The 57,671-nt window shown below is 47.6% G+C and carries 35 protein-coding genes (2 of these 35 cut by a window edge); 8 read left to right on the forward strand and 27 right to left on the reverse strand.

Annotated features, from left to right (window positions below):
- Both KD145_RS31965 and KD145_RS31970 read right to left on the reverse strand, forming a co-directional pair.
- Window positions 1–1,526, reverse strand: partial view of a TonB-dependent receptor domain-containing protein gene (locus KD145_RS31965; RefSeq protein ID WP_212003840.1) — the 5' portion only. It extends 646 nt beyond the left edge of the window; the window shows 1,526 of its 2,172 coding nt (coding positions 1–1,526); it begins with the start codon at window positions 1,524–1,526; its stop codon lies off the left edge, out of view.
- A gap of 77 nt (window positions 1,527–1,603) precedes the next feature.
- Window positions 1,604–1,927 carry a DUF6660 family protein gene (locus KD145_RS31970; RefSeq protein WP_212003841.1) on the reverse strand — a complete coding sequence of 108 codons (324 nt, stop codon included), beginning with the start codon at window positions 1,925–1,927 and terminating at the stop codon, window positions 1,604–1,606.
- A 128-nt stretch (window positions 1,928–2,055) separates the two neighbouring features.
- On the opposite strand from KD145_RS31970, the gene KD145_RS31975 reads away from it, so the two are divergent.
- A complete protein-coding gene (locus KD145_RS31975; protein WP_212003842.1) occupies window positions 2,056–3,006 on the forward strand; it encodes a hypothetical protein in 951 nt (316 codons plus the stop codon).
- Between the two features lie 65 nt (window positions 3,007–3,071).
- Here the strand turns inward: KD145_RS31975 and KD145_RS31980 are convergent, their stop codons facing one another.
- From KD145_RS31980 to KD145_RS32000, 5 genes are all read right to left on the reverse strand, one after another.
- Window positions 3,072–5,294 (reverse strand): DUF4838 domain-containing protein, encoded by a 2,223-nt coding sequence (locus KD145_RS31980; protein WP_212003843.1) that lies wholly within the window; start codon window positions 5,292–5,294, stop codon window positions 3,072–3,074.
- 4 nt (window positions 5,295–5,298) lie between these two features.
- The gene (locus KD145_RS31985) at window positions 5,299–7,854 is read right to left on the reverse strand and encodes a tetratricopeptide repeat protein (RefSeq protein ID WP_212003844.1); all 2,556 of its coding nucleotides are present in this window, start codon (window positions 7,852–7,854) and stop codon (window positions 5,299–5,301) included.
- Window positions 7,855–7,877: 23 nt separating this feature from the next.
- Window positions 7,878–9,251 (reverse strand): glycosyltransferase, encoded by a 1,374-nt coding sequence (locus tag KD145_RS31990; RefSeq protein WP_249219683.1) that lies wholly within the window; start codon window positions 9,249–9,251, stop codon window positions 7,878–7,880.
- Between the two features lie 62 nt (window positions 9,252–9,313).
- Window positions 9,314–10,459 carry a HEAT repeat domain-containing protein gene (locus KD145_RS31995; RefSeq protein WP_212003846.1) on the reverse strand — a complete coding sequence of 382 codons (1,146 nt, stop codon included), beginning with the start codon at window positions 10,457–10,459 and terminating at the stop codon, window positions 9,314–9,316.
- Between the two features lie 16 nt (window positions 10,460–10,475).
- On the reverse strand, window positions 10,476–10,859 hold the full coding sequence (locus tag KD145_RS32000) for a response regulator transcription factor (protein WP_212003847.1): 384 nt from the start codon (window positions 10,857–10,859) through the stop codon (window positions 10,476–10,478).
- A gap of 551 nt (window positions 10,860–11,410) precedes the next feature.
- Here KD145_RS32000 and KD145_RS32005 point away from each other — a divergent pair.
- Together KD145_RS32005 and KD145_RS32010 are read left to right on the forward strand one after the other, a co-directional pair.
- On the forward strand, window positions 11,411–11,899 hold the full coding sequence (locus KD145_RS32005; protein ID WP_212003848.1) for a hypothetical protein: 489 nt from the start codon (window positions 11,411–11,413) through the stop codon (window positions 11,897–11,899).
- Between the two features lie 519 nt (window positions 11,900–12,418).
- A complete protein-coding gene (locus KD145_RS32010; RefSeq protein WP_212003849.1) occupies window positions 12,419–13,804 on the forward strand; it encodes a sigma 54-interacting transcriptional regulator in 1,386 nt (461 codons plus the stop codon).
- Here the strand turns inward: KD145_RS32010 and KD145_RS32015 are convergent.
- The 7 genes from KD145_RS32015 to KD145_RS32045 are packed head-to-tail and all read right to left on the reverse strand — an operon-like array spanning window position 13,791 to window position 21,179.
- Window positions 13,791–14,624 (reverse strand): amidohydrolase family protein, encoded by an 834-nt coding sequence (locus KD145_RS32015; protein ID WP_212003850.1) that lies wholly within the window; start codon window positions 14,622–14,624, stop codon window positions 13,791–13,793. The genes KD145_RS32010 and KD145_RS32015 overlap by 14 nt on opposite strands.
- Before the next feature lie 12 nt (window positions 14,625–14,636).
- Window positions 14,637–15,521 (reverse strand): hypothetical protein, encoded by an 885-nt coding sequence (locus KD145_RS32020; protein ID WP_212003851.1) that lies wholly within the window; start codon window positions 15,519–15,521, stop codon window positions 14,637–14,639.
- Window positions 15,518–16,639: an aminotransferase class I/II-fold pyridoxal phosphate-dependent enzyme gene (locus tag KD145_RS32025; RefSeq protein WP_212003852.1), complete on the reverse strand. Its 1,122-nt coding sequence runs from the start codon at window positions 16,637–16,639 to the stop codon at window positions 15,518–15,520. The genes KD145_RS32020 and KD145_RS32025 overlap by 4 nt, the downstream gene beginning before the upstream one ends.
- Window positions 16,640–16,643: 4 nt before the next feature.
- Window positions 16,644–18,599, reverse strand: a complete 1,956-nt coding sequence (locus tag KD145_RS32030) for a hypothetical protein (RefSeq protein WP_212003853.1) — start codon at window positions 18,597–18,599, stop codon at window positions 16,644–16,646.
- Window positions 18,600–18,638: 39 nt separating this feature from the next.
- Entirely contained in the window at window positions 18,639–19,913 is a 1,275-nt protein-coding gene (locus tag KD145_RS32035; protein WP_212003854.1) for a hypothetical protein, read from the reverse strand.
- On the reverse strand, window positions 19,868–20,461 hold the full coding sequence (locus KD145_RS32040; RefSeq protein ID WP_212003855.1) for a hypothetical protein: 594 nt from the start codon (window positions 20,459–20,461) through the stop codon (window positions 19,868–19,870). Before KD145_RS32040 ends, KD145_RS32035 begins: the two co-directional genes overlap by 46 nt.
- Before the next feature lie 40 nt (window positions 20,462–20,501).
- A complete protein-coding gene (locus tag KD145_RS32045) occupies window positions 20,502–21,179 on the reverse strand; it encodes a hypothetical protein (RefSeq protein ID WP_212003856.1) in 678 nt (225 codons plus the stop codon).
- A gap of 314 nt (window positions 21,180–21,493) precedes the next feature.
- On the opposite strand from KD145_RS32045, the gene KD145_RS32050 reads away from it, so the two are divergent.
- Window positions 21,494–22,072, forward strand: a complete 579-nt coding sequence (locus KD145_RS32050; protein ID WP_212003857.1) for a putative quinol monooxygenase — start codon at window positions 21,494–21,496, stop codon at window positions 22,070–22,072.
- Here KD145_RS32050 and KD145_RS32055 read toward each other — a convergent pair.
- Complete coding sequence (locus KD145_RS32055; protein ID WP_212003858.1) at window positions 22,027–22,878, reverse strand: helix-turn-helix domain-containing protein; 852 nt, start codon at window positions 22,876–22,878, stop codon at window positions 22,027–22,029. The genes KD145_RS32050 and KD145_RS32055 overlap by 46 nt on opposite strands.
- A gap of 187 nt (window positions 22,879–23,065) precedes the next feature.
- On the opposite strand from KD145_RS32055, the gene KD145_RS32060 reads away from it, so the two are divergent.
- A complete protein-coding gene (locus KD145_RS32060) occupies window positions 23,066–23,461 on the forward strand; it encodes a hypothetical protein (RefSeq protein ID WP_212003859.1) in 396 nt (131 codons plus the stop codon).
- A 47-nt stretch (window positions 23,462–23,508) separates the two neighbouring features.
- On the opposite strand, the gene KD145_RS32065 is transcribed toward KD145_RS32060, so the two are convergent.
- A complete protein-coding gene (locus KD145_RS32065; RefSeq protein WP_249219684.1) occupies window positions 23,509–24,546 on the reverse strand; it encodes a lysylphosphatidylglycerol synthase transmembrane domain-containing protein in 1,038 nt (345 codons plus the stop codon).
- Between the two features lie 429 nt (window positions 24,547–24,975).
- On the opposite strand from KD145_RS32065, the gene KD145_RS32070 reads away from it, so the two are divergent.
- Together KD145_RS32070 and KD145_RS32075 are read left to right on the forward strand one after the other, a co-directional pair.
- Window positions 24,976–25,413 (forward strand): DoxX family protein, encoded by a 438-nt coding sequence (locus KD145_RS32070; protein WP_212003861.1) that lies wholly within the window; start codon window positions 24,976–24,978, stop codon window positions 25,411–25,413.
- An 85-nt stretch (window positions 25,414–25,498) separates the two neighbouring features.
- Window positions 25,499–25,810 (forward strand): hypothetical protein, encoded by a 312-nt coding sequence (locus KD145_RS32075; RefSeq protein WP_212003862.1) that lies wholly within the window; start codon window positions 25,499–25,501, stop codon window positions 25,808–25,810.
- Window positions 25,811–25,875: 65 nt separating this feature from the next.
- Here KD145_RS32075 and KD145_RS32080 read toward each other — a convergent pair whose 3' ends face one another.
- The 3 genes from KD145_RS32080 to KD145_RS32090 all read right to left on the reverse strand — a co-directional run bounded on the left by KD145_RS32080 (window position 25,876) and on the right by KD145_RS32090 (window position 27,867).
- Entirely contained in the window at window positions 25,876–27,051 is a 1,176-nt protein-coding gene (locus tag KD145_RS32080; protein WP_212003863.1) for an alginate lyase family protein, read from the reverse strand.
- A gap of 339 nt (window positions 27,052–27,390) precedes the next feature.
- Window positions 27,391–27,597, reverse strand: coding sequence for a hypothetical protein (locus KD145_RS32085; RefSeq protein WP_212003864.1), 207 nt, complete (start codon window positions 27,595–27,597; stop codon window positions 27,391–27,393).
- An 81-nt stretch (window positions 27,598–27,678) separates the two neighbouring features.
- Window positions 27,679–27,867 (reverse strand): class I lanthipeptide, encoded by a 189-nt coding sequence (locus KD145_RS32090; protein WP_212003865.1) that lies wholly within the window; start codon window positions 27,865–27,867, stop codon window positions 27,679–27,681.
- Window positions 27,868–28,337: 470 nt separating this feature from the next.
- Between KD145_RS32090 and KD145_RS32095 the strand changes: the two genes are divergently transcribed.
- Entirely contained in the window at window positions 28,338–28,943 is a 606-nt protein-coding gene (locus KD145_RS32095) for a hypothetical protein (protein WP_212003866.1), read from the forward strand.
- A gap of 59 nt (window positions 28,944–29,002) precedes the next feature.
- Here the strand turns inward: KD145_RS32095 and KD145_RS32100 are convergent, their stop codons facing one another.
- The 8 genes in view from KD145_RS32100 to KD145_RS32135 are tightly spaced (at most 44 nt apart) and all read right to left on the reverse strand, a layout consistent with a single transcriptional unit that may run on beyond the window.
- A complete protein-coding gene (locus tag KD145_RS32100; RefSeq protein WP_212003867.1) occupies window positions 29,003–39,787 on the reverse strand; it encodes a non-ribosomal peptide synthetase in 10,785 nt (3,594 codons plus the stop codon).
- 31 nt (window positions 39,788–39,818) lie between these two features.
- Window positions 39,819–43,649 carry a condensation domain-containing protein gene (locus KD145_RS32105; protein WP_212003868.1) on the reverse strand — a complete coding sequence of 1,277 codons (3,831 nt, stop codon included), beginning with the start codon at window positions 43,647–43,649 and terminating at the stop codon, window positions 39,819–39,821.
- On the reverse strand, window positions 43,646–44,704 hold the full coding sequence (locus KD145_RS32110) for an HAD family hydrolase (RefSeq protein WP_212003869.1): 1,059 nt from the start codon (window positions 44,702–44,704) through the stop codon (window positions 43,646–43,648). The genes KD145_RS32105 and KD145_RS32110 overlap by 4 nt, the downstream gene beginning before the upstream one ends.
- A 20-nt stretch (window positions 44,705–44,724) precedes the next feature.
- Window positions 44,725–45,693 carry a 3-oxoacyl-[acyl-carrier-protein] synthase III C-terminal domain-containing protein gene (locus KD145_RS32115; RefSeq protein ID WP_212003870.1) on the reverse strand — a complete coding sequence of 323 codons (969 nt, stop codon included), beginning with the start codon at window positions 45,691–45,693 and terminating at the stop codon, window positions 44,725–44,727.
- Window positions 45,694–45,704: 11 nt separating this feature from the next.
- A complete protein-coding gene (locus tag KD145_RS32120; protein WP_212003871.1) occupies window positions 45,705–46,853 on the reverse strand; it encodes an acyl-CoA dehydrogenase family protein in 1,149 nt (382 codons plus the stop codon).
- A gap of 3 nt (window positions 46,854–46,856) precedes the next feature.
- On the reverse strand, window positions 46,857–47,114 hold the full coding sequence (locus KD145_RS32125) for an acyl carrier protein (RefSeq protein WP_212003872.1): 258 nt from the start codon (window positions 47,112–47,114) through the stop codon (window positions 46,857–46,859).
- 44 nt (window positions 47,115–47,158) lie between these two features.
- On the reverse strand, window positions 47,159–48,010 hold the full coding sequence (locus tag KD145_RS32130; RefSeq protein WP_212003873.1) for a 3-hydroxyacyl-CoA dehydrogenase family protein: 852 nt from the start codon (window positions 48,008–48,010) through the stop codon (window positions 47,159–47,161).
- Window positions 48,011–48,032: 22 nt separating this feature from the next.
- Window positions 48,033–57,671, reverse strand: the 3' portion of a protein-coding gene (locus KD145_RS32135) for a non-ribosomal peptide synthetase (protein WP_212003874.1). It continues 2,850 nt past the right edge of the window; the window shows 9,639 of its 12,489 coding nt (coding positions 2,851–12,489); its start codon lies beyond the right edge, outside the window; its stop codon occupies window positions 48,033–48,035.

Genomic DNA, 57,671 nt, shown 5'->3' on the forward strand with positions numbered 1-57,671 from the left:
TTATACTGGATACGTTCTGTTTCCTCCGTAAATATCGTGGGTGTTTTATAACCCAGTCCTCCGCCAACACGGGATGAGAATTCAGGAGAGATTTTAAACAGGGCCGAAATCCGGGGCAGCAGTACCAGGCCATAGTCAATTACATAGTCACCCCGCAAGCCTGTTTCCAGCTGCAGCCAGTCGTTGGCCTTCCAGGTATTTTGTACAAAAGCACCCAACGTGTTCTGATTGTAGTTACGCTTAGGCAGGGTGTCTGTTTGCTGTTCTTTGAAATTATCAGTATAAACGTTGATGCCGGTTATCCAGTCCATGTTTTCCTGCTGACGGTGGTAGGTAGCCTCTGTATAAGTGGACCACTGCTGTCCATCAAATACATAACCGGGGATAGAGATCGTCCGTTTAAAGCTGTTGATGGAATTTTTTACCGTTAGACTGTTGCCTTCACTGAACTCATGATTGAAGGAAAACTGGGTAGAGAAACGGTTACTTTTATTCTTCTCATAGTAACTATGTGTACTGTCGCCCCGACCTTTGATATAGAGGATATCGCCACCGGTCCTGTCTTCCGTGATAAAGTTGAGGCCCAGGTTCATCGAGGTTTTCGGACTGAAATAGACAAACAACTTAGGGTTGAATACATACCGTTCAAATTTTGGTATAGCGGTGAATCCGGTGTTGGATGGATCATAGGCTTTGTTGCTGTTGCGGGAGGCAAAAACAGTCATCCCTACCTTGTTGAACCGCTGTCCGTAAAATCCGTTGAGGTCCAGCCCACCGGCAGAGGTGCCATTGATCAGGAACCGGAGGTCTCGTTCTGTTGTGGGTACTTTTGATATCAGATTGACCAGCCCGGCGATAGCCCCGCCGCCGTATAAAGTGGAGGAGGAGCCCTTGATAACCTCTACTTGTTTCAGGTCGAGTGGGGGAGTTTGTAGCAGTCCTAAACCACCGGAAAAGCCGGCATACAGCGGAAACCCGTCTTTGAGGATCTGTGTATATCGACCATCAAGGCCCTGGATACGGATACTGGAATTGGCTGATGTGGCTGAAACCTGCTGTGTTTGGATTCCGGTGCTTTCATTGAGCATCATCCGTATATCACCCGGCTTCATGTTTCCTTTTTCTTCCAGTTCTTCACCGGCTATGAATTCAACACGGGTGGGTATGTCCCGGATACTACGGTTGCTACGGGTAGAGGATATTACCACTTCCTCCATTTCTTCCCCGGCATGCTCCAGATAGATAGTAACAGTATCGGAAGATAATGGGAAAGAAAAGGTATCGGCTTTCTCCTGATATCCCATATAGGTGCAGGAAATGACATGCCTGCCATTGGGAATGCCGGTAATAGTGACTACTCCGTTATTGTCGGCCTGGGCCCCTTTGTTGGTACCTGTGAGTATGGCTGTGGCCCCGATCAGGGGTTTTTTGCTGTCTGCGTCTTTTATGAATGCTGTGAACTTGTTCTGTGCCAGGCACACCTGTGCAAAGCACAGTAATAATATAATGCTAAGTGTCTTAAACATTTTACTGTTGATAAAAGCTGATAAATAGAAGTACGCTGTGCTGTGGCACAGGATATCAAATGTGTGAAAGAGAACTGTCACGATAGCTGGGGTGGCTGCCAGATAGATGTGGGAAATTCAGGGAGAGATTGTTTCGTATGGTCGTAGTAGATATTCCCAGGCAGCGGTATTGTTTCAGGCTCCGACTTTGTAATTTCCGGGATCACCACCCCATGGCAGGTATTACAGGAAAAAAATGGACTGCAAGGCAACTCCGGTTTGTTATGGTTTTCATGTTCATTGTGCTGCTGACTGTCCTTTGTCAGCGCTGTTTCCTCCTCACAACAGTAATCATTTCCGCAGCAGGGAACAGCGGAGAGTGTAAGTACGTATATGGAGAATATGAACAGGAGCCACTTCATGGAGGCAAATATATTAATGATTCCTTTCCTAAGCAACTGTCTACTCGCAGTGGCTTACCTTAATTTAGTAATAGCCCTAACTATCCGTTTCTTCTTTTCTCATATTTCTTAACCCAAACCCCTTATTTATGAGCAAATACATCATCTCCTTGTTGCTGTTGAGTGCTACGATATTTTCTGCCTGTAAAAAAGAGCAGAACAGCACATCAGCTGATACAGCAGTGGCACCTGCCAATAAAGTGCAAGCAAACGATCACGAGGGCCAGGTACTTACGCCTGTGGGCTGGATGCCCAAATCACAAGTACATCATGTAGAGACAGGTGAATACCTGAGCGGAGAGGGGAACCGGCTTCGCAAGTATGACCGCAACGGCAAGGTACTGGCGGATTACGGTGTCATGGAACAGAGTGCCAGGAAAACACCGTTCTATCCTGACAATGCCAAAGTACCTGGCAAAGGCGTATTCCCGCTGGGTTCCGGCTGGATCACCTACACATATTGGACGAATAATACTTCTTCCGCGATCTCTTATTTTAACACCAACTGGACCGTGCCTCCCGCTCCGGCCGTGAATTCCGGGCAGACCATCTTCCTCTTCAACGGTTTACAGAATGCCAACAATATCCTGCAGCCGGTGTTGCAGTGGGGGCCTTCTGCTGCTGGTGGTGGCAACTATTGGGCCATTGCCAACTGGTATGTAGGCCTTGGCACTGCGTACAGTAGTTTGATACCCGTAGCCCCGGGTACCAATCTGCAGGGTGTGATGAGCCTTATCGGTGGAAGTGGCAGCACCCGCAGCTATACGTCAGCCTTCACAGGCTATCCTTCCATTACACTTACGGTGAACAGCGTCCCCACCTTGTACTGGGCGGCGGAATCAATGGAAGCATATGGTGTGGCTACCTGCTCCAACTATCCTAATACCACCAAAACAAGGCTCAGCGCTATTGACCTGAGAGTGGGCGGTGTACAGGCGCCATTGTCATGGACAGTGGCCAATGCTGTTACCGACTGTGGCCAGCATTCTACCGTGGTTACCCAGGGTACGCCTAACGGCATCGTAGATATCTATTATTGATAGCATCGGGAACGGTGGCGGGCGATGAAAGCCTTGCAGGGAGCACCTGCAAGGCTTCGTTTTTGTTATTCCACCCAGATCTCATCGCAGGCAATCATCGGCAGCCGGCGCTCACGATAACGCCATGACGGCAGTGCTGGCCAGTTTGCAGCCTTTATACGAATAAACCTTACCGGTATATCAGCGCCTTTGTTTTCAAAATCAAAGGCAGGCTTTTCTATATCATAATGTTCTTCCGGTATTTGGTTGCTGATATTACCGATGGCTGTAAAATGCTGTCCGTCGGCAGATACTTCAACAGTGACGCCGGCAGGCCGGAATATCCAGTGGCGCGGATCTTCCAGAAAACTCATGGATACTTTTTTCACCACAACAGCCTTTCCCAGGTCGAGCGTGGCGTTCATCGGTTTGCCATAAAAACAAAGCCAGTTGTAACTGAAATCATTATAACCGGGATTGCCGTCTGTCAGGGTGGCCGGCCCTTTGGCCGGAAACTCAGGTGCGGCGGGATATTGCAGCTGTACCTGTGCATGCAGCGCCTTATTGGGGCGTACGCCTGCTGCCAGTATCTTCTTCCATTCTTCTCCGTATGCATCCGGTGAGAGACCACCTTCTGACAACTCTTTCACACCTGACTGCTTACAGGCAGCCACAAAGCGGCTGACACGCTGCGGGAATCCATCCTTCACTTTCCACTGTCCGGTGGCAGACTGCTCAAATATGCCATGCTGCTCAATTCCATAGAAACGGGCCTGTTGCAGGTAAGTGTAATCCTGTGCAAGACGGAGGCGACGTACACGCGGCGCACGCCTGGAATCGTTTTCCACTGCGGCTTCCGCCTTATCCAATGCCGTACTGTACTGATCTATATTTGCAGGTGTGAGAAAGGTATGATGCTCATTCACCGGGTTGCCGTAAATATCTAATGCAGACTGAGCAGCAGCATGCTGCTGTAACTGTTGCAGGTAGGATTTTACATGCGGAGCCGCCTTGCCGTAATACCCCTGCAGGAAATCATCCGTAATACGTTGTATGTCTGTATCCGGCTCCCACAATAGTTTTGCGAGCAGGTAACCTTTCAGCTCGGCCAGGTCACTGTAGGTATCTCCGCTGCCTTGTTCAAAAACACCGGATACCTGCTGCTGCCGCAGATACTGCAGATTGGGCTGTAAAGTGCCCAACACCGGGAACGGCGCGAGGTAATTGGTAAACTGCGTAACATAATCCCATACAAACAGGTGTGATGTTTTTTCACGCCATCCTTTCAGGTAATTCCTGAAAGCCGCCGCAGAGGCTTCTTTGTCAAGCGGTTTGCTCCTGTATGCATCTATGCTGCTCAGCATGATGTACACATTATCAGCGGGCTTCAGATACTGTGGAGGGCGCGTCGTATAGCCATAAGCGAGTGTCGTGAATATTTTGTCCGGGAAGCGGGTCGCCACCTTGTTTACAAAACGCAGCAGGGAGCCCTGGGGGCCGCCTTCAGCCTGATCTGTCTTCCTGCACAGGTCACATTCACAATAACCATTATCATCATTGGGGCTGATAGACCAATATACCGCATCAGGATGCTGTGCCATCTGCGCCTGTAAAGCAGCTATCGTGATATTAAAAACAGCTTCATTGCTCAGGCATAGCTGCGATGGTTGACGGTGGCCCTGTACCTGCGCATAATATTCAGGATGTGGTTTGAAATATTGTGATGCCGGCACGAGTTTGTCGAAAGTATGTCCCCACATGCCCCACAGGTCTTCAAAGCGATGGAGCTTGTGCCAGTCGAGGTATTCAGCGTCCTGGACGGCCGCTGGAAGGTATACTTCCCGGTACCGGAAGGCTGGCACTTCACTGATATGCGTACTCCCCGGAATGATTACTTTGTCTGTATGCGGCACCTCTGCCGGCCCGGCGTCCCATTTGCGGCAGTTGAGCAGCCTCTCCAGGAAAGTGTATACGCCATATACCACGCCCTTGCCGGCACCGCCGGCAATCAGCAGATCGTTATCCTTCACTTCAATTGAGTATCCTTCGGCAGCTATATTTTTCGTATAGGCAATACGTATAGCGCTGCCTCCTTTACCGGGTTCCTGTTGTACCGGCAGCTTCACGCCGGTGGCTTCCAGTATGTAATGCTGCAGGATACCTGCCGCCTTTTGTTCCGTTGTGGTCGCCTGTGCCGGCAGACTGATATGATAGGCGGAATGACCATCGGACACCAGCACCAGGTCACTGGAGCGGGCCGGCAACGTAATAGCAAGCATAAGACAAAGAAAATAAAGCCACCTTTTCATGCGGTTAAAAATTATGCAGCAACGTCAGGTATATATCGTACTGGTTGTATGATTTTCCGTTACCAATATGCTGATTGGTCCAGTTACCGAACAGGCCGAGCGTAGTGCGGTAATGGATTGTTTTCTGATATCCTGCACCAATGCCTCCCGAAAAGAAATTCACTGAACGGCTGAACTGGTAGTTTCTGCTGCGGTCATCCGGTGCGGTACCTGTCGACAATATCAGCGCTACAAAATCTTTCTGTCTGTTCAGGTAATAACGGTTGGTAAGCGTATATGCCTGGAACCATTTGTCCTGCTCATTGATCACGTAGCCGCGTAAGTTCACCCAATAGTTGTTCCAATATTTCGCTATCGACCATACACCTGACCAGGTATTCACGCTGTCATCCCGGAGATAACGTGCACCCAGTTCTCCTTCCCATTCTTTGCCGAAGTTATGAAAGAGTGAGTACCCTGCCCTGAAGCGGGGAAACACATCCGCATTGGACCAGCTGACCAGTCCATAGGAATAATTGCTTTTATTGTGCGTGTAATATGTTTCTGCTTCCAGCTGTATACCATTTCCGGCGGCACGGTCTGCATAATTGATGCGGCCCCCGATACTGCCTCTGTTGTGAAAACGCAGGTATTGCAGCGAAGTAATACTGCCGGGGCGGCTGCCGTTATCAAAGATGCTTTGCAGATGGATAATACCCAGCTGATTGTGGTAGGTTTTGCTTTGCAGCCAGTCATGATAATTGCGCACCTCTTTGTTGGAGGGCTCCAGCTGTTGCAGCGAAGCCGCTGTCGTTGCCGCTTCCCTGTAACGTTTCAGTGTCTCCAGTGTTGCCGCTTTTTTCATCAGCAGGCTTTTATCCTGCGGATAAAGTTGCAGACCTTTATTGGTGTATATCAGTGAGCTGTCGTACTGTTTCAGCGCCAGGTGGGCATTGGCCAGGTTTTGCAACACCAGCGTATCAGACGGATTATACTGTAATGCTTTCCTGTATACAACTACAGCGCTGTCCCATGCACTGGAGGCTCTCAGTATTTTTCCGTGGCTCATCAGCTGATCGGTGTATATCCGGCGCAGGGTGGTGTCGACCGGCTGCTGTTGCAGCAGCTGGCCGGAGATAGCATAAGCTGCCGGGTAATTACCGGTTTCCTGTAGCAACGCGGATTTTTTTTGGAGGATGATGATGTTATTACCGAGAGCGGACAATGCGCGGTCGCAATACCGGATGGCTTCCTGTGTGGCACCGTTACGGTGTTGCAGGTTAATAAGGCTGACCCAGGCGTCCAGGTGGCGGGGATCAGTATGCACCACTTCTTCCAATAAAGGCTGCGCCTTTGCCGGCGAGGCACCTTTCAGTTCTTCGCGGGCTGATGCCATCAGCTGATCTGTGAAGGCCTGCTGGTACCTGGTAACAGCAGGGTATTGCGTCATCAGCCGGCGACTCAGTGTGGCCGCTTCGGTGTAATGCCCGGTAGCCTCCAGTAATGCAGACTTACGGAAAAGCAGTGTTGTATCTTCCGGGACCTGTTGCAGTAATATGTTGATGATGGCGATGGCGCTGTCTTGCTGACCGGCCTGTGAAAAGACGTTTATCCGTTGATGTTGTATGTCCTCGTAAATCTGACGATTGCGTTGATCCGGCTTCAGCTGCCAGGCATGTTGCGCAGTAGCAGCCGCTGCATCATAACGATGCAGGTCCTGCAGGATGCCGGTCTTCTTCAACAGAAAATCAACGTCCGTTGGGTATCGCAGCAGAGCGGTATTACACCATTGCAATGCATCTTCATAACGTTTCATGCTGTAATAGGTGTTGATGATGGCATTCAGCGCATCCCTGTTGCCAGGTTCCAGTTCCAGGATACGGCGGCTCAGAGAGAGCTGTTGCTCTTTATCCCCGCGTTTCCTGGCTGTCAGCCAGGCATTGGTCAGCCGCTCTTTTTCAACGATCTTCGGATCAGGTTTAGGCGCGGGCCTTTCTTCCTGCTGCGGAGCGTTGCGTATTTCTGCCTTTCGCTGTTGTGCAAGATACTCTTCCTTCAATCCTTTCACCTTTGCATCATTGGGGAATAAGCTGCCTAATTGCGCCAGTACTTTCTCCTGTTCGGACTTCTGGTTATTCTCCTGCAAAATACCGTACTTCTTCATCAACAGATCTTTGTTTCCGGGATCTGCCGACAATGCCTCATCAATATAGCAGATTGCTTCACTGCTGTGATGCTGGCTATATTCCAGGTTGATCAGGTATTGTAGTGCATCCGTATTTTTCGGGTCTTTGCGTAGTACCAGCTGCCATTGTATCCTGCCGGCCTGCGGCTCACCTGTAAGAACGTATAACCGTCCCAGTAAGAGCATCACATCCGTATAGTCAGGGCTTTGGGAAAGCGCTTTCAGGCAAAGTGCTTTAGCCTTTTCATAATTATGATGCTGATTGGTTTCCTCCAGCGCTCTTTTCAGCAATATATCAGAAGACACCAGTCCCTTTCGCTGTGCAGTCGTGCTCAGTGTAGCCGACAGCCATGCTATCAGAAACAGGATCTTTTTTGTATTTCTCCAGTTAAACATTTCAAATTGATCTGTATGAATAATTACGCAGCTGCCTGTTGTTTGAAACCTTTTCGCTGCATATTTCCCCAGCCGTGCTTTTTACCGGTAAGGTGGTACAGGTAACCCTTCATGGCAAAAAACAATACCAGCGGATGATAGATGAATGGTTCAAGGAATGTCATCATACACAACTTCGCTACATCCTTCCAGCTCTTATAATACCGGAATGTAAGCTGGTCCCAGAGTATGGCCAGCGACGAAATGAATACAGAGAATGTATAAATGAACAATAACAGGATGATCGCAAAATCCCAGTTGATGACATGCGCCACGATGATATAGATGTAATACATCAGGCCTACAAACTCAATGACAGGTGCCAGCAGTTCAAAAAAGAAATTGTATGGGAACACGATCAGTCCGAGGCGTTTATATTTTGGATTAAACAATACCTGTCTGTGGGTACTGAATATCTGCAACAATCCCCTGGCCCAGCGGGTGCGCTGCCTGCCGAAAATTTTGAGCGTCGACGGGCCTTCTGTCCAGCAAAGCGTTTCAGGTATATAACGGATGGCGTAATCCAGCTTCTGTTCACACATGTATTTACACATGCGGACAATCATATCCATATCCTCGCCCAATGACCTGGGATCATAGCCGCCTGCTTTGATAACAATGTCCTTGTCGAACAGGCCGAGGCCGCCGGATACGTTGGGTACGGCGTTGATAGTGTTCCATCCCATTTTCCCCAGCACAAAGGAGCGGATGTATTCCATCTCCTGGAAGCGTGGCAGCCATTCTTCCGGAGGGCTGATGGTGGTAAGCATACCGGCATCCGCCTCGCAGGAATTGGCCATGCGCAGCGTGGCGCCGGTAGCAATCACTCTCTTCTCTTCATCCATAAAAGGACGGATCAGTTTCAGCAGGGTATTCCTGTCCAGGATACAGTCTACGTCTGTGTTCAGGAAGTAACTGAAGGATGCTGCGTTAATGCCCGCATTCACAGCGTCTGCCTTGCTTTTACCGTTTACCTTGTCCACTACCAGCAGCCTGGCATAAGCAGGGTTGTTTGATTTAAAGAAACGTTTTACAGGTTGACACAACAACTGCGGATTATAGGCAAAACTGATCTCAGACAGTTCAAATTCATGGATCAGTTTATCCAGCGTATCATCAGTACTACCATCGTTCACAATGATCACTTCGAATCGTGGATAGTTCAGTGTAAGCAGGGAACGTACGTTTGGTATGATGGTCACGGCTTCATTGTAAGCCGGAGCGATAACAGAAATGCCCGGTGTGAGCGGAGATTCCACCAGCGTAAGTGTTTCCCTGATCCTGTTCTTCCAGCTATAACGCCTGATGGCGAAATAGGAGAGGAATGCCAGGAAAGTATAGAAAGCGAATAGCAGCACACAATAAAAAAATATGGAGTGCTCGTAAAATTTTACTATATATGACCAGATAGTATGTTGCATTAATACTTGATTAGGGGGTTGAGGCAATGCTGCAGGATGATGAGAGGTTGCCCTACGCTCTGCTCCTGAAGCTGCTTCAGTATCAGTTGAGACAGCGCCTTATGATTAACAATTGACTTCGCAGCATGTTTCTTTAAGTCAAATTCTTCTGACTCCAGGAATTGCTGTCTGAGAAACTCCAGCTGATTCCCGCTGCCGATGCGGCCCAGCGCCTTCAGGATCTCCTTCTTACATGACAGAGGTTGATCCCCGTATATCTTTACCAGTTCTGGTTCTGCTTCCAGCGCCATGAGTTTTCCCAGGCTGTTAATAGCAAGGGCACGCTGTTCCAGGTTGTCTGTTTTTAACATGGATATCATGGCAGGGATAGCATCAAACTGATGGAAATGGGCGGCCAGTTTGAGCGAGAACGAGATTACCGAAGAATGCATAGCAGGATCTATCCACCGTGCAAAAGAAGGAGCGGGAATATCGGTCCGTTGGGTAATGAGGCGGAACAGTTCGACCTGTTCCCATGTCAGCAAGGGCTTCCTGATCTCCTGCAAAAAATCCATCGGGTGTTCTGCGGAGCATTTTGCAAAATAACAGCGGGCCATTTCACGCACGTAGCGGTCCTGGTGATTGATCAGCGGCAGTACTTCTTTTTCGTCTACTACAATTTCCATTCTGAATAATTCACCCAGTCCTTCCACGATCTTCCTGCTGCCGGAACTGCTCAGCTTGCGGCGCGCATCCTGGTACAATCCCAGGTCGATGTACAGGTTTCTGGCGAGGTCAGATACATATCCGCTGAAGTTTCTCCTGTAATGCAGGATTTTCTGCACCAGCAGTTGCCGTGCCCATGCATGATGCAGTGGCAGTTGTTGAAATTCATCCAGCGCCAGCGGAAGTTTTTCTTCTGAAATATCCCGCTGCACTATATGCTCCAGGAGGAGTGTATCGATCCGTTCTATTACAGGCCCATTCCTCCGGTCCTGGAAGTATTTCACCACCAGTAACAGCAATATGTTGAGGTATGCAATGAAGATACCTGCAATAGCAATTAAAGAAACAAGGATAGCGCCCTGGATAAAGGTGGGCAGGTAAATGAAGTTTTCTTTTACCTCCACCAACCACGACTCTATTCCATTAAAAAATGAAACCATGAATGACTACAGGAATTTATGAATGTGCGTTCTCTTTTTTTTCTAAAAGGCGGTTTACCCTTGATACCAGCTCGCTTGGGGCGAATGGTTTTTTCAGGTAATCATCTGCTCCGAGATCAAATCCGTCGAGTACGGTCTTCTCGTTGGTGATAGCAGAAAGGATCATGACAGGTGTACCTTTTTTTGGCTGACTGCGTTTATACTTGCTCAACAGTTCAAGACCGTTTGCGAAGGGGAGCATAAGATCAGTGATAATAAGCTCAAAATCGCCTTCTTCCATGTGTTTGATGGCTTCTTTTCCATTCTGAGCGATCGTGAGGCTGTAACCATGTTTGCCTAAAATAAGTGCAATGGCTCGTGCCATAAATGCGTCGTCTTCAATAACCAGTATGCGTTTCATTTTCTGTCGTTTAGTGAACAGTTAGTTAATAATAAGGCAGCCCCCTCTGTCGAAATAACAAAGGCGACATTACATGACAATAAATAAATAAATGTGCAGCGTGAAAAAGACACAGTTTACTTACTGGTGCCTCATAGAAACATGGTTAAAATTGGAGTCGGCTCGTAAAGTTCGTGTAAAACTAACATATATTATGCCAAAAAAATAAGGATTTTTGTAAAGTGGTTGATATCAATTATTTATATAAGTCATTTTATTTATGAACTAGCCTTGAAAGGTCATTTTCGCATATTCCAATTTACAGTCCCGGTTTTTCAGGAACAGGGTGGAAAATGGAGGCCACAAAGGGTATTGGGTTCGATTGGCTAGTGTAAACCAATGGAAGCGGATGTTGGCAGATGTAAGTAAAATTTAATATATTTGCAGGTATTGTGTATTCGAATTTGCAGATGCAGTATTTTCTCCATTAACCTACCTGATACTGACTTCTCCCTGACAGCAGGGGTGCGCGCTACAATCAACGAAATGAAATCAATCAAAATCTAATAATTATGGAATTACAGCAAAACCAGGAAGGTGAACAAAAAAAGGTATCAGGATTCAGTATCGTAAATATTTTTAAACCCGACTATGAGCGTTGGGAAGGTGTTCCAAGAATTAACATTTACCTTTTAAGACTGCTTTTTATATTGATGTTCGTTTTTCTCGGGAAAGATTCATGGACATATATTTTTACCTTCAAGGGAACATGGGATCCTATAAACGCAATGGCCTGGTGCATCTGGGCATCTTACTCCGTGTTATCTGTATTAGGAATAATACATCCGCTTAAAATGCTGCCTATAGTAATGCTGGAAATATGCTATAAAGTACTTTGGCTGATTCTGGTTGCTTATCCATTGTGGTCAGCCAATCAATTAGCCGGCTCACCTGCAGAAGGCATGACTTATGTATTTTTACCCGTTGTACTACCGATTTTAGCGATGCCGTGGAGGTATGCCTTTAAGAAATACGTTTTAGTATCAAAAAAGAATAAATGATTGAATATTCCGGAAGCTGACCTGGCTGGTCCGGCTACTAAAAAGGCTTGTAAGTTAAAACTTACAGGCCTTTTTTCTTTTATTCATATTAAAGCAGCCGGGTGGTATAATTGTCTATATGACAATAATATTTTTTTCATCTGAACTGTTATCAACAGTGCAACAACATATAGCACCTTTCACATGAACTTCGGGTGTACTTGAAATACGCATTTTGTGTGATTGTCGTATTTGAAAAATTATTTTAATTTCAGAAAGTACTGTTATGTCTTGCACAAAGTGACCTGCTTTACTACTGTACCTGGATAGCTATATCAACATATTTGCCAGTTGCCCCGGTGTTGTACGAATAGATTTTTATTTACCCCAATTATTGAAACACGCTACTTATTTCATTTGCCGGCAGAAATGTTAGGATGAAAAATTTTTCTCGGCCCGATTGATCATCTCGTTTCGTAATGAATGGAAGACTGCATGGCTGTATTCGGCCCGATTTGATAAGCGTTTAACATTTGTCTAATGGAAAAAACCATTGTTTACATGATAGATGCGGGAGAAGAAGGCAGTTCCTTATTTGCCGCCATTCAACAAAAGTTGGGTGATGAAGGTGTTGTTTTTGTGCGGCAGCCGGAAGGAGCCGGGATAGCCATTGTAGTATGGGCAGATAAATTAGCAGTAGAAACGGTGATGGACTATCTGCAGCCGCTTGCTTTGCTGGATATAAAAATTGTTCTGCTAACGGCCAACAAACTACTTTCCGATGTAGTAAAGTGGCAATTGAAACAGGCAGGGGTACACGAAGTGCTGGAATGGAACAAAGGAGAGGAGGTGCTGTTGCACTTAACGGCCCGGTTGAAACGGTGGGCGCAGGTAGAAGCATTGCTTTCACTGGACCTTGTACGCAACAATCTGATTGGAGAAAGTTATACCTGGAAGCGCTTTTTGAGAAAAGTTGTTGAAACGGCCTTTTTTACCAGCAACAGTGTACTCCTGATCGGTGAGTCCGGCACAGGTAAAGAAATGACCGCCCGTCTGATCCATGAACTGGACCAACGGAAAGAGAAGGGAAAACTGGTGTTGATGGATTGTACTACAATTGTTCCTGAATTATCGGGTAGTGAGTTTTATGGCCATGAAAAAGGCGCTTTTACCAATGCCGTGTATGCGCGGGATGGAGCCTTTGCCATGGCCGACAGCGGAACCCTGTTCCTGGACGAACTGGGGGAGTTGCCACTAACCATACAGGCCGGACTGTTACGGGTAATACAGGAAGGCATGTATAAACGTGTGGGCAGCAATACCTGGCGAAAAACAAACTTCAGGCTGGTATGTGCCACCAACCGCAACGTGAAAGAAGAAATTGTGCAGGGCAACTTTCGGAAAGACCTGTATTTCAGGGTGGCCGCATCGGTATTTATTATGCCTCCCCTGCGCAACAGAAGGGAAGACATACCCGAACTGGTAAGGGCGTTTCTACGGCAGGAGTTAAATGTTATTGTTGCTCCTGAAATGGATGGTGCGATTATGAATTTCCTGGTGCATCGTGATTATCCGGGAAACATCCGTGAGTTGAAACAACTGGTGAGTCAAATAGTTATGCGTTACGCTGGCCAGGGTTTTATTACCATGGGTGATATGCCGGAAGAAGAATGCCCATCGCTGCAGCAATTACAGGGCTTTACAGCCTCTTCGCATAACGGCCTGCATCAATCTATCAGGCTGGCAATTGCCAGCGGCAAAGATCTGTCGCGCATAAAAAATGAAATTGCCCACCTGGCTATGGAGATTGCCCTGGAAGATTGTGGTGGTAACCTTAAACTGGCTGCACGTAAACTGAATGTAGAGGTTAGAACATTACAGTATATCCGAAAAAAGAACAGCTCTGAGGTCGTTAACGACTCGTAAGCCAGGGATCTTTATAATCTTCCTGTACCAGCAACGGCCCTCTTTTAAACACAGACCGTACTGGCCGTGAATGTTCAAATTCCTTGTTACGCACCTTGCTGATTAAACGCAGAAAATTATCAGCCAGCATCATTTGTAAACTTTTAGTACGGGTGGTCAGCGCAAAAATTTTTTGAAGCTCCACCGCCGGATGTAGCCAGGGGCCATCGGTCCCAAATAATATTTTATGGGCGCCTGCACGCTGATAGGCCATAGCAAGCAGGTCGAACCGGCGAACGCCGGAACTGTCGGTATAAATATTGGCATGCCGCTCCAACATTGGAATAAAGGCAATTTGTGCCCGCCAGTCGTCTGCAAAGCTCGCCAGGTGTGGAATAATGAAATTAACATCAGGGTATTCGGTGGCCAGCAGTTCTATCATAGATACTTCGCCTACTACATCGTATAATACCGGCAGTGCAAACAGGCGGGCCACTTCACAAATTTCGCGGCTGATGCGGGCATCGTGCCGGTGCACTTTTATACCACAAAAGCCGTATTGCAGAACGGCCGTGCTTACCAGGTCGTATATACGGCCCTGATCTTGAATGGCATGCACAAAGGCAAAACCATAAAAGCGTTGTGGGTTCTTGTTAACAATGGACGCTACGGCGGCATTGGCCGAGGCATAGTTGGAATGAAAAGCAGCAAACAGGTTGGTGCGTTGTATGCCGGCAGCAGCCGACCATTGCAGAAATGGTGTCAGGGAAGCCCGGGTATCCCACGGGCCTGTGAGCCCATCGCCTTTACCTGCATGACAATGTGCATCTATGATGAGCATAAGGTGGCATTGTTATATTTCCCAAGTTACAATCTGAACGGCATCGGCTGGCAAATTGGTTCTTATGGCAATGGTCTTAGCCAGTTGTCGTAACTGCTGTGGTGTACCATTCTGGCCACGGGCATCCAGTATTATGCGTTGTGGCAAAGGATTACCGGATGCATCCTGCGGACCATGCAGTCTTCGACGGGCAATTTGTTTTTGTAATGTGCGGATCAGCTTTGCCTGGTTGTTTATGTTATAATTTTTTACTTCTATCATGGTATCGGCCGGGTTGATATCAGGAATAACACTCCCTGCCGGGGGCTTGAACCTGCCATTGGCCTGTTGCTCCCACTTAACAGGTTGGTTATTCAGGAATGTTCTTTGGCCGGGCATGCCAAACTGCCGGAAAAACAATTGAAGATCTTTTTCCGACTGGTGCCAGCAAGGTCTTTTCCGTTGTTCGATGGTTTTAATGTAATCATCATACCGTTGGATAACAATGGGGCTGCGGGCGCGCTTCAATTTTTCCTGCCAGTAACGCAGCAGGGCCGCGCGTTGCCTGGTGCCAAAGCTGATCAGCGGAGAAGTGGTTGGTTTGCCGGGAACTGCCGATAAAGCACCGGGAGACGTGTTGCGTTGCACACTGTTGGCGATGCTGCTGCCAATATGTATGGCATTGGCCAGTAAGGGGCCCAAAAAATGGTCGGGCGTTGTTTCTGAGGGAGCGCACTTACCGGCTGGCTGTGGCCTGGCAAAACGTTCATTTCTGCGTTCACGCCATGTTTTATATTTAGATCTGCCTGCCTGCCGGGTAAGGCAGGATTGGCAGTTACATGACCGGGTATGCATTGCACCTGGAAAGGGTTGCCTGTCAATCCGGTTATCCATTGGTGTTTTTAGCCAGTTCGTCATAATAAGAATGTTTGATTGTCAGGTGATAAAATGCCTTTTACATTTGGCTGTTGCCTGCACGCCCGGGCCAGTTCCTGCACTACGTGGCAAATTTGTTCACGGGTATGGTCACTACGAAATATCAGCATTAATAATGGATGCGTACCTGTATGGGTGGCAGACAAGACGGCTTTAATATCCCGTTGCTTCAGGCGGTGATAAATAGCCGTTGTTATACTGGCGTCGGGGTGATGTAAATGTTGCACCGGAAAGCAGCTATTGCTTACATTAAGATCAACCCATGCCATCCTGCGTCTGAACAGTTTAACATTATCCCACAGCCTGCCCCGTAACTGGTTTCCCTTTGTCAGGTTCCAATGGAGGGCATTGGCTGCTGCCTGTATATGCGCATTGCTGACAGGACTTGAATATGTTCGTATAGCGCTGGCCTGTTCAAACTGCCTGATGTGGTTGCGTGTACTTCCCATAACAGCCATGGGCACTCCCCATGCTTTGGCCAGCGAAACAATGGTGGTAATGCAGCGCGTTTGCCCTGCTGTCAGCTGTTTCCATCGCAGTATACCCCCTCCATCTATTCCATACGGAAAAATGGTACTGGCACCTGCACCCAATATGCCAAACGCCTGTGTATCGTCTATAAACAAATGCCCATTCATACTATTCAACAAGGCTGCGTAGTGTTCAATAGGAGCCGTCCTGCCACATACCGGGCACCAGCCATCGCTTAGCACTATGGGCTTTGTAATGCCTTTGCAATAACGCTGCATAAGCTGTTGAAGGTGTTTTGCATCCTGGTGGCGGAAATAAAAAACCGGAATTTTTTTTACCAGTAACTGTTCTATGCCATATCTGGAAACCGGGTAAATAAATTCGTCTATAAATACAATTACAGGCTGGCGGCTTAAAACATGATAAAGGTCCCAGTAAAGATGTAGGGTGGAAGGCGCTGTTAATCCACATTCCAGACCCTGCAGCCTGGCTACCTGCTCAGCCACTTGTTTATTCAGCGCCGGCTCACCCAGCACAGCGGGAATGCCTGTAGTAAGCTGTTCCCAACGCTGTAGTGTTGTACCAGGGTGTTTCATTGCCAGGTACAACGAGGATGTAAAATCCATCATACCCCTATCTTATGGTTTGTTCTTTCAGGCGACGTAATAAGTGCAGAGAAGGCTGCTGCACATCGATCTTGCCATCTTCAAGGCTCAGGTCAATGCCTGTTACGGCACGGTATGCATGAACATAGCCCTGTATCTGTTCGCGCCAGAACTTGGCCCAGTTGGCTGCCTGGTTACGATCGGAAATAGAAGCCCAGTTGCCAAAGCGCACAGAAAGCAGTAACTGTTCGCCAAATACGCCCAGGTCACGGAAATGGAGCACTGATGTTTTGGTCCAGTTCTGCAGCGAGTTCATGGCTGCTACGCGATCCATCCAGGCTTCCGGATAAGCCACCATCATACGCGTGGGTAAAAACTCCCTGAACTCGGGCCTGGCCAGCAACCATTGCTGCATCAGCATTTCAATACGGGCAGTGGAGGGAAGGTCGCCAAACTGGTTGTGCGCACCTTCGCTCAGGATCAGGTGTACTTCCTTCAACGCGTTCAATACCGGGAAACCATCTGCCACCACGGTTGTATCATCCAGTTGCTTGTAGAACCGTAAGGTGGTGTTCAGCAGATTGTGAAAAGCCTCTATGAATTTGCTGCGGCTATCGGCTGTACGCAAATTGCCCACAGCTTTGCCCTGCAGGGAAATGCCGTAATGGTGATCGTATTCCAGGGTTCGGCGGCGCAGGCTTAGCCGATGTTGTTCATCCTGAATATAACCCCATATCAGGTTGTTGAGCGGACGTAGCGGATCAATTTCCAGGTTGGCCAGCGGGTCAGAGCCGTTTCCGCGAATGTTCTGAAACCGGCGGCAAATAGCTCCCATGGCCTGTACCATCATGCTTTCTTCATGCCAGTAACTCCATATCAGTTCCAGAAAGCAGGGGTTGCTCAATTTATCGCTGATGATGCCTACACAGTTGTTGTTGTCGATAGTGCGTTGGCCTTCTTTATTAAAGGAATCCAGGGCCTGGTCCATGGTAATGTGCTTGATGCCCTGATCGCCCAGTTTGCGGCGTATAATGGCCAGGTAGGGCAGTACTTTTTCTTTGGTACCATTGGTATTTACAAGGTATTGATTCCAAAAATTATCCAGGTCACTCTTGTCCACATCTCCGTTTTTAAGGGTTACCCTGTTGTACAGCTCTTCTACATCTCGGGTGGAAAAATTACCATAATTGCTTACTCCGCAGTTCACCATTAAAAAGGCTTCCGTGGCTACTTTCAGGCTGCGGTAAGCATCGGTGTCGGTAAAGGGTAAAACACGCTTGCCTTTCAGATTATGGATCAATTTGCCCAGTTCTGTTTTATTGTTTATGTCACCTGAACCGCAGAAAATGAAATCCATGTGCTTCATATAATTATCAAACGAAATGGCTTCAGTCCCTTTTAGTATCAGCAACCAAAGGGTTAGATCGCGGGTAAAAGGTGTGGCGCTGGGCTGCAGGCTGGTATTGATACTGGTAGTAGCATTCAATGCTGAACGCCGGATGTAGATCTGTTTAGGATCCTCTACTTCCAAATAGGTTACGGTTTCATTGTTATTTTTGTCGGTCGATTTTAAAACCGGTTGTACGGCATAGCCTGAGTTGTTACAATTGGTTGTGTTCAGTAGCCAATGTGAGATGATCGTAACTGTTCTATTGAAATTTTTATTATTATCATTTATATCCAGTATATCCAGTTTAGTTTTAGTGCCTTCGCCTTCGCGTTCCAGGTAGGCTTCATCGTACACATGGCGTAGTACACCCTCCTGCATATCTGGAAAGAAGTTAAGGTACAGGTATGAATGTGGTGATTTATCTGGTTTGATACTATTGACATGTTTAATTGTTGTATTGAACGAAATGTTTAAAATTACGGTGTCTCCCTGGTCTACTTCATTTGGTATGATAGATAGTGAGATGTCGGAAAGTGAGTCCACGGTAAGCCATCTACTTACATGATCATTCACTTTAAATAAAAAGTTATCCATGGTAAGTTGTCTTTTTTGAATGAGTAAATAACTGTTTCATTAAATATTCATCAGCGCCCAATGCCGCAGCATTTTGGTAAGCAACCGGTTTTCTGTGAACGGGGTTATTACATTGTCGGCCCTTGCCTGCCCTATGGTGGCAAATACCAGGGATGGACGTTGCCTGGCCAGCAGGTTGAGGTCTTTCTTCCATTGCTGATAACGGGCTCTTAACTGGTGCGGCTGGCGTTCGTGCAGGGGAAATATTTCATATAATTGTTTCCCTTTTAGTTTTGGCGGCCGGTGCTCTTTTACCAGTTGGGCAAACCGGGGCAGCACTGCTTCAAGTTGTTGCAGCAATTGTTGGATGGCGACCGGCAAACCCGGTCTGGGATAAAAGGTTTCCCACAAGTGTTCCAACCGTTGCCATTGATCATCGGGATATAACAGTTTGCCAAAAGCGATGCTGATCTTTACCCTTATCCACGGAAAAGGATGTGGGTCGTCGTCAACTGCGCGAAAAACAAAGTACCTGGGAAGGGATACTACGCTGATGAGACCTGTAGAGGCGCTGATACCGAGGAAACCAATGGCCCAGAAATCGGACAGGATTTCAGAGATCCAGCGGCTCAATAATGTCCAGGCCTGACTATAGGTTTTTTCTTTGGCGGCCAGATCATCCAGCACAAGTCTCAGCGAAGAGATCAGATCAAGCAATGCTGAACCCCGGTGCCCCACTTCGTGTATCAGGGAAGAACCAATGCCGCTGGCCACCATCCGTTCACGGGGAATTTTAATAACGGCTACGGGGTTATCATCGCCACCCGGTAAACGGGTGTGTGCCCGACGTATAGCTGCCCCATGTCCACGGTCGAGGTAACATATCATGGGAGGCGCCTCTACAGAAAAGCGTGTCATTACCAGGGCATCGCGGGCTAGTACATCCAGGCCCGCAATCCAGATACCGGTTTCGTTTTCACCCCGCTGACTTACTACGTCACAGAAAATATCAAACTGGTCCAACAGTGAATTGAAGCGCAGTTTCAGCACGGCATATGCAGCCTGGCATCTTTCAATGGATGTATTTTTAGTCTTCACATTTTTTATGAAGCTCAATACCCTTTCTGTGAGATGTGCTTTGCCGGCCGTCATTAGCGTGTATATTTCCTTTTGTGCCATATAGGGTACTGCCGCCGCCATCACCATAGGCATCGACATTTCAAAAGGCTGCAACTGTTTCAGTCGGGTCAATAATCCCTGTGCTTCATTGATGAGGAAACTGCGATATCTTATATCACGTTGTGTAAGATCAGCTTTGGTCCCTTGCGTGTCCATGTTCCCTGTTTTTTGAAAGCGGAATTAGAAGATACCGATGCTGTATGTTTACGCGAAATAATGGGACGGGCGGCCTGATTGATAGCCTGTGTAACCAATACCCTTGAACCACCTGCCTGATTAATTGTATTTCCTTTTTTCAGTGCATGCTGCAAATATTGGGCGGCATTGCGAATTACCCGAACATAATCCACTGCGTCGTTTTCGCTTACCTCGCCAAACAACCAGTTACTGGCGGCGCTGGCCATTGTGTTGCCTATTTTAGCCCCGGTACTGCCACCTAAATATTGCCCCAGGTTTTTGCCTACGCTGGGCAGCATTTTTTTACCAAAGCTCTTGGCGCCATTAATAAAGTCTTTTTTGATGGCCTGCCCCTGTGGCGAATTGTACAATCGTTTACCAGCATCCCAAATGTTTCCCAGGAAATTTTCAAACTCCTGTTCGCTGGCTATATTCAGTAGCCGGGAGGCCAATTCGCCTTCCATCTCCAGTTCACCAGTTTCCTGGAAAACTTCGGGGTTGAATTCATATTCATTCAGAAAGCTCATTTGCAAATATTTTTAAAGTAATGAAGTAATGGTTACTGGTTTAAGCACCATACACAATGATGTTATTGCCATCCCTTTCCCATGTGCCGGAAGCTGCGCCTGTATTATAATATCCCGGGCGATTGTTATAGTGGCGACGTTTGCGTAATAAGCCAGGTGCATGATTGTATGCAGCCTGTTTCAGTGCGCCATTAATGACTGAGCCGGGCGCCTGGCCGGCATTGGCAGCAGTGGCTGCTCTGCGGGTAGCATCTGTGGCAAAACGTACATAACGACGGGCCACTTCAAACTCGCGGTCTTCATTGCTAAGGCCTTCCAGCTCCAGTTCAAACAGGTTGGAAGCTGCACTACCCAGTTTGCTACCGATAGCACCACCCAGGCCGGGTACAAGGAAATTGCCTAATGCCCCTCCGGCAATGGGCAATGCTTTTTTGGCAATCGTTTTTAGTCCACCCAGCAAGCCTTTACCAATAGGCGACCTGGCAAAGCTGGCTAAGCCTCTGCCGGCTTTACTGATTAGCTTACCCAGAAACTGTTCCATTTCCTGTTCGTTGGAAACGCCCAGCAATTCGGTAGCCAGTTCCAGTTCAAGCGCTTCGCCTTCCAGTTCTCCTTCAAATTCAAATTCGTTTTCTCCTTCAAATTCAAATTCGCCTCCTCCTTCAAATTCAAATTCGTTGAATTCATATTCGTTCATAGTGCGATCGATGTTGTGCATAAGTGAATGTTTTTGAGGTGATTTAATAGATAGATGTTTTCGTGAAGAAGTAAGTCAATCGGGGTGCCAAACAGGTAATTAATTGATTGATAACGGGTAAGTAACTTATGCGGGATGAATTATTTTTCGCGGGAGGTAATTGCGGTAGGGAAGGAAGGAAAAAAAATTCGCATGGGGTGATACTACCAAGCAGGTGATAGCACAACACTACGGGATTCTTTTGCTCTGATAGCTTTTGGCAGAATTATACAATTTTACTGCGATAGCAAGATCTAGTTTTGCCTCATCATTAAAAATAATCAACAATATTAGTCATGAATCGTACAAAGATGCTCTTATGGCAGCTTGCCTGTATTGTATTTGCCATGCCAGCCTTAGGATGCCAGTTAACAGACCTGGACAGCCGGGAGCCGACAAGTGCCCATCCGGACATCCACCTGACTATCGATGCGCCTGCAGCTGTGTTATTTCTTCATATACCGGATGCTGAAAAATGGCCTCATGGATATAATCCTGAAGACAGCTGCCTGAGAAAACTATCGGAAAAAGAATATCAAACAATGAGTACTACAATTACAACAATGGAAAAATTCGTTATCGCAAAGCTGTTTATCCGGCCGGAATCGACGGATGAATTCCGTCGGGCACTGGAGGAACTCGCCGTGCTGACCAGGAAGGAGCCCGGCTGTATCGACTATACTTATTATCCGGAGCCAGCAGAAAAAGGTGCATTTACATTGATAGAACACTATCGTGACCAGGCAGGGCTCCGGTATCATTTCCAGCAGGCTTATCTGGCAGAATTTGTCAAAAAGATGGAAGGATGGAAATCGAAAGACCTGAAGGTTTATTTTTTATCGGTCGAGCCTGATGCATTAAAAGACGACAAATAGAAATGCTGGTTCTGGCTTGCAGGGGATAGGATAGCACCAGGCTTATCACCGAAAAATCGCCTGCAAGCCCTTATGAAATGAGACTGGTCATAGTATCCGAAATCGAAGGCTACCGGGAGGTAATCTCTGATCTGGTGCGATAAAAGGTGTTTTAAGGTATTGTTCAGTCGTGCTCTCTGTTGGAATGACTTTGGTGTGATGCCCACGTTGTTTATAAAAAACCGTTCAAACTGGCGGTAACTGCTGCCCAGGCCAGCACTGAAAGATATCAGATCGGGGATCTCACGGTTATAATACAACTGCCTGACAGCTTCGTCTATCAGTGTATGAGGGCGATGATATTTGTTTAAAAGTCCGAGCAGGAAATCTCCGATCAGTTCCAGTTGTTGCGATATACTTATACTGCCGTACAATCTTTCTGTTAACCTTTTGCCTTCGTCTCCGTAAAGCATATTTATATCCGGAAAACACTCTGTAACATCAGCCACTGGTATAGGGCAGAAATGCCTGATAGCGCCCGCTTTAAACCTGACGGCAATAAAGAAGTGATCTTTATTGATCATGGCTTTGTAGCACTGGTTGCGAATGCAATAGATCGCCTGCATGGGTGGCGTATGAAGGGAATTGTCCTGGGAAACGATCGTCATGGGAGCTTTGAGCTGGAAGATCATTTCCGCACCGGTGCCCGCGGCTAATGTAGGTAGGGAATAAGTAGCGGCGGTACCTTCGCCGGTCCAAAAGCGGTCAATATATGGGCGAAGAATAAGAGGCGGCAGGTAAGACGTCTTTTTTAGCAACACATCCATGCGATAAAGTTATAAAATATTCGCACAATGTTTAACCTGTATATTCCCCGGAAGTAGCCATCATTTAACAAATTTGCAGGACCCGAAGGTATGGCATGAAGTATGTGAATTCGTTCATAGAGGCCGTGGACGAAGGCTGCCGATGGGGCTGTTTTTTAAAATTGTATCAGCATTTAAAGCTGTCGTTATGCAGATTTATATTAGTGAAGAAGCGATCATTGCCGATATTCAGGAAAAATTTCACCAGATCTACCCGAAACTGAAACTGGAATTTTTCAGGGACCCGGTGGGGGAAGGGGAGCATATACCTAAAAATATCAGGGTCTCACCTGATACGCCAATTGAAATAATACGCATACGGCATCACTTTGGATGGCTGGATGTCAGCCACTACCGGACTGCGCTGGCTGTAGAACACGATTTAAGTCATTTATTTGGACTGCATGCGAAAATATTACACAAGTCCGGTTCCCTCTGGTTGCAAGCTACTGGCACAGGTCATCTCTCCCTGGAGGAATTGAGTGCCGGTGATACCCCGAAAAAATCAACTTTTCATCTCCCGGAAGAACCGGAAGCAGAATAATCCTGAAATATAAGCGGGGCAATGTATTGGTAGTACAGGTAGTTAATTCAGGGAATGCCTATATCTTTTTTTTTCAGCTCGCTTCTGTATAACATAAACCCTACCGGCATGGGGAACCAAAAAGACAGCAACCTGTAAAGCAATGTCACTACAATTGCTGTACCTACCGGCACACCCAGGTGGGTAAGAAAGAATACCATACTGCTTTCAAAGACAACAAGTGATCCGGGTGAAAGCGGTAGCACAGCAATAATTCTGGTGCCTATAAAAGTAAGAACAACGACATAGGGAGAAGGGGAAGTCCCCATTCCACGAAGTAATGCATAAATAGTAAGACAATCAGCAGCAATCATCAACAGTTGAAACAGTGTGCCCTTCATTACTTTTATACGCTCTTTTTTCAGGAATGATAGAGATCCCTCACCCCGGCTTTGTGAGATGTCCAGAGACATATTTTTTCCAATGAACTTTATCCGCTTCATTTTCTCAAAAAGCTTCGCAAGAAATTTTTTTCTACCTGCAAATACTATAATAAAACCTAAGAAAATAAAGATCAGAATGCCCGCCGCCAATGTGCCGATAAATACCTGCGGCGTTTTATAAACAAATATAGCGGCCAGGAGCAATAGTATTATCAATATTTCCAACGCGAAATAATAACACATCAGCTCTACCACGATCAGGGAAATGAGATCTGTTGGAGACACCTTATAGCTTTCGAGAAATCCGAATATAAAAGTACTGCCGCTGATTCCTCCGCTTGGTATGGCCTGATTAAAAAACAAGGAGATAACGGTAGCCTTCATTAGTTCCCATAAGTCGGGATATCGCTCTAGTTTATATGCCTTCAGTAAAACACGGTAAACAATAGCAGCAAAGAAATAAGTCAGTAGTTGAGAGCATATAGCAATCGCTAACCAATATATATCTACTCTTTTAAGGAGCAACAATTCTTTTTTGATATCGTGGTAATAAAAGATGATCAGCACTAACGCAAAAACGAAGAAAACTACTGACCATACCCAGTAAGAGGTCTTTATTTTTTCCCTGGAGGAGGGCGTTTTATCATTACTGGTAACAGGCATCGGGAAATCTTATTTACGATGACAGAGAATCCTTGTTTCATTTGTCCAATCATAATATCCGTCAGTAGCAGGAACAGTCCGCATGAAAGACCGGCCGGAAGCGTTGCCTGCAGTTGACCATCAGAAGCATATACATCGTTGTTCTGTAATTATCCCTAACACAGGATGAGGATCTTTGTTGGCCGATGGTGGAGAATAGTATGAAATTTGTATTGTAGAAAGGGACACTGTATTGTTCCCTGCATTGCGGGAGATCGTTAGCAGACGAGGGTTTGACAGCCTGGGTGAAGACTTTGAGAAACGTAAGCATCAGCTTTTCGGCGAGGGAGGGTTTGAGCTGCTATAGAGAAACAGCTGGGTCTGGCACAGGTTACGCCTAAAATTTAGGGCAATTTCGATCAGGTAAACATACATTCAAATAGTTAGCATATGCAAAACAAAAATTTTCCGTATGGTTATTCCTATTTGTTGATCCGGCTAATACCAGGGCTGGTATTTTTATCGGAAGGAATACAAAAATTCGTAGTACCAGTTGAACTGGGTCCCGGACGTTTTGAAAAGATAGGATTTTCCCATCCCGAATTTTGGGCTTACTTTACCGCCTGTTTCGAGATTTTGTGTGGCTTGCTGTTAATTGCCGGATTAATAGTAAGATTAGCAGTGGTACCATTGCTGATAGTAATGATTGTAGCCTTCATTACTACCAAATTACCCATACTTGATCAAAAGGGATTCTGGGCAATGGCCCACGAGTATCGCACTGATTTTGCAATAACCCTGTTATTAATATTCCTGCTTATTAACGGGGCGGGGTGGCCCTCGGCTGATAGCCGGATAGCCCGCATTAAAAAGAAGCGGCGATTCTGATATCTGAAATGATGCAAGACTTTTTCTGAAAAGTACACTTCGTTTATACGTGTCCGTTCCCGAATCCTTTATCTGTTTTCCTTTTTTGTTTTGGCCCTTTTATCTGAATGGAAAGATCGGGGTAACAGATACCGATTTGCGCCTGGCTCCGGGAAAGGAAGAAGAGCAGATACCCTGGCAGGCTATCGAAAAGATGAACCTGCGTATTGTGGAGCTGAACACCGATAGAAATTATGTAGAGCTGACTGTATTATTGAAAGGAGGAGAAAGACGCCGGGTATTTTTTACAAGATACCTGCCGGAAGGGAAGATTCGCCGGCTGGAGCATTTAATTAATTGCAAGTATAGCAGCATACATTATCAGGGGTACAGGATAAAAGCTATCCGGTACCCCTGATTTTTTTCACAATAAAGGAACACCCCGGTACTTATGTTGTACATCTTCACAAGTGCTTTCCCCGCTTATTGCAAGCTGCTTACACCATAATGCGTGTAAGTGGTAAAGCCCAGGAACGTATTATCATTAGGCACGCCCAGGGGAGCCTGTAAACCTCTTAAATAACTGAGATTGCTGGTTTGATAGTGGTTATATGCGACTTCTGTGCCTGGAAATACAGGGCTGGAAGTGGAGCAGTAGTTACAACTGGTTGTTTGACCATAGGCTGCGCGCATATAATCATAACCGGCGCTGATACGGCTGCTATTGGCTGTCCATAGGGTATTATCACCCTGGATCTTTGCCAGTTGTGCAGCATAAGCAAACGCGGTCAGTGAATACTGAAAGTGCACACAGTCCTGGCGGCTGCAGTATTCAGGGATATTACCGTTGGATTGTACAATGATGGGCAGATAGGTAGTGATCAGATCGTATCCGTTCTGATAAACACTGGTACTGTTCAGGAAGATGCCTATGGCCATTTTTGCATAACCCTGGGAAGCATTCCAGTTATTGTTATACACCGGCATATTGTTGATGTAGTTATTCTTTACATTATTGAGATAGTTGGAAAACTGAGTGATATCTGCGGAAGACCATCCTGAGCCATGCCCGTTTATCTGGTAGTAACGCATGATTTCTGCTGCTGCCACGAAGCTGGGAGTGGTCCAGGAGGCTTCCAGTCCAGGCTGGTTGGGATTGGTGGAAGCATCCAGCAAGGCATAATTCTGAAAAGTATAAGACCATCCATTCAGTATCTGAATGCATTTGTCGGCCCAGCTTTGAGTACCTGTTTTAGCCCATCTTAACGCTAAGGCATATGCGAGTTCGGCATCTTTTCTGATCTGTGATTTTGAAGGAGAAGTGGCACCGTTGGACCCAACTACCACCGTGGCGTAAAAGGAGGTAGGTACCGGATGACTGTCCACATAATCAATTACTTTCTGATAATAGGCAGTACGGTTGGCATCGCCACCGTTTACCTGGCCGCCTACATAATCAAGGCTGGCCTGTGTGTTTAATACGCCTGGATGTACAAATGAAGTAATCTGCGCAGTGGAAGCGTCGGTTTTAGTAGTGGCACCAGCCTTTGTACTGGTATTTAAACTGTCTTTCAGTTGTTGTTTCCCGCAGGAAAATAATAAAACAGTGGCAAGGAGGATGCTTGCAGCAAGGCAATAAAAAATGGTGTTTTTTTTCATAGTGGAATTTTGAGGTGATTAAATGAGGGTCGATATCGGATTATTAAGGGCTAAATCGGTCTAATGTATGCAAACGATTTCATAAAGATAAACAAAGGGTTATCAGGAACAATCAAGGGCTTCAAATTATAGAAATTTTCAAATAAGTGTATAGTAGACATTTAAATACACATGGTATGCCTTTTATGGTGTTTTACCGCTCTCTTATTTCAGCTTAATCTACTACCTGCGTTTATTAAAAACAAAACCCGCTCTCAGAGCGGGTTTTGTTTTACTGTCCGATTTCGGTTTCTGAAACCTGTTACCTTCTTACGGACGGCATCCGGGAGTGTTGATGGTCTAACAACCCAGGGTGCAGCACATGGTACATGCCTGATATTGTGAGGCACATGGGTCAGGTATTACAGTGTTAGGGCCTGTAGGACCTGAAGGACCAGGAGGAAGGGAAGTAACCGCACCACCTTTTACCATCTGAGTACCATCTGTACTTAATCTGGCTACTGTGATCATCTTGAGGCTTAACTTCTTTGCTGTTTTCTTTTTCATGTTTAAACGGTTTTGTACTTTATTGGTAATGGATTACGGTGACGGATATATGAAATATTATAACCGGGAATAACAGAAGGCTCAGTCGCAAGGATATCCGGCTCCTCCGCAGGAGATCGTAGTTTTACCGCCGCAGCCATCGCAGATCCAGATAGAAGAGGTTTGTGGACCACCAGGTCCGCCGCCCTTTATAGCTTCTGGATTGTTTACCTGCAGTTTAGTCACTGCAATTTTCTTCAGCAACAGCTTTTTGTTTGCTTTCTTTTTCATAATTGATATTTGTTTTTTGTGTGAAAGAATAAAGAGCTTTACCAGCAGCTGTCCTGGCAGTGCTGATAGCATAATGATATGTGGAGCTTTCGGATTACCCTGATAGGGAAAATAACGCGTGTCTGTCTTGAGGGAGGTACTTTACATGAAAATGAGGCAGCATAAGCAAATAATGGTATCTCGTTTCATGCGTAAAACCTTGAGGGAATTTCGTGGGCTTACATTTTAAATAAGTATTAAATAAGGTTATTTTGGGCGCAGGATATGTTGGTCTCATTATGATCTGTCTACAGTAACCAGGGGCATATCTCACATCCAATGTTAATACAAAGATGATGTTTTAGGAAGATGCCCATTTGATATATATTATCAGATTATTTACAGATTTTAGCTAGTTGCTGTCTGTTGTAAATAATTTATACTTTTGACGCCCTAATGTGAAAACTGTAAATCAATATATCCCTTATACAATGAAAGTATGGACCAACCCACTAAAAGGTGAAGACAAAATCATCGCTCATATAGATGACATGATCTATAAATGTAACCCCAAAGAAACTGACGTTGATCAGGTAGCCAGAGGACTTGAAATGAATATCATCCCGGAGAAGGATATATTCGGTATCCCTTTGCACTATATTAACGAGATCAGATGGCAGGAGGGTAAAAAATACATACAGGTGTTTTTTCGGGGATCGGAAGAGTACCTGACTATTTATGATGATGCAAAGCGTAATGAAATATTTAACTATTTTAAAACTATACTGCCTGCTTTCTCCTATACAACAGAACGTCAGACAGGTATCCAGGCTGGTAAAAAACCGTTGATCGCCCTGGTGCTTACCGGAGTATTGTTGCTGGTAGCTTTATTTTTTGCCAACAGGATAGAAGCCGGAGTTAATTTTGAATTCGGCAACCGTGCGGGTTTATTAACGGCTGTTATTGGCGTTGCTTCGCTGGGTACTTCAAAAGTATTGCTGATATTCGGTTCTTTGTCAGCCATTGCGGGAATCTCTTTTGTCAGAAAAGCAAAACGGCCACCCGTTTATCATCGGATTATCAAGATGAGAAAATAGTCATATTAACACCTGGGGCGCATATACATGCGCCCCAGGTGTTTTAATAATTCAAAACATTATACAACTGATGGTTGCGATACATTGATCTGTTGCAGGATCGTTGAAATAAGTCCGGCATTATGTGATATATATTCCGGATTAAACATTTCCGGATGCCGGCCTTCTCCTTCATAGATATGAAAACTGTTGGTGGAGCTTTCTTTCCAGTCGCGGTTAGTTTCCGGTGTTTGCCATTCATCTTTTGATTTTACAAGATGTATTCTGGCATTGGTAGTATCCGGATCTGTTTTACCGTTCATGTACTTGCAATAGCCTTCAATTTTGCTCATGGTGTTTTTCTTGAGCACTTCCAGGTATTCGGGTTCTACCGCAAAGATAGACCAGTCTACGATCTGGTAGTAGGCGTGTACAGTAGCTTCCAGCTCTACCGGTGTTTTAGCTTTGGAGAGCCAGCGTTTGAAGCTATCGAGTAAAATAATGTCGGATACCTCACGTCCTCTGTTTTCCAGCTCTTTGGCCAGTTCGAATGCAAAGTTACCTCCGGCGGAATATCCCAGCAGTATCAGCGGTTGGTCGGGCTGCAGCTCGTCCATCACCTGGAAGTATTTCTCCAGTCTGTTTTCTTCTTCGATGAAATGCAAACAGCAGATGGTATAGTCCGGGAAATACTCTGCCAGTGCGGCGTATATGAAGGAATAGCCGATAGCGGGCGGAAGGCAGAAAATGGTTTGTGGTTTTCCTGCGTTGGCCACGGAATAGAATTCTTCTTCAGACACACTGCCAAATTCGGTGATCATCTTTATCTTCTCTGCCAGCGCTTTGATGGTAGGATAAGTGAAGGCGGCGGTGAGCGGAACGTTCACGTCCAGTTCTTTCTTAATCCTGTTCAGTACCTGGATAAGTTTGATGGAGTTACCGCCGATTTCGAAGAAGTTGTCGGTACTGCTGATACGATCGAGATCCAGTATACTTTTCCAGATTTCTGCCAGCGCTTTCTGCAGTGTACCTACCGGTTCATCAAAAGGACGGTCGGCAGCCTGGTGTTGTTGTGCCAGCTGGTCCAGTGCCTTACGGTCAATTTTGCCATTGCTGTTGATCGGCATTTTTTCTACGTGTATGCAGAACAGTGGTAACATATAGCTGGGCAGACGGTCGGCCAGGAAAGTACGGATGGTAGAGTAACCATATTCCCGGTCGGCTTCATAGAATGCAGCGATCTGCTTTTCACCTTTAACAGTGGTGATGATGGCAGCTGTTACACCAATGCCTTCCATTTTGCCCAGTGCGTTTTCCAGTTCACCCAGTTCAATACGGTAGCCTCTCAGCTTCACCTGTGTATCTTTTCTGCCCAGACATTCAATACGGCCGTCGGGCAGCCATCTTCCGATGTCTCCTGATTTGTATATTCTTTCAGGGGACAGGGATAATGTTTCATCGCGGAAATATTTCTCGTTAGTGAGGGCTTCCTGATTGCAGTAACCTCTTCCCACACCTGATCCTGCGATGTATATTTCTCCCACTACATTGATCGGCTGTAACTGGCCGTGGTTGCCCACAATGAATACCTGTTCGTTCAACAGTGGTTTCCCTATCGTAATCCTGTCGTCTTTCGCTTCGTCTGTAGTGCTGTATATGCAGGTTTCGGTGGGGCCGCAGCTGGTAAATACCCGGGTGTTTTTGCATCTTTTTAAGCTGTTGAACAACCCTGTGGTTACCGGCTCGCCTCCCGTTATCACTGTTTTGATATCGGATAAAACACTTAAACCTACTGTGTTCAGGAATAGGGAGAGTCGGGAAGGTGTCATCTGCAGTGTGTTTACTTTGTGCTGCAGGATCAGTTCCTTCACTTTCGGGAAATCGTTTATTTCCGCATCATTCGCCAGCAGTACAGTTACGCCGGAGAGCAGGCTGCACAGGATTTCCAGCACAGACAGGTCAAACGTGATATTGCTGATGGCCAGTATCTTGTCACCCGGAACGATACCATATACCGGTTCAAAATTGCGCACAAAGCTGGTTACGTTGAGATGTTCCAGCATAGCGCCTTTGGGAACACCGGTAGAGCCGGAGGTGTAAATGATATAAGCCAGATCGTCGGGGGAGATATGTATGGGTTTCAGCTGTTGCTGGCTGATGTTTTGCCGTTCGCCATGGATGTTAAACAACGGCTGTGAGTAGTGATAGTCCTTGTCGGCAAGGATCATGGTGCACTCACTGTTGTTTAAAATGTATTCAATGCGCTGTGCCGGGAAACTCGGATCAACAGGCACATAAGCCGCTCCTGTTTTCAGGATGGCCAGCAGCGCTACCGGCATATCCAGGGTTCTTTGCAGCATAAGGGCTACTTTATCTCCTGGTTTCACCTGGTATACTTCCTGCAGGTAGATGGCCAGCGTAGTGGATTGTTGGTCCAGTTCACCGAAGGTGATGCTGCCTGCGGATGTTTCCACGGCTATCTGGTCTTTGTACAAAGGCGCTTTTTCCTGCCACAGCTGAGGGATGGTGACACGAGGTGCGTCTTTTTCGGGGCTGCCTCCGAATGCCCTGAGCTGGGCTATTTCAGCTTCATCCGGCAGGGTAACTTCCCTGAGGGTGATCGCCGGGTTGTTTAACACCTGTTTAAGCACATTGCAGAAATGTTTGACAAACCGCTGTGCAGAGCCTTCTGTCAGTAATGCGCTGTTGTAGTTCAACAGAAAATCAATCTGCTCTCCCGATTGTATCGTGAGGAAGGTGAGATCAAACTTGGCAACGCTCATGTTCAGCGGGAATGGCTCAAAGTGCAGACCCTGATATTCTTCACGCGGCTGTTTGCTGATAAACTGGAACAATACATCGAACAGCGGGTTTCTGCCCGGGTCTCTTTTGATCTGAAGTGTTTCCACCAGTTCTTCAAAAGGATAGTCCTGGTTTTCATAGGCAGCAAGGGCAGTAGCCTTTACTTCATCCAGAAAATGTTCAAACACTTTTTCTGCTGTCGGATAGCTGCGCAGTGCCAGCGTATTCACAAACATGCCTATAACCGGCTCCAGATCGGCATGGGTGCGTCCTGCCACTGGTATGCCTACGATAATATCTTCCAGTGAAGTGTATTTGGACAGGAGGATATTATAAACCGACAGCATCAGCATATTGAGGGTAATGCCTTTGCGGCTGATGAATTCAAGCGCACGGGCAGCGGTGCTGTCGTCGAGCCGGAAGAGATGGTCTTTCCCTTCGAAAGTCTTTGTCAGCGGCCGTGGAAAGTCATATGGCATTTCCATTACCGGCAGCTCGCCCTGCAGCTGCTGTACCCAATATTGTTTCTGACGGGTAATCACACCTGCATTGGCAGGGGAGTATAACCAGGCTACATAGTCTTTATACTGAACAGACAGTTCCGGCAGCATAGCACCTCTATATAAGGCCCACAGCTCTCGGAGGAAGATACCGGTAGACACCTCATCGCTGATGATATGATGGATATCGAAGAGCAGCAGATGTTTTTCCGGATTTACTTCCATCACCGTGGCACGGAGCAGGGGAGCCTGACTGAGGTCGTATCCTTTCACAAAGTTTTTGGCCACAGTGGTGGCATCTTCTTCCTTGCCATGCAGGTGGGTTAGATGGAAAGTACCTTTGGGATGTATTACCTGTACAGGTTCTCCATTGACCATACTGAAAGAGGTACGCAGACTTTCATGTCTGTTGGTCATTGCCTGGAAAGCGGCTTCCAGTCTGTGTATATCCAGTTGGCCATGTACCCAGCAAACATCACAGATATTATGACTGATTTCTGCTCCCTTAAAGTGACTGATGACGTACATCCTTTTTTGTGCCGGAGAGAGCAGATAATGTGGTTGTTCTGCTATTTTGGTGATAGGCGCCTGATGGGCAGACAAGGCGTTGTTGTCTATATGTACGGCCAGCGACCTGATCGTAGGATAAGTGAAGATATCTTTCAGGGAAATATCAGCAGAGAAATTTTTCTGAATCCTGGACACCAGCACCATGGCTCTTAATGACTGACCACCCAGTTCAAAGAAATTATCGAGTACGCCGATTTTATTTCTCTTCAGGATATCCTGCCATACGGTGAGCAAGGCCTGTTCTGTGGCAGTTTCCGGAGTAGCGGTAATGGTACTTTGTGTGTCCATGTACTTCAACGGGTCCTGCAATGACTTTTTATCTATTTTTCCATTATGCGTTACCGGTAGATGGTCCAGGGCGATAAAGAAAGCGGGCACCATATAATCGGGGAGGTATTGTTTCAACTGCTCCTTGAGGTCTTCCAGTGTTTTCCCTGACTGGCTTACATACCAGCATACCATTTCCTTCTCATTTGCCTGGCCGAAAACGGTTACTGCCACTTCTTTTATCTGCGGCAGTTGCAACAGCACGCTTTCTATCTCTTTTAATTCTATCCTGTAGCCACGCACTTTTACCTGTTCATCTCCGCGGCCCATGAATTCGAGGTTGCCGCAAGGCAGCCATCGTACCAGGTCCCCTGTTCTATAGACTCTTTCCTGTGTATGCGGACTGATGATGAATTTTTCTGCAGTGGTATCAGGTCTGTTCTGGTAGCCTCTGGCCACGCCAGCTCCGCCTATCCACAGTTCTCCCGGTTGGCCTACTGGTACCAGCTGATGGGATGCGTTACATACATAGTAGGTATAGTTTAACAGCGGTGTTCCGATGGGCGTATTGCCGGCAGCCGGGAGGGATGTAACCGATGTTTCATAGAACCCTGAATCGACGCAGGTTTCGGTTACGCCATAACTGTTGAGTACTCTGATTCCAGGTGCATATCTTTCCAGCAGTGTTTTGAAGAAAGGCAGCGGACAGGCATCAGAACCTACGATGATCATTTTCAGGAAGCTGATATCTTTCTTATGTTCCCATATATAGTCCATCAGCGGAGCAATCAATGCAGGAGTGGATTCCAGCACATTGATCTGGTTTGATGTCAGCAGTTCGTAAAACGAAACCGGGTCCAAACGGATTTCAGAGGTGCAGATAATCGCGCGTCCGCCATTGGTGAGCATACGTACCACTTCGCCGGTGAACATGTCAAAAGAGAAGCTCGCCATTTGCAGTGAGCGTGGTTCAAATTTATCCAGGTCATAAGCTTTACGCCAGGCCAGGTCCACATTACTCAGGGCACGGTGCTCTACCAGCACGCCTTTGGGCCTGCCCGTAGTACCGGAGGTATAGATCACATATGCCAGCTGATCGGGGGCAATGGGGTGTTTGACAGGCGCTGCATTTCGCTGGGCTATCTCTTCGATGATAATACTATGCGGATGTCTGTTTATTCCGGAAGCGTGTGTCAGCAGCATTTTAGCGTTACTGTCGCTCAGGAGGTAATCAATTCTATCCTGCGGATATTCGGGGTCTATGGGCAGATAAGCTGCACCTGATTTCATGACACCCAGCATGCCGATAATCATCCATTCGGAGCGGTCCACCATGATACCGATGATATCTCCTGTTTGGGCGCCCTGTTCCTGCAAATGTGCGGCCACAGCGTCGGCTGCCCGGTCCAGTTCTGCGTAGGTGATGTTTTTATCACGGAATACAACGGCCACATGGTCGGGTTTCTGTTGTACCTGTTCTTCAAACAATTCAAGCACATTTCTTTCTGCTTTTTCTCCGGGGTTGCTGCCGAAAGCCGTCAGTTCCTGCAGCTCTTCCTGTGTCAGGTATTGCAGTTTCTGCAGAGGTATATTCTCGCGGAGTACCTGTGTGAGCAGGAGCTGCACACGGTCCAGGAAGTGGGTACCGTTAAATGTCTTTTCATTGTATTCGAGCTTTAACGTATAGCCTTCACTGTGAGCTGTTACCCTTAATTCTATATGATTACTCAGCCCACTGTACACCCGTTGCAGGGCACTCATCTTCATTTTCGTATCCGGGGCAATATAGTTCTGGTAGTTATAGAAGAAAGACAGTGGCTCGTCTCCGATGATATGGTTTTGCAGGGCAAGCGAAATATCCCGGTAAGGGTTGGCCGTTCTCTTCTGCTGTTGCAGGTGACGGCACAGTTCCGCGAAGGAAGTCCCTTCATTAAAGAACTGTTGTGTAACCAGCAGCGGGAATACATGGGAGAAAACACCGATGGTGTTCATCTCATGTTCATCGCGACCAGCAATATTTTCCCTGATACAGAAATCCTGGTCAGCAGAGCAGTAGTATTTGGTAAGCAGTACAAAAACTGCTTTGAAGAAAATATGCGGCTTCAGGCCATGCTGTTCGCAATATTGTTGCAGCAGTTGTACTTCTTCACCGGTTACAGGCAGGGTGCCGGCCACCATTTTATCTTCCTGCGACCATGCGCCGGAATAAGATAATGGCTGAACATCTGCCAGGTAATTCTTCCAGAAGTTTTCTGTATCGGTGGTATCAAAGCGGGCCAGGTGGTCCAGCACACTGTTGCGATATGGCGTGTGTGCGGTTCCGTTATATTTTCCAGCTTTCAGGAGATGATAGGCATTGTCTGTTTTTTCAACCAGCAGCTTGAGTGAAGTGCCGTCCACAAAAAGGTGGTGGGCGCTGACCGCCATCACATAATGCTGATCGTTTACCTTAAACAGGTAGTGCTTATAAGGTGGTTTGCTGATGTCCTGGTTTTCATCGCAGTATTTTTTAACAAGAGCAGGGATATCCGCCTCTGTCTTAACTTCCCGGCTAATATCGAGGAAGCTGAAGCACAGTGCTGTTTCTTTTTTTACTGCCTGAAACACCTCTGCATCTTTTGTGAGGATAACAGAGCGCATACCGTCTTCTTCAAGGGTTACCTGTTGAAGGGCAGCTTCCCACATGGGTACGTCCACCGGGTTGTTGATATGGAAGTAGGCCAGGGGACGGAGGCTGTAGCCTTCGGGGTCCAGCACGCAGGTGAGATATATATCCCGCTGGGTGGTATTCAGCGGATAGGCAGCTGAGTATACTGAGTCATCTATGCCCAGGTAACGGAACAGCGCCGGCTGGTCTTCATACAGTGGAAGCGTTGTTTTTTCCGGCGCAATGTGCTGGCTGATGGCTTCGAGTGACAGGGACGGCGCATGTGAAACCATCTCCAGGATGGAAATGTATTGTGCCGCCATCTGCTCTATGGTAGCGGCTTTGAACAGACTTTTTGAATAATTGAAAAGCACCATCATGTCTTCACCGGAGGTAGTGAGGGATGCAGAGAGATCGAATTTTACATCCAGTGCTTTCATGTCCAGTTCCAGCGGCACCAGCGAAAAATCTCCGCCTGACCATACGGATGACTCCAGGTCGTGGTAGCTGAACATGGTATCAAAAAGCGGGTTCCTGTTGAGGTCACGTGCCAGTTCCAGCTGTTCGGCCAGTTCTTCCATCGGATACAGCTGATGATCGAGAGCGGTGAAGAAAGTGCTGCGAACCTGTTCCAGCAGGGTGGTGAAGGACTGCTGCATATCCATGGAGCATCTTACCGGTAACGTATGTACGAACATGCCGATCAGCTGCTCCAGATCAGGATGGACGCGGCCGGCCACAGGGGTTCCCACCGTAATATTCTTTTTGCCGGTGTACCTGGCCAGCAGCAGGTTGTAGGCCGCTAATGCCAGCAGGAAGAGGGTACTTCCTTCTTTATTGACAACTTTCCGGAGGCGGGAAGCAGTCGCTTTATCCAGCGGGACGATATACAATTCTCCTTCCAGGCTTCTTTCAGCGGAGCGGGGGAAATCTACCGGCAGATCTAATGCCACCTGTTTGTCGGCGAAGGTATTGAGCCAGTATTGTTTATTTTTCTCAAAGTCGCCGCTGTTGCGGTAATCATCCAGCCAGGAGGTATAATCCCTGTACTGAATTTTCAGCGGCGGTAATTGTTCCGACAGATAGAATGCCTGTAAGTCTTTCATGAATACCTCCATGGAGATGCCATCAGAGATAATATGATGCATATCAAAGAGCAGTATGCCGGCGTTGTCGTTCTTTTGAATAAAGAGGGCCCGCAACATAGGTGGGTTGCTCAAATCAAAAGGACGAACGAGATTGGTGATATATGCTCTGAAATCAGGCTGCTCATCATGGACAACGCTTATTTCAAAAGGCACTTCATCGGCAATATGCTGCATGATTACTTCGTCGGTGAAACTAAAGCCGGTTCTCAGTATGGCATGTCTCTGCATAAGGGCTTTCAGCGCCGCTTCCAGCCGGGGAATATCCGGTTTGCCGATCACCTCGAAGGAAGAAGGCATATTGTAGTTAATAGCCTCTTTGTTCAGCAGGTAGCTCAGGTAGATGCCCCTTTGTGAGAAGGAAGCAGGAGAGTGGCTGGTAACAGCGGCAACAGGTATTTCGAACCGTACCGATTGTTCTGCCTGCCGGATGTATGCCGCCAGTTGTTTGATAGTACCATTTACAAATACCTGCCGCAACGGAATTTCCACATGCAGGTCACGAAGGATAATGGTGATGAGTTTGGCCGCTTTCAGCGAGTGGCCACCCAGTTCAAAGAAATTATCGTTAGTGCCGATCTGACGGATGTTTAAAAGTTCCTGCCAGATGGCCAGCAGCTGCTCTTCCAGCTGATTGGCCGGTTGTTCCTCTGCACTGATGACTCTTTCCTGCTGTGCAGGATGTGGTAATTTTTTAAAATCCGTTTTACCGTTGCTGGTAACGGGGATCTTTTCCAGCATCACAAATCTTGCAGGGATCATGTATTCCGGCAGCTGTGCTGATAAGGCTGCGCGTATGGCGGTGATATTAGTTTCCCCAGCGGGTACTACCCAGGCGCAGAGGTATTTGCTGCCGTTATCATCTGTCAGTGGTGCTACCACTGCCTCTTTTACGGCAGGCTGTTGTTGCAGGATGGTGGCTATTTCTCCCGGCTCTATGCGGTAGCCACGGATTTTTACCTGGTTGTCTTTTCTGCCAATAAACTGGATGTTCCCGTCTGGTGTCCATCTGGCGAGGTCGCCGGAGAGATACATCTTTTGACCCGGATGAAAAGGATCATCCACAAATTTGGCAGCAGTAAGGGTTTCATTGTTGAGATAGCCCAGTGTTACACCAGCTCCGGCAATACAGAGTTCACCGGGCACTCCTGCGGGAACAGGTTCCAGCGCATTGTTCAGGATGTAAATCCGGCAGTTGGGTATCGGTTTTCCGATGGATACATTTTCTCCGGAAGGTAGTGCCGGCTTGTATTTCATCGTAGTAACGATAACGGTTGTTTCCGTAGGGCCGTAAACGTTAAGGATATCTATTCCCTTTATCAGACTGGCATAATCATACAGGATATGATCGATAACAGATTCTGCGCCTACAAACAACTTATTGAGTGCAAGGGGTTTGTTTTGCTGTTTAAGTTGATCGTATACTTCTTTCAGCAACACCGGCGGAATATAAGCGAAGGTGATATTTTCCGCTTGCAGGAATCCGGCCAGTTTAGCTGCATCGAAGAGGCGGCTTTTATCCAGTACCACCAGGGTGGCGCCACTGGTGAGGGCTACGAATATTTCCGCGATGCTGGCATCAAATGAGATATTGGCCAGGGCCAGTACACGGTCGCTGGTGTCAATGCCTTTATTGAAAAGACCTTTGTAGGCCACTATAAAATTGGTAACGCCGCTGTGTTTTACGGCAATGCCTTTGGGACGGCCGGTAGAGCCGGAAGTATAGATAACATAAGCCGGATCTTCCGGAGCATTATGGATCGTGAAATCCGCTAACGCTTTATCTCCCTTGATTCCATCCAGCAGCAACAGATGACCGGCTTCGTTGCTGAAGCAGTCCTGTTTTTCGCTGTACACCTGGCGGGTGGTAAGAATAAATTTGGCAGCACTGTCTTTCAGGATATACTGAATGCGTTCATCCGGATAGTCAGCATCTACCGGCAGATAAGCTGCTCCGGCTTTTAATACACCCAGCATGCCGGTGATCATCATTTCGGAACGATCACAAACCAGGGCTACTACGTCTTTAGGACCGATGCCGCTGTCTTTCAGCAGGGTGGCCAGTTGCAGGGCATGCTGCCATAAGGCATGATAGGTCAGTTGTTTGTCTTCATACTGTACTGCCACTTGCTCGGGATGCAGTTTCGCTTGTTTTTCGAATAATGCCAGGATGGTCTGGTCTTTCTCTGCGAAGTCAACAGCTGTATCATTGAATGTTTCCAGCAGTTGTTGTTTTTCTGCGGAGGAAAGGAAAGTGACGTCTTCCACTTTGGAGCCAGGTTGACTGACAATGAACTGCAGTACCTGATGCAAATGAACGCCCATCTGTGTGATAAACCAGGCGGCGTATTTGCCGGTATGATGGATTTCCAGTTCAAACGAAGTGGCTGTTCTACGGAAGTCGAAGGAGAGCTTCGACTGTTCGCGGTAGCTGTTGGCACCTGTTAACGGAAAGTAGGAAAAGGCGTAATTGAACAGGTCTCTGGGAGAGCCATGCAGCGCCTGATATTTTTCTGAGAATTTATCAAAAGGATAATCCCGGTGAGAATAGGCAGTTTTCAGCTCTTCCTGGAATGATTGAAGCAGCTGTTTGATGGTGGTACCTGACTGAATATTGGCAGACAGGAATACCGGGGCAGCGGAAGTATCTCCGTTGGACAGCACTGGTGCAGGACCTGCTATCAGCAGTTCTGTTGCAGCTGTGTATTTATGCAGAAAGATGGATAACGCAGTGACTAAAAACACATAGATACCGGTATCCTGATCATTGCATATTTTTTTCAGCGCAGCTGCAGTGGCTTCATCCAGCGCGAAGGTCTGACTGCCGGGAGCAACAGGGGTAATGGATGTACCACTTATTTCAGACAGTTCCGGTTTTCCGGTTTTCTCCAACCAATAGTCGGTAGCAATTTTATATTGAAGTGTTTTGTTCATGTCTGTAATCTATTTTGTGGGAAATATTCGGTTAAAAATTAAAAGCGATATCCAGGCTTTCTGGTTTGCTGGTGATTTCTTCCGGAATTCTCCAGGAGAGCGTATGGATAGCAGATGCCGGGTTGTTGAGAATATCCTGCAGTAATACCAGGAACCGTTCTTTCATCAGCAGAATGCTTTCTTCTTCAAACAAGGCTGTACTGTATTCAATTTTCACGGGCCAGTCACCTGCACGTTCATTGACTTCCATGGTCAGATCAAACTGGGCAGTACCGGTGCGCAGCGGGCAGGGGGCGATGGTAAGTCCATCCAGCCGGATATCCGGGATATCGAGGTTTTGCAGCACAAATACTACATCGAACAAGGGGTTACGGGATGGATCCTTTTTACTGTCCAGTTTTTCCACTAATACAGCAAAAGGATAATCCTGGTGCTCGAAGGCGTTCAGTGCATTTTCCTTGACTTCTTCCAGCAGCTGGATAAAAGTTTTTTCGGCCGCAGGTTTGTTTCTGAGTACCAGCGTATTCACAAACATGCCTACTATGTTATCGAGGTCACTGTGGGAGCGGCCTGCCACCGGAGAGCCTACCAGTATATCTTCCTGCCCGGTATATTTATGCAGCAGGATATTGTATGCTGCCAGCAGTACCATAAAAGGTGTAGTGCCGGTGCTGACAGCCAGCTCCTGAATACTTTGTACCTGTTGCGCAGGAAGGAGGAAGTGCAGCTTTTCACCGGCGAAAGATTGTACTGCGGGTCTTGGTTTATCTGTTGGCATTTGCAAAACAGGCAAGGCACCGGACAGTTGTTTTGTCCAGAAGTCCTCCAGCCGGGCGAGCCCACCATCGTTGAAGAGTTCCTGCTGCCATGCTGTATAGTCCTTATACTGGACAGTCAGCGGAGACAGTGTTTCGCCATGGTATAATTGTACCAGTTCACTGATGAAAACGCCTAATGATACACCATCAGAGATGATGTGGTGCATATCAAACAACAGCAGATGTTTATCCGCTGCCAGTGTGGCCGTCCCTGCTCTGAATAAAGGTGCACGGGTAAGGTCAAATGGCTGGATAAATTGTTCCAGTGCGGCTTCCGGTGTATCACATCCTGTTATCCGCTGCAGGGAAAAATCTACTTTCTCATGTATTACCTGTACGGGCCTGGCTTGTTTTTCATGGAAGCTGGTACGGAGGCTTTCATGTCTCTGGCAGAGTGTACGGAAGACGGATTCCAGTTTGTTGAAATCAGGTGTGCCTTCCAGCAACAGGGCAGAGGGGAGGTTGTAGGCCGTCAGGCTTGCGTCGGACTGCTGTATCAGCCAGAGGCGTGTTTGCGCTTCAGCCAGAGGATAATACTCCTGTATAGCCGCGGGGCGTATAGGCTTGTACGTTACCTGTTGTGCGCCGCTGGCCAGCAGTTCTTCTACGCCTTTGGCCAGTGTTTTCACCGTGGCAAATGCGAAGATATCCTTGAGTATGAGTTTGATGCCAAATTCTCTTTCGATGATGGAAATTACCTTGGTGGCCATGAGGGAATGACCGCCAATTCTGAAGAAATCATCATCGAGAGAAAGTTCATCGAGTTTCAGCACTGCTATCCAGATGGAGGCGATTTTCTTTTCCATCTCAGACCAGTTGTCACGGATTACGGCTGACAGCTGGATTGTTTCTTCGGCTGGAGATTGATCAGCACTGCTTACCGGGCAGCTGGCAGCATCAGCGTTGGCATAGGCATCCAGCGGCAGTGGCTCTCTGAGCCAGCAGCGTGTTTTCTCGAAATGATAAGCCGGCAGGGTTACTTTTCGTGCGTCCGTGGCCGTATAGTACCTTGCCCAGTCAATGGGGAACTGTTGGAGGTACAGCGCCTGAAAGATTTCCAGCGGAGATTGATGGACAGCTATGACCTGATACAGGAATTCCTTATCCGGATAATTCATCTGCCGCAGTCCGGCAGAGAGGCATCCTTCAGGGCCCAGCTCAATGAACAGCACTTTGCAGGTAGCTGTCTCCCGTTCTATCAGGTTGATGAGCCGCTGCTCCAGTCCGGGGATGGCAGTATCTTCTTCGGCACATTGCTGTATGGCTTCTTCCAGCGACATTTCGCTCAGGGCTACTGCTACGATGAGGTCACCTGTTCCGGTGCCGAGGAGATGTTCTGTTGTGAGTCCTTTCCCTTCTGCAAAACGATACAGGGCATATTGCAGCACAAAGCGGTTAATAGCCGCATTGGTGCTGGTATAATACTGTCTGCATTCGTCGGCATATTTTTTTAATTCCGGTTCACTATTCAGTATTGTTTGCAGGTATTGATCGCTCACCACTGCGTCTCCGGAGAAGAGGAAGATGATTTTTCCGGCGGCTTCTCTGGCTGTGTTTTCCCGGCTGTTTTTTAATTGTTCCATTAATGCTGCTTTGGAAGAAGCGATGATGGAAAGCCGGTGTGGGAAATGTTTGCGGCCATTGTTCAAAGTATAACTGATGTCCGGCAAGGCGGCACTGTGGGGCTGCGAGAGGTAGGCCGCAAAAGTACTCAGATATCCCTGCAGGCTGTTGGATGACCTGGCGGAGAAGTTGAACAGATAAGTGCCGGAAACATCGGTCTGTACGGGGTTAACAGGTGCTTCTTCCAGGAGCACATGACAGTTGGTGCCACTGAGGCCAAAGGAACTGACACCTGCTCTTCTTGGGAAAGGTGCGTTCCAGGGTGTATAATCAGTGTTGATGTAGGTTGCTGAATTTTTAAAATCGATGAAGGGGTTAGGCTCATCAAAATGGATGGAAGGATACAGCTCTTTATGATACAGCGACAGGACGGCCTTTATCAGTCCTGAAATACCCGCTGCGCTGCCTGTATGACCGATGTTGCTTTTGATGGAAGATACCGCACAACTTTGTTTGTTGGCGGTGAAATCCTTAAAGGCAAGGTCCATACCGGCTATTTCAATAGGGTCGCCGAGTTTGGTGCCGCTACCATGTGCTTCTATATAGGAAACGGTACCGGGGTCTATTTCTCCTTTAGTCCATGCTTTCCTGATAACCTCCGATTGTGCCTGGCTGCTGGGGGCGGTGAGACTACCGGACAGCTGGGCATCCTGGTTGGCGGCGCTGCCTTTAATGACTGCATAGATGATATCCTTATCAGCCAGTGCCTGGTCCAGCGGTTTCAGTAAAATGCATCCTACTGCCTCGCCGGCGCCCGTCCCATCTGCTTTTGCAGAAAAGCTCCGGGTCTTGCCATCTCTGGACATAATACCCAGATCAGGATTGTTGGTTTTTTCTGCAGGGAATAATATCAGTCGTACACCGCATGCCAGCGCGTAAGCGGCGTCTCCGCTGTTCAGTTCCTTGCAGGCCATATGGATGGCGAGCAGGGAAGAAGAGCAGGCAGTGTCCAGCATGGTGGCAGTACCTCTGAAATTGAAGAAACGGGAAATTCTACCTGCGGTGGTAGCATTGGTATTGCCGGTGATAATAGTAGGATCAAAACGTTCTGCCAGCTTAGCGTATTCCTGTTCTGTGTCACCGATGAAAACTGCTGTTTCCGTGCCGTTAAAAAAATCGGCCTGATAACCGGCGTTTTCGAGGGTTTCATATACCACTTCCAGCAGCAGGCGCTGGTGAGGGTCCATGTATTCTGCTTCTGCTTTGGAGATATTGAAGAATTTATAATCGAATTTGTCGACATCTTCAATAAAACCCACTTCCATAAATGATTTGCCGGCCGCCAGGGTGGTGGCGGATTTTCTTTCCGGGGAATAATCCCTTACACTGTCTCTGCCTGCTATCAGGTTCTGGCGGAGTGCCGCGATGTTGGCAGCTTCGGGGAATTTTCCTGCCATTCCTATGATTGCAATATCTCTCATGATTCCTGGATTGAAAGGTGTATATAATCAGGGTAGGTGACGTAATCGGTGAGCGGATGGGTGAGGAGTACACCACCATTATCCAGTTTGCCGCCTTCAGTAAAACCGGCAAATTTGTAGGTGATATACATCACACGGTTCCTGTCTGTAGGCAGGAATTCCGCTACCAGCTGGTATCCTTTTTTCTTTGCAAGGTTCATGATATAATTCAGCAATACGGTCCCAACGCCGCGGGACATCACCCTGCACGACATCAGCAGCAGTTTTAAAGTCCACGTATCGTTGCTGCGCTCAACCATGGCAACGCCTATCTTTCCGTAGGAGCCGTATTTATCGGTCAGCTCCGCTACAAAAAGATGATGGTCCGGCGATTTAATCAGCGCTTCCAGCTCTTCATAAGAGTAGGAATAGCCGGTGGCATTTAACTGGTTGGTGCGTACTGTTAATTCCTCTACCCGCTGTAAATCGCTTACCGTAGCGGGTTGTATAGAAAAGGTGAGTTGCAGGGATTCGAGGAATTGTTTATTGTTGCCTATTTCCTGTTCTTCCTGGTTTCTGATATCATCGCTGAGATACATTTTTCTTCTCTCCGCAGATTCCGTGGTGATGAAGCGTGGTTTGCACTGCTGTAGCAGGTTGGCTATACTGTCTACATCGAGGCAGGTCACCTGTTCATGCACAAAAGAAACTTCATCGCGTTCAAAAGGCTGGTCATCAATAAACAGGATGGCATCCATCCCGATATTCAGTTTTTCTTTTATCCTCGCGATGGAGTTGGATTTCAGGTCCCAGCTGATCTGCGGATACAGGAAGTATTCACTGATGCCGAATTTTTCCAGCATCTGCATGGCATCATCGTGGTTATTTTTGCTGGCGATAGAGTTGATGATACCCCAGCTGTCGAGGGTTTTTAAAATATCGGTAATATTTTCTCTCAATACCAGCTGATCATTTTCTGAAAGGATACCATGCCACATGGTATGGTCCAGGTCCCATACCACACATTTCACCGTTTTGCGTTTGGGTTCTTTTGTATGGTTAACTACGTCTTTCATAATCGTTTAATTACAGTTGTTTATACTTCCATGAGTACGGAGCTCCACGCGGCTACGGGGCTGTTGTTCATGATCACCACTTTATCCCCTTTGCGGAAAATGCCTGACTCCACGCCTGTCTGGTAATTGAGGAAAATATCTCCGGCACCCAGATGTCCGTACAGGCCAAGGTTCATGGCACAGATAGGAGATATCCTGATATCGAAAGCTGATTCGTAATATTCGTAGGCGCGTGCAGAGATATTCTGCAACATAAAATGATTGACCTGTTCTTTGGCCATGGCATTGCGTTCCAGCAGGGAGTCATTGATTTCACGGAACCGGTTTTTGCTTTCCAATGCCAGTTCGAAACCATATCTTCTTACATCGCTGCAGGTTTCTTTGTACTGTTCGGGTGTTTTGTGCTGGTACTCCAGTTTAAACAGATCCCAGTAGCGACCATTGGTTTGTAACAGCACGTCTGTTATTTTATGCTCGGTGGTCCTGCCTATCAGCGCTGCCACGCCGCCATCACCCATGATGGTAACAGGGTTGCGGAAGCGGTAGCGGGATATCAGTTTGTTGCCGTAGCAGATCAGCACATGGTTGGCCTTGCGGTTGGCAACGAGGAAGTCCCTGGCCAGTTTCAGAGCCATGGAGCTGTCTGCGCAGCCCAGGTTGGCAATGGCAAAGCTGAGGGCATTATTGGCTTTGATATCATACTGCAAGCGGGTGGCTTCAGAGCTGATAAACTGTTCCGGTGTCCTGCTTTGTACGTAGATGATCAGGTCTATGGAAGATGCCTCTGTACCGGTTTCCTGCAACAGCTTTTCACTGGCGCCTCTGGCCAGATCGTAGCTGGTCATCGCTCCTGCATCGTATATGGTGTTGATACCACAGGAAGTAAAATAAGCCAGTTCACTTTCGTCTAGCGTAGTTTTCTCCGGCAGGTTGTGTATGGATACCGGTGTGCCGGGTGTATATGTTCTGATATGTTGGATACCTATCATGCTGAATGGAATTAGAGAATGGTGCTTAAACCGGCGATACTGTGGTCTGCAATCAGTATCTGTTGTATTTCTGAAGAGCCTTCGATGATCTCCATTACTTTGGCATCACGGAAGTACCGCTGGATGGAAATGCTGTCATGGCAGCCCAGGGCTCCATGCAGCTGCACCGCTTCTGCCGCAATATTATTGGCCATGCGGGAGGCGTGATATTTAGCCAGCGACGTTTGTATGATACTGTCGGGATCTTTTTTATCACGCAGGTAGCCGGCATTTCTGCAGAGCAGACTGGCTGCCTTCACTTCCGTGACCATGTTGGCAATTTTTTGTTTGATAAGCTGATGATCTTTCAGTAACTGACCAAACGAACGACGGTTTTTTGCATAGCGGATGCTGTCTTCCAGGCATGCCCTGGCTATACCCAGAGAGCCACATGCCACGCTATACCTGCCATTATCGAGGGCGGTGTTGACGATCTGCTGCAGTCCCCAGCCTTTTCTGCCGAACAGGTTTTCTGCCGGTATATGACAGTTGTCTAAATGGATTTCTCCCAGCATGGAGGCTCTTGTTCCCAGTATGCCTTCCAGTGGCTTCACGGTAAGGCCCGGTGTATCACGTTCTACTAGGAAAGCAGTGATGCCTTGTTCTCCCTGTGCGACAATTACGAACAGATGAGCGGTCTGGGCAAAAGTGATCCACTTTTTTACACCATTCAGCGTATAGCCGTCAGCGGTAGCCTGATAGGTTGTTTTAATACCTGCGGTATCACTGCCTGCATCAGGCTCTGAAAGTCCGAATGCAGCCAGGCTGGTGCCCGTAGCCAGTAATGGCAGCCATTTATCTTTTTGCTCCCGGGTGCCCCAGCGCAACAGGGTTTCGGCGGTGAGCGAAGAATGAACGGTAATAAGGCTGCGGGTAGAAGAACAGGCATACCCTATTTCTTCGTTCAGCAGCCCGTAAGACACCTGATCCATGTTCCGGCCGCCATAAGCCTCCGGAAGGGTGGCGCCGAGATAACCCCTGGCGCCAAGTTTCTGGATCAGTTCCATCGGAATGAAACCCTGTTTATCGTAATCGTTGGCATAAGGCAGCAGGTCTGTTTGTACAAAACTCCTGAACTCCTCTCTGAGGGCCTGCTGCGTATCGGTTAATGCAAGGTTCATTTATTATTTTCCTTTCTTTTTAAGAATAAATGTTTCCATGTTGCTCACACTCCTGAAATTGTCCAGGTTGAGGTCTTCATTTTCTACGGCGATGTCGAAAGATTTTTCCAGGAATACCACCAGTTCCAGTGCAAATAATGAGTTTACCAGTCCGAGCTGAAAGATGTCTTCTGTATCGGCAAACTGAACATCCTGTCCGATGCGTTTCTGAAGAAATTCTCTGATGATTACACGAGGGCCTGCTTGAGTGTGTGTTTCCATTTGTATTGTTGCTTTTGTGGTTAAATAAAAAGTGATTACAGGTATTAGTTCAGATCATATTTGTAAAAACCTTCTTTGGTTTTTCTGCCATGCAGTCCTGCGTCTACCATTTTCTTCAGCAGGGGCGAGGGTCTGAACTTGGTGTCGTTGTAGCTTGCGAAGAGCACATCCAGTGTGTACAGGATGGTGTCCAGGCCAATCAGGTCGGCTGTTTCCAGCGGCCCCATTTTATGACCGAAACATTCCCTGAATATCTTGTCGATATCGGGTACGGTGGCAACACCGTCCTGCAGGCTGAAAATGGCTTCGTTGATGGTGAGCATCAGCACACGGTTGGAGATGAAGCCGGGGAGGTCGTTTACTACTACGCCGGTCATTTTCACGCTGCCCAGCAGTTCCTGTGTGGCGTTGATGGTATCAGGTGTGGTATGATAGCCTCTGATGACTTCCACGGTAGGTTTCAGGTGTACCGGATTCATAAAGTGGATGCCCATTACCTGTTGAGGTTTTTTCAGGAAAGAAGCGAGCCTGGTAACGGAAACAGCGGAAGTGTTTACTGCCAGCAAGGCATGCTCGGCAAGTATATCTTTCAGCTGCCGGTATAAATTTTCTTTCAGCGCGATGTTCTCTGTGATGTTCTCGATAATAAAATCGGCAGCACCTACAGCTTTTAAATCATCTGTAAAAGTTATTTTGTCCAGCACATTTACAGTGCTGGTAGATTTATGCAATATTTTATCCAGGCGCTCAATGTTGCGTATTTCTTTTCTGGCATGTTCGAGGGCTGCCGCTGAATTATCGATCAGCAGGATGTTATAGTCGTACTTGGCAAACTGGTAAGCAACACCCTGGCCCATAACGCCTGCACCGATTACCGCAATTGTCTTGATTGTCATAATTGTTCGTGTATTTTGGTGTTTAAAATTGTACTCGTTTTGCTTTGGACGGCTGTCTCAGCATCGTATGCTGATGTTTGTTGATGGCAGCAGCCTGTTCTTTGATGGTGGGTTTGTCGAACAGGTCGCTGACTTTTAACACATCATCGAATGTTTCTTTGATAAGGCTCAGCATATTGATGATCCGGAGGCTGTTACCACCTATTTCAAAGAAGTTGTCGGTAGTGCTGATGTTACTGGTCTCCAGCACTGTTTCCCATATTTGCAGCATTTTTGACTCTGTATCATTGGCTGGCAGTACCAGGTCCGCTCCATTGTTTTTATGGTCCATATCCGGTTCCGGAAGGGCTTTACGGTCTATTTTCTCATTGCTGGTCAGCGGGAACTTTTCCAGTGTGATAAAATAGTCTGGTACCATATAGGCCGGGAGCGTGATGGCCAGGTAAGCCCGCAGGGCGGTCTGGTCCAGCGGTTGACTGCTGACTACATAGGCGCAAAGGTATTTGTTGCCACTGCGGTCTGTTTTATCAGTTACCAGCGCCTGTTTTATTTCTGGATGTGTCATCAGCCTGGATTCTATCTCTCCCAGTTCAATCCTGAATCCGCGGATTTTTACCTGGTAGTCTTTTCTGCCGATAAAGCCGATATTACCGTCCGGCTGCCATTTGGCGAGGTCGCCTGTTCTATACAGTTTGTGGCCTGGTTCAAAAGGATTGTCTGCAAATTTCTCCAGCGTCAGTTCGGGTTTGTTGAGGTAACCCCTTGCCAGCCCTATGCCTGCAATGCATAACTCGCCGGGCACGCCAACAGGTTGCAGTTGCATATGCTCATTCACGATATAAATACGGGCGTTTCGAATGGGCCTGCCAATCGGGATATTCACTCCCTTCGGATTACCAGGCTGGAAGCCATACCAGGAGCAGGCGACAGCTGCCTCCGTAGGCCCGTACCCGTTAATGATCTCCATACTTTCGTTGAGGGAGATATATAACTGTAGTGTGGTGTCTTTAATAGGTTCCACACCTACATACAGTTTGTTGAGCTGTACCGGAGCGCTGCCTTTGAGTGCCTTGTACAGCGGCTGCAGCAGGGATGGTGGCACATAACAGAAGCTGATTTTTTTGTTGACGATCACATTGGCCAGTGACTGTACATCATACAAATGCTCGCGGTTCACTATCACCAGTTTGGAGCCATGCACCAGTGGAATGAATATTTCCAGGATGCTTACATCAAAGGAAATATTACTGAGACTCAAACATACATCCTCCTGGCCAAATCCGCTGCGGAAGTTGACAGCATTGGATAAAACCGCATTGTGGAAGGAATGTTGTTCAATCATCACCCCTTTAGGTTGTCCGGTGGAGCCGGAAGTATAGATCACATAGGCGAGACTGTCCGGCCGGCGATGAGCAGGCGTAACAATGGCCGTCGTATCGGTTGCCGGCAATTCGTCCAGGAGGATTTTGCGGGCAGCGGAAGGAAGGGTATCCGCCAGTTTACGCTGTGTCAGCACCAGCAGGGCATTACTGTCTTCCAGCATATACCGGATACGATCCTGTGGATAATCCGGGTCAACAGGAAGGAAAGCAGCACCTGCTTTCAGAATGGCCAGCATGGCGGCTATCATGTCTACGGAACGGTCGGAGCACAGGGCTACTATTTTATCAGGGCCACAACCGGCAGCTGTCAGTATGGTTGCCAGGTGGTTGACTTTTTTCTCCAGTTCCCCATAGGTGATCGTTGCCAGATCTGTTTCCACTGCGATATGATCCGGGGTCTGATGTGCATGTTGTTCAAACAGGGAATATACATCCGTTACAGTTCCGGAGAAAGTATCTTTCCTGTCTGAGTTGCTGAATCGTAGTATCTCTTCTTTCTCCGCGGCTGTCATCAGCGTGATGTCTTTTAACAGCAGCTGCGGCTGATGGGTGATCTGTTCGATGATGCGAACAAAATGATCTGCTATCCGGCTGATGGTTTTCTCGGAGAAGAGCCTGGTGGCGTATTCTATATATCCTGTCAATTCATCATCTGCAGTTTCACTGATGTCGAGCGACAGGTCCATCTTCGAAATATTATGTGGCGTAGTAACCGGCCGTAGCTGCATGTCAGCAAATACCGCTTCGTTTTTATTCCCTGGCCGGTAGGTGAACATGTAGTCGAACAGCGGGTTACGGCTCATATCCCGGTTGACTTCAAGATCGTCGAGCAGCTCTTCAAAAGGATAGTCCTGGTTTTCGAAAGCTTTAAGAGAAAGTTCTTTTACCTCCTGCAGGAAAGCAGTAAATGTTTTTTCGGATGCAGGGAAACTCCTCAGCGGCAGCGTATTTACAAACATGCCCAACAGTTCCTGCACATCTGCACTGGACCGGCCGGAAACCGGGGTGCCCACTATCACATCTTCCTGACCACTGTATTTAGACAACAGAATATTATAAGCTGCCAGCATCACCATGAAAGCGGTGGCACCGTTTGTTCTGCCTGTTTCTTTGATGGCGGCGGCAGTATGACGGGGTATGCTGAACCGGAAGATGGCGCCTTCATAGGACTTCACCGGAGGACGTACAAAATCGGTGGGTATATTCAGCAGCGTGGTACCCTGTTCAAACTGTGTCTTCCAGAATGTTTTCAGCGGAAGCACCGCTGTTGATTGCAACCATTGATGTTGCCATACGGCAAAATCCCTGGATTGTACCGCTAACGCCGGTAGTTCAATACCATTATAGCTTGCAGCCAGTTCGCGGAGAAGGTTTTCTACCGCCACGCCGTCTGCAATAATGTGATGCATGTCGGTGAGGAGGTAGTATCTGCCTGCACTGGTTTTGAGTACGCCGGCTCTGAACAGGGGAGCCTGTGAAAGGTCAAATGGTTGTATGAAATCGCGGATAAAGGTATCGCGGGCGCTGTCTTCACAATGGAGTACCGCTACTTCGAAGTCCATTGTTTCCTGGATCTGCTGTATTACATCTCCGTTTTGGATGGAGAAGGAGGTCCGCAGTATCTCATGTCTGTGAACGAGCGTATGTAAGGCTTTTATCAGCTTGTTTACATCCGGTGTTCCTTCCAGTGCATATACTGCTGGTATGTTGTAGGAGATGCCTGCACCACCGATATGATTGATGATAAACAGTCTTTTCTCCGCAGCAGAAGCCGGATAGGAAGGGGCTGCCGGTGCACGTTTGAGGGAACGGTGCACAACAGTGGCGCTCTCATTGATACAGGCTGCGAGGCCGCGTAGGGCAGGAGTGGTGAAAACCTGTCTGATAGAGATAGATACATTAAAATGTTTGTGGATGAGTGCCACCAGTTGCACTGCTTTGAGTGAATGTCCGCCCAGCTCAAAGAAATGGTCGTTTAATCCCACTCTGGGCACGTTCAGTAACTGTGTCCACAATGCGGCCAGTTGTATTTCCGTATCTGTTACAGGCGCCTCATATACAGCGGTAGACAGAATGGTGTCTTCCGGTACAGGCAGCTGTTTACGGTCGATCTTACCGTTTCCGGTGAGAGGGAAACTTTCCAATATGATGAAGAAGGCCGGCACCATATAATCGGGCAGGAATGCGGATAGATGTTGTCGTATGTCCGTTGCCGTAGTTTGCTGGTCCGCTACTACATAGGCACAGAGATATTTATCACCGGAGGCGTCTTCTCTGTCAACGACAAGGGTATCTTTCACCGCCGGATGTGTCATCAGTTTGCTTTCAATCTCGCCCAGTTCAATGCGGAAGCCTCTTATCTTCACCTGATGGTCTATTCTGCCGAGGTATTCGAAGTCTCCATCAGGCAGCATTCTGGCGAGGTCGCCGGAGCGGTATAGCTTTTCTCCTGGCAGATAAGGATGGTTGATAAACCTTTCAGCGGAGAGCTGGGGTTTGTTGAGATAACCTCTTGCCAGACCTGCTCCTGCCACGCACAGCTCACCGGCGGCGCCGGCAGGCACCAGCTTACCATCACGGTCCAGTAACAACAGGGAAAGGGTGGGAATAGGCTTGCCGATATTGCTGGTGTTAAGGTCGATTTCTTTCTGCGTGATATCCTTGTAAGTCACGTGCACAGTGGTTTCTGTGATACCATACATGTTGACCAGTTTACAGCCTGGATATTTTTCTTTCCATCCTTTGAGTTTACCGGGTTTGAGGGCTTCGCCGCCAAATATCACATAACGAAGGTGGAGATCAGCAGCTGGTAACTCCAGTTCTGCTGCCAGCAGATTGTAGAATGCACCAGGTGTCTGGTTCAGTACCGTTACCTGCTGTTGTTTTAAGAGCTGCAGGAAGTCATGCGCATTCTGAGCTGTTGTTTTAGGAATGATGACCAGTTTGCCACCATAAAGCAAAGCACCATACATCTCCCAAACAGAGAAGTCAAAACAGTAGGAGTGGAACAGTGTCCAGGTGTCGTTTTCAGAGAAATCAAACAGGTTCTTATCATTGAACAGCAGCCTTACCACATTACGATGTTCTATCATCGCGCCTTTGGGCTTGCCGGTAGAACCGGAGGTGTAGATGATATAAGCGAGATGCTGTGGCTTTACGGCTACAGGCTTGAACTTCGCCTGGGTAGGCTGATCGATATAGATCGTATCACCGTTATAGTGGTAGTTTTTACGTATATCCGTGTGGGTGAGCAGCAGGGTAGTACCGCTATCTTCCAGCATATAACTGATACGCTCTTCCGGATAGTCTGGATCAATGGGCAGATAGGCCGCGCCGGCTTTTAAGATGCCCAGCATGGCAGGGATCATGTCCATGCCTCTGTGGAGCAACACAGCCACGATAGGGTTTTCAGCCCCATTGGTGGCGCCTTGTACAGCAGCTGCTACCTGATTGGCTTTTTCATTCAGCTCAGCGTAAGTCATCTCCTGGTTATCGAAAACCAGTGCTGTTTTATGCGGAACCTTGGTCACTTGTTCTTCGAAGAAGTGGTGCAGGCAATGTTGTTGCGGATACTGTGCCTGCGTATCGGCATCGCCGGCCAGCAACAGCTGGGCTTCCCGGGCACTTAAGATATTAATGTCTGCAATGTTGCTGTCGGGATGGGCGAGCAGATATTGCAGCAGGTTGGTGTAATGTTGGATGAAAGCCGTTGCGGTGGCTGTGCTGAAGAGATCCGTACTGTATTCCAGATTGAGGGTGATATTGTTGCTGGTCCTGACACCTTCGAGCAGCAAATCGAATTTGCTGGTATCGTAGATATTGACAACAGGCTCCAGTACGGCATTACCGAGTGTCAGGCGGCCGCTGGTATCATGCAGGAAAGAGAACATGGTATCGAACAGCGGATTGCGGCTCATGTCTCTTTTAAGCTGAAGCTGGTCTATCAGTAACTCAAACGGATACTCCTGGTTTTTGAGCGCTTCTACCGTAGTATTACGTACTTCGGAAAGGAATGCGGAGAAGCTTTTATTGCCCTGAGGAAAAGTTCTGATGGCGAGTGTATTAATGAACACGCCCATCACGTTGTCCAGTTCAGCCCTGGTGCGGCCAGCCACTGGTATGCCGGTGATGATATCTTCATTGCCGGCGTATTTGTACAACAACACGTTGTAAGCTGCCAGCATCAGCTGGTTAAGGGTGCATCCCCATTCGAGGCAGCGTTTTTCCAGCAGGGTGGAAGTGTGGGTGTCAATGGAAACCTGTAGTCTTTTTCCATTGAATGTTTTTTGCGCAGGTCTTGGGAAATCCGTTTGCATGCTGAGTACAGGCACTTCGTCTGCAAACTGCTGCAGCCAGTAGTTTGCCTGTTCCCCAATGGCAGGGGAGGCAAGCAGGTCATTCTGCCAGACAGCAAAATCTTTGTACTGGAAGGCTACAGGAGGCAGTGCTTCCCCGTTATACAACCTGGTGAGTTCATCGGTAAATAAGGCTCCGGAAACACCATCAGAGATGATATGGTGCATATCAAACATAAACACCTGCTGTCCTTCTCCGGCGTCGAAGAGCTGCGCTCTCAGTAATGGAGGCTTCGCAAGGTCAAAGAGGCGGATGTTATCACGGACAAGCTGCTCTACTTCCTCCGGTGTGGTTTTCGTATATCCGATACTGAAAGGTAGGGTTGGGTGGATGATCTGCACCGGAGCACCATCCCTCATTTCAAAGGAAGTTCTTAAAGCCTCATGTCTTTCTATCAGAGATTTAAAACATTGTTCCAGTCGCTGGATATCTACCTGCCCTTTGATGCGGAAAACGCCGGGTATGTTGTAACTGTTGCTGGCTCCTTCGATCTGATGCAACAGGAATAAACGTTTCTGGGAAGAAGACTGCGGATAAAACGCTTGTATAGGCGCCGGCGTAATCGAGGTAGTATATGTTTTTTGTTGCTGGTCAATGAATGCAGCCTGCTCTTTGACGGTAGCTTTCCTGAAAAAGACGTCCAGTGGCAGATTTACCTGGAAGGTTTTGAAAATCCCTGCTACTGCGTTGACTGCTTTGAGTGAATGTCCGCCCAGTTCAAAGAAATGGTCGTTTAATCCTACTCTGGGCACGTTCAGCAGCTGCATCCACAAGGCGGCCAGTTGTTTCTCCGTACCTGTTACAGGCGCTTCATAGGTGGCGGTGGACAGAATGGTGTCTTCCGGCACAGGCAACTGTTTGCGGTCTATTTTACCGTTTCCGGTGAGGGGGAAACTTTCCAATATAATGAAGAAGGCCGGTACCATGTAATCGGGCAGGAATGCGGACAGGTGTTGTCGTAGATCCGTGGCCGTAGTCTGTTGATCCGCTACCACATAGGCACAGAGGTATTTATCTCCGGAGGGGTCTTCCCTGTCAACGACGAGGGTGTCCTTCACTGCCGGATATGTCATCAGTTTGCTTTCAATCTCACCCAGTTCAATACGGAAGCCTCTTATCTTCACCTGATGGTCTATTCTGCCGAGGTATTCAAAGTCTCCATCCGGCAGCATTCTGGCGAGGTCGCCGGAGCGGTACAGCTTTTCATTGGGTAGATAAGGGTGGTTGATAAACCTTTCAGCGGAGAGCTGGGGTTTGTTGAGATAACCTCTTGCCAGTCCTGCCCCTGCCACGCACAGCTCACCGGCAGCGCCGGCTGGCACCAGTTTACCATCACGGTCCAGTAACAACAGGGAAAGGGTGGGAATAGGCTTGCCGATATTGCTGGTGTTAAGGTCGATTTCTTTTTGCGTGATATCCTTGTAAGTCACGTGCACGGTAGTTTCTGTGATACCGTACATGTTGACCAGTTTGCAGCCTGGATATTTTTCTTTCCATCCTTTGAGTTTGCCGGGTTTGAGGGCTTCGCCGCCAAATATCACATAACGAAGATGGAGATCGGCGCCTGGGAGCTCCAGTTCTGCTGCCAGCAGATTGTAGAATGCACCAGGTGTCTGGTTCAGTACTGTTACCTGCTGCTGTTTCAAAAGCTGCAGGAAATCATGCGCATTCTGGGCCGTAGTTTTAGGAATGATGACCAGTTTGCCTCCATAAAGCAAGGCTCCATACATCTCCCAAACAGAGAAGTCGAAACAATAGGAATGGAAGAGTGTCCAGGTATCGTTTTCAGAGAAGTCAAACAGGTTCTTATCATTGAACAGCAGCCTTACCACATTGCGATGTTCTATCATCACGCCTTTGGGCTTGCCGGTAGAGCCGGAGGTGTAGATGATATAAGCGAGGTGCTGTGGCTTTACGGCTACAGGCTTGAACTTCGCCTGGGTAGGCTGATTGATATAAATCGTATGGCCGTCATAGTGATAGTTCTTACGTATATCCGTGTGGGTGAGCAGGAGGGTAGTACCGCTATCTTCCAGCATATAACTGATGCGCTCTTCCGGATAATCCGGATCAATGGGCAGATAAGCTGCACCGGCTTTTAAGATGCCCAGCATGGCAGGGATCATGTCCATGCCTCTGTGGAGCAATACGGCTACGATAGGGTTTTCAGCCCCTTTGGTGGCGGCTTGTACAGCGGCTGCTACCTGGTTAGCTTTCTCATTGAGTGCTGCATAAGTCATCTCCTGGTTGTCGAAAACCAGCGCTGTTTTATGCGGAATCCTGGTCACCTGTTCTTCGAAGAAGTGGTGCAGGCAATGTTGTTGCGGATACTGTGCCTGTGCATCAGCATCGCCGGCCAGCAACAGCTGGGTTTCCTGAGTGCTTAAGATATTGATGTCTGCAATGTGGCTGTCGCGGTGGGCGAGCAGATATTGCAGCAGGTTGGTGTAATGCTGAAGGAGAGCCGCGGCGGTGGCTGCACTGAAAAGATCGGTGCTGTATTCCAGGTTAAGCGTGATCGTGCTACTGGTTCTGATACCTTCGAGCAGTAAATCGAATTTGCTGGTATCGTAGATGTTGGCAGCAGGCTCCAGTACGGCATTACCAAGTATCAGTCGGGCATCGGCATCATGCAGGAAAGAGAACATGGTATCGAACAGCGGATTGCGGCTCATGTCTCTTTTGAGCTGGAGCTGGTCTATCAGTAACTCAAACGGATACTCCTGGTTTCTGAGTGCCTCCAACGAGGTATTACGTACTTCGGAAAGGAATGCAGAGAAGGTTTTGCTGCCCTGGGGGTAAGTTCTGATGGCGAGTGTGTTGATGAACACGCCTATCATTTTATCCAGTTCTGCCCGGGTACGGCCGGCCACGGGTATGCCGGTGATGATATCTTCATTGCCGGCGTATTTGTACAACAGTACGTTATAAGCCGCCAGCAGCAACTGGTTAAGGGTACATCCCCATTCGATACAGCGTTTTTCCAACAACGTGGTTGTATGAGCATCAATGGAAACCTGTATCCTTTTCCCATTGTAAGTTTTTTTAGTGGGTCTGGGAAAATCGGTCTGCATGCTGAGTACAGGCACTTCGTCTGCAAACTGCTGCAGCCAGTAGTTTTCCTGTTCCCTGATAGCAGGGGTGGCCAGCAGGTCATTCTGCCAGACAGCAAAATCCTTATACTGGAAGGCTACAGGAGGCAATTCTTCCCCATTATACAACCTGGTCAGCTCATCGCTAAACAGGGCCGCAGAAACACCATCAGAGATGATATGGTGCATATCAAACAGGAACATCTGCTGTCCTTCTCCTGCATCGAACAGTTGGGCTCTCAGCAGTGGCGGCTTCGCAAGGTCAAAGAGGCGGATGCTATCGCGGACAAGCTGCTCCACTTCGTCCGGCGTTGTTTTCGTGTAGCCGATACTGAAAGGTACGGCCGGGTGAATGATCTGCACCGGAACACCATCCTTCATTTCAAAGGAAGTTCTTAATGCTTCATGTCTTTCTATCAGTGATTTAAAGCATTGTTCCAGCCGCTGAATATCCACCTGTCCATTGATGCGGAAAACGCGGGGTATGTTGTAACTGTTGCTGGATCCTTCAATCTGGTGTAACAGAAATAAACGTTTCTGGGAAGAAGACTGTGGGTAGTAGTCGCTTTCAGGTGCTTTGGTGATTTCTGCAACGGTTGTCGTCTCATGTGTATCCAGCAAGGCTGCCACGTCTTTCAGGCGGGCAGCACGAAATACCTCACTGAATACCAGCCGGATGCCGGTTTGTTTATATAGGTTGTTGATGAACTGTCCTACTTTCAGACTGTGCCCGCCCAGCTGGAAGAAGTTATCCGTTGCACTGATATGAGACACGCGCAGCAGATCCTGCCATATAGCGGCCACGAGTTTTTCGTTGTCGGTTCCCGGCGC

It is taken from the genome of Chitinophaga sp. HK235 (genome assembly GCF_018255755.1).
Lineage (GTDB): Bacteria > Bacteroidota > Bacteroidia > Chitinophagales > Chitinophagaceae > Chitinophaga.

Excerpts from the sequence above, each read along its gene's own strand:
- KD145_RS31970 (WP_212003841.1), bottom strand. The coding sequence starts at position 1,927 with ATGAAGTGGCTCCTGTTCATATTCTCCATATACGTACTTACACTCTCC.
- KD145_RS31975 (WP_212003842.1), top strand. The coding sequence starts at position 2,056 with ATGAGCAAATACATCATCTCCTTGTTGCTGTTGAGTGCTACGATATTT.
- KD145_RS31980 (WP_212003843.1), bottom strand. The coding sequence starts at position 5,294 with ATGAAAAGGTGGCTTTATTTTCTTTGTCTTATGCTTGCTATTACGTTG.
- KD145_RS31985 (WP_212003844.1), bottom strand. The coding sequence starts at position 7,854 with ATGTTTAACTGGAGAAATACAAAAAAGATCCTGTTTCTGATAGCATGG.
- KD145_RS31995 (WP_212003846.1), bottom strand. The coding sequence starts at position 10,459 with ATGGTTTCATTTTTTAATGGAATAGAGTCGTGGTTGGTGGAGGTAAAA.
- KD145_RS32000 (WP_212003847.1), bottom strand. The coding sequence starts at position 10,859 with ATGAAACGCATACTGGTTATTGAAGACGACGCATTTATGGCACGAGCC.
- KD145_RS32005 (WP_212003848.1), top strand. The coding sequence starts at position 11,411 with ATGGAATTACAGCAAAACCAGGAAGGTGAACAAAAAAAGGTATCAGGA.
- KD145_RS32010 (WP_212003849.1), top strand. The coding sequence starts at position 12,419 with ATGGAAAAAACCATTGTTTACATGATAGATGCGGGAGAAGAAGGCAGT.
- KD145_RS32015 (WP_212003850.1), bottom strand. The coding sequence starts at position 14,624 with ATGCTCATCATAGATGCACATTGTCATGCAGGTAAAGGCGATGGGCTC.
- KD145_RS32020 (WP_212003851.1), bottom strand. The coding sequence starts at position 15,521 with ATGACGAACTGGCTAAAAACACCAATGGATAACCGGATTGACAGGCAA.
- KD145_RS32025 (WP_212003852.1), bottom strand. The coding sequence starts at position 16,639 with ATGATGGATTTTACATCCTCGTTGTACCTGGCAATGAAACACCCTGGT.
- KD145_RS32030 (WP_212003853.1), bottom strand. The coding sequence starts at position 18,599 with ATGGATAACTTTTTATTTAAAGTGAATGATCATGTAAGTAGATGGCTT.
- KD145_RS32035 (WP_212003854.1), bottom strand. The coding sequence starts at position 19,913 with ATGGACACGCAAGGGACCAAAGCTGATCTTACACAACGTGATATAAGA.
- KD145_RS32040 (WP_212003855.1), bottom strand. The coding sequence starts at position 20,461 with ATGAGCTTTCTGAATGAATATGAATTCAACCCCGAAGTTTTCCAGGAA.
- KD145_RS32045 (WP_212003856.1), bottom strand. The coding sequence starts at position 21,179 with ATGCACAACATCGATCGCACTATGAACGAATATGAATTCAACGAATTT.
- KD145_RS32050 (WP_212003857.1), top strand. The coding sequence starts at position 21,494 with ATGAATCGTACAAAGATGCTCTTATGGCAGCTTGCCTGTATTGTATTT.
- KD145_RS32055 (WP_212003858.1), bottom strand. The coding sequence starts at position 22,878 with ATGGATGTGTTGCTAAAAAAGACGTCTTACCTGCCGCCTCTTATTCTT.
- KD145_RS32060 (WP_212003859.1), top strand. The coding sequence starts at position 23,066 with ATGCAGATTTATATTAGTGAAGAAGCGATCATTGCCGATATTCAGGAA.
- KD145_RS32065 (WP_249219684.1), bottom strand. The coding sequence starts at position 24,546 with ATGCCTGTTACCAGTAATGATAAAACGCCCTCCTCCAGGGAAAAAATA.
- KD145_RS32070 (WP_212003861.1), top strand. The coding sequence starts at position 24,976 with ATGCAAAACAAAAATTTTCCGTATGGTTATTCCTATTTGTTGATCCGG.
- KD145_RS32080 (WP_212003863.1), bottom strand. The coding sequence starts at position 27,051 with ATGAAAAAAAACACCATTTTTTATTGCCTTGCTGCAAGCATCCTCCTT.
- KD145_RS32085 (WP_212003864.1), bottom strand. The coding sequence starts at position 27,597 with ATGAAAAAGAAAACAGCAAAGAAGTTAAGCCTCAAGATGATCACAGTA.
- KD145_RS32090 (WP_212003865.1), bottom strand. The coding sequence starts at position 27,867 with ATGAAAAAGAAAGCAAACAAAAAGCTGTTGCTGAAGAAAATTGCAGTG.
- KD145_RS32095 (WP_212003866.1), top strand. The coding sequence starts at position 28,338 with ATGAAAGTATGGACCAACCCACTAAAAGGTGAAGACAAAATCATCGCT.
- KD145_RS32100 (WP_212003867.1), bottom strand. The coding sequence starts at position 39,787 with ATGAACAAAACACTTCAATATAAAATTGCTACCGACTATTGGTTGGAG.
- KD145_RS32105 (WP_212003868.1), bottom strand. The coding sequence starts at position 43,649 with ATGAGAGATATTGCAATCATAGGAATGGCAGGAAAATTCCCCGAAGCT.
- KD145_RS32110 (WP_212003869.1), bottom strand. The coding sequence starts at position 44,704 with ATGAAAGACGTAGTTAACCATACAAAAGAACCCAAACGCAAAACGGTG.
- KD145_RS32115 (WP_212003870.1), bottom strand. The coding sequence starts at position 45,693 with ATGATAGGTATCCAACATATCAGAACATATACACCCGGCACACCGGTA.
- KD145_RS32120 (WP_212003871.1), bottom strand. The coding sequence starts at position 46,853 with ATGAACCTTGCATTAACCGATACGCAGCAGGCCCTCAGAGAGGAGTTC.
- KD145_RS32125 (WP_212003872.1), bottom strand. The coding sequence starts at position 47,114 with ATGGAAACACACACTCAAGCAGGCCCTCGTGTAATCATCAGAGAATTT.
- KD145_RS32130 (WP_212003873.1), bottom strand. The coding sequence starts at position 48,010 with ATGACAATCAAGACAATTGCGGTAATCGGTGCAGGCGTTATGGGCCAG.